Consider the following 57,548-nt stretch of genomic DNA (forward strand, 5'->3'; position numbering starts at 1 on the left):
AGGTGTTTTCGGTATCGCCATCAGCCAGTGACTGCAGCAGATCACCCGGTTCCAGATCTTTGACAGGAATGAAATCACGTTTGGCGGGTACATAGAAGGGGTGGCTCGGCGTAACCAGCAGGGTTTCGCCTTCCGCTGCGCCAGCGCCACGAACACTTTTGAGCTTGAGGCGGTAGATCGGCTGATCCGAACGCTGATGCGTTGCCAGAATGGCAGCAGCGAACGGCTTGCCCCCTTTCTCAGGCTTGCTCCAGACAACATCTCCCACCTTGAGCGACTCAATAACGCGGTCGCCTTGCGGTGTAGAAACTTTCGTACCCGCAGCAAAGCAGCAAGGCCCCTTCGTTACAGGGGTTCCCGTTGTGCCTTTTGCACCACCATTCAATCCCCCATCCAACACCAGCCCTAGTCCGACACCCGTAGCCGTTGCCACAGCTGCGTTCGCCCTGACAACGTCAATTCCGTTGCCTTGCATGGTGTGCAAGACATCCAGATACCCCTTGAGCCGAACTTCCTCCGGCCAATTCATGACCGAGTCAAAAGCTGCCTCCAGATCGGTAGCAGCGCAACTAGGGCAATTGACGGCCCCCATCACCCACAACGCTGATTTCGAACTGGAACTGACAAGTCCCTCCATGACGGCCGCGAAGCCTTCAGCGCTACCTACTCCCTTGGCATTGAGGATTTCGGCTTGATACCTTGGATCATGCCGATACTTGTATGGATCGACCAAAGCAATGTGGTCGAGCAGAGCTTTGACTGAATCTCTGTCTTTAAGCAGCTCCTTCAAGCCCAGCCTTTCGTCGTTGTAGTCAGCTAGAGTGACCCGGAATAACCCCGTATTCTGCGACTGCGAAACTTCTGTTCGAAGGAAATTCGCCGCTGCATTGGTCTTACCGTCGCTTTCACTGAAGGCTGCGCTCCAGCCCTTGTCCACCATTGCTGCGGCCGTGCGTAGCAACTCAGTCCGAGCTTGATCTTCACTAATCCCTCTTTCAGAGGCATACCGATTTACGCGTTCATCATCGGAAGCAAATTTGATCTCATCCGGGTGCAACTGGCGGTTGAAGGAAGTAGCGTTCTTGGCGATGTCGATACCTGTTTGCAGGTCCCCACCTACCAAACCCGCCGCCGTCAAACCCACCAACTGCGATGCTGTGAGCTGAAACTTCGGATTGTTTTTGACAATTGCGGCCAAACTGTTGCTCAACGCCTCGTTGGCGCCTGCCGCCGCCGCACCCGTGGCGAACCCCTTGCCTGCCGCCTCACTCAGAAGTCCGCCGACGAGGGCATGCAGAATTGTTTTCTGGAGACTGCCATCAGGCCATTTTTGTTTCTTCGCATAATCGCCAACTGCGTTGAAGGCCACGGCCTGCAAAACGGCTTGCGCCTGAGCAGTCATTGACGAACCAAGATTGTCTCCGAAACTCCCGCCATTTACTGCCGTACTGACACCCGCCTGGAATAATCCTTGTGCACCGGAATAAGCACTGAATTTACCGATACCTTCAAGGCTGCTCAGATCAAAACCGTGAGTAGCCTTGTTGACGTTTTCGCCGGTCACGCCAAACGCATCATCCAGATAACCGCTGGTAAACCCGGCAGTAGCAGCCCCGACGGCATAGTTTTTCAAGTTGTCTTTGGATGTGATGTCTTTAAGTACGGCACCAACATTCCCACGGTTGTTGATCGTACTCACAGCGGCAGAACCGGCCATCGAAGTGAGAACGCTGGAAACCATCACGTTGCCCCAACCAGCTGCTGCGGTCCCCACCGCGGTGCCTGCCTGGACCATAGCGGTGCTACCAGCCGCTGCCATTGCCGATCCACTTCCGACGCCAGCTCCCGCAACGCTACCCACAGCAGCGCTCGCCGCGCCTGCCGTGAGCACCGTTACCACAATGATGATTGCTAGCATCGCACCTTGGCCCAGGCTCGAGCTGCTGTACTTGAAAGACTCGTGAGTCTCCTTAATCAAGTTCCAGTCGACGTCGCCACGCTTCTCGGCCTCTTTAAGCCAAGCCAGCTGAGGATCGGCCTTGACCATCGCATCGATACTTTCGCTGACTGTTTTTTTGTTGATGTCTTTGACGTCGATATGCAAACCATCAACAGCTTTGATCACCAGATTCCCTTGTGCGACCAGTTCGCTCTGGCGCAGGGTTTCGTCGGTGTGCCCCTTACCGTTCATGGAGTTCCAGGCCATGCTGGTGCTGCTTTTTTGATGGCTTTCCTGATCGAGGTCCTTAACCCCCTCAAAGGTGATTGAACCGCCGCTTTGAAGAACCAGATCTTTACCGCTGTTCAGCTTTGCAACCTGATAGCGCTGATCACCACCACTTGCCAATACCAGATCGCCGCCGGTGTTGATCTCACTGCCGACATGAGTAACTTTGGTGACTTCGTCACGTCGGGTCTCTTTCTTGCCGAAGCTCCCCTTATTCTTTTTGTCGTATAACGAATAGTCGCTGTCTTGTGCCGCGAGCACGTCGAGATTATTTCCAGCAACTAAATAGGCCTCATCGCCAGCAGTGATACGGCTCGAAATCAATGCGAGGTCGTTAGCTGCACGGATCGCTACGTTGCCGCCGGCAGTTATGGTGCTGGCAACTTGTTTAACGTGATCTTCTTGCGTGGTGAGCTTTTTGGTCTTCGAGTAAGAATGACTTTCGTCGGCACCTGAGGCCACTGTCACATCGCCTTCAGCCAGAATGACAGCGTTGCGCTTGGCATCAATCGCACTGGCTATCGCAGTGAAGTCACGGCCAGCGCTCACTGCTACATCGCGTCCGCCACTTACGCTTGAGCCGACTTGAGTAATCGAACTTCGCTCTCGCCCGCCGGTTTCGATGCTTATCTGTTGTGCCGATACGATATTGACGTCACGACCTGCCTCGATTCTGGTGTCCCGACCACTGGCCATGACACTGCCGCTGCTGATTACATCTCGCGCCGCACTGATGGTCAGATCATTGGCAGCTTCAATGCGGGCGGCACTGTCCAGATAACCACGATACTGGGCATAACCATTCTGACTGAACTCTGCACCCGTTACTGAACGCTCGTTGATGACGTCCCCGGTGAGCGCCACCATACTGACGTCGCGCCCGGCGATTATGCCGCCCGATTTGTTGACGATATTATTACCGGCCATTAATTCGAGACGGTTGCCGGCCTCAATCAGACCGCTGTTGGTCATATCGAGAGCAGCTGTAGCAGACAAGTTGTTCGAAGCCCGAAGCGTACCGGCGTTGTCCAGATCGCCACCGGCAATCAACGTCACGTCGTTACCCTGAATCAACGCCCCGTTCGGCGCCAATCGGTTATTCGCCTGAGCCAGATACAGCACTGGCACCAACACTTTCTCACCATTCACTTCGTGCTCTTCGAGCCAGACGATGTCGTGGGTCAGTGCCGCCACTTGTTGCGCGGTCAGGGTGACGCCCACCGACAGGTTGAGCTGATCCTTGCTGGCGATGGCGTTGTTCATCAGGTACTTGAACATCGCTTCGTCGGAGGTCTGGCCGTCGATGAAACGCTGTCCCGTACGCTCGACGACCGCTTGCTGGATCATCCGCTGTTCGAAGAAACCGTCACCCAAACGCTTGGCGCTGATGTCCGGGTCATAGCCGAGCTTTTGCAACAGATAATCCGAGCTCTCGAATTTCTTCAGGTCGGTGAGTACCGGGTTGGTTTCGATCAGGTATTTGTGCGGGTTGGAGCGCACGCTGGTGTCGGGCAAGCCTTGTACGCGTGGTACATCAAAGGCAGGGTTGCCCCGAGCAGGCAACAGCACACCGACTGGCCCGTCAGCGGCGGTTGCACCTACGTTGAACTGAGCGGTTCGGTCATTGAGATTCAGCGAGGCTGCATCGCTCAGCGCGAGGTCGCGTTTTTTCACCGAGACCGGGTCGTTATTGTCGAACTGGAACTGGGTCGACGGCCGAGCAGGCATGCCGACCGTATGACGTGTGGACTCGCCGGACAGCGTATCGATGGTCCAGGACGGCGCAGGTACCAAGGATTGTTCGCTACCCCCTTTGCCGCTCAGGCGGAACATGCCGTTGTCGCCAACTGGCAGACTGAAGCCGGGCAATGTCAGCGGGTTGACCTGTTGCTGAGCCAGGTCCGGTGGTAGCTGACTGTTGAGGCTGATGACGGTGGGTTTGCCAGTACCGGTCGCGCCTGTGTTGGCGTTACGAGAGGTCCCGGCAGCGCCCGCGCTGTAGGCTTTTTCAACTCCATTGCTGATTTTGTTGCTGGCGTTGATGGTGACATTGCCGGCGGCCTGAATGATCGCCGAGGCGAACCCTGAAGGGTCGGAGGTGACGATTTTTTCACTGAACACGGCATTCTTTATGAAGTCTGGAGCTTCCGTTCTGACGCCCGAGGAATAGAGCGAATCTCCGAACCTGACGGCCTGACTCTGTTTATTCAAAGAAATGATGGTCGAGCCAAACGTCTGGAACCAGTTGTCCGCCTCGCCTTTGACCCCATATCTGACGACCTTGGAAACTACCCGTGAATCGTCTTCGTTGGCGTTCCAGAAATGCAGATCCTTGTTGTAGTCCGCATCGTTGTACATGTTGTACGCAACGACTTCGTTCCATTGAGCAACGGAAAGCCCTCCATTGACGTATTTGCGGGAGACATAATCGCCAGTGGCAGTACCCGAGTTCTCGAAGTTGGCCACATTGATATTGATGTTTCCTGACGCGGCGATGGACGAATTCGAGTTCAGGAACGATCCACCAGCAACATCAAAGTTTTTTCCGGAAGTAATCGACGCGGCTTTGGAACTCTCTCCTTCCGAAATACTGACCTTAAACTTTTGCTCCCAGACCAGGTGGGACGGTAGTTTGCCTCCCTGGAGATCTGTCCAATTGAGTGGAAGTTGATCACATGAATAGCAACGCACACCGATATCCGACGAGTACATTTCGGCAACGGTCTTGAACTGGTCTCTGCGGTTAACAATCGAATCCGCTTTGATCGAGAAGTCGCCGGTGCTTTCCATCGTCCCGGAAAGGTTCTCCACCATCGCTGCGCGATTACCGGCATCGTCCCGTGCGATGTCGATTGCGCCAAGGCTGTAAACATCGGATTTCTTGTTGCTGAAGCTGCCCACGCGAAGCTTCATGTCGCCACCGCTGAACAGGAACCCGCCCTGATCGTTGAGCAGTGATGAGGCCGTCAGCTTCATACCCGACGCGCCTGCCAACGTGCCGTAGTTGTTAATGGTGCCGGCATTCAGGCTCAGATTGTTGGCGGCGCTGAGGCGGCCATAGTTGTTGACGCTCGCCAAGCCACCGCGCGCACCTACGATCGTATTGCCCCCGGCCGCGATACTCGTAGCGCTGGTCAGGTTGAGGGTGGAGGCGTCCAGTTGCAGATCACCCAGACTGCTCGTTCGACCATTGCCGCCGTAATTGCCAGTCAGTTGGATATCAAGGCTGCCATCACTGGCAATCAAGCCTTCATTCGTCCAGTTGCCACCGCGTCCCACCAATTGATTGGAAGCGAGCAACTGCCCGCTCGCGGTCTGCACAAAGTTGCCGACATTCACCGTCAACCGCCCCGCCTGAATCACGCTGCTGTTGGTCCAGCTGTCCGCGTTTAGCGTCAGGCCGCCACGGGTTACCAGTGAGCCGCCAGCGTTCATCACGTTGGCGGTGGAGATGCCGAACTCACCCAGTCCGACATGTGTTACCGAACCGCCGGCGTTGAGAAAACTCGGTGCGGCGAGGGTGAAGTCAGTGTTGGCGGTTTCCACCAGACCATTACGGTTATCGAACTGGCTGCCAATCTGGAAATCGGTCTTGCCGCTGGTGCCGAGCGCGCGCAGTTTGCCGCCCTGGTTGTCGAGGTTGGCCGCACGAATCGCCAAGGTGCTGGCGCTTTCGATCAGGCCGCTGCTGTTGCTCATATTGCCGTCGACACCCAGATCGATGCTGCTGCCGCTGATCTGGCCGCTGTTGTTATTCATCGAACCGGCGGTGGTTTTCACCACACCCCGGGCATAGATCCCGCCGCCGCTGTTGTCGAGCATGCCGCCACCGGCGTTGAGCAAGATGTTTCCGGTGTTGGCGGCAATTCGACCGCCGTCACTGTAAATGCCGCCCAGTGCTTGCAAGTCCAGGCGACTGCCTTCGATCTTGCCGCCCTGACCGTTGCGTAACACGCCGCTCAGGCGGGTTTGCAGCAGACCTTTGAGACTTGAGAGCACCCCGCCACGGCTGTCGAGGCTGGCGGCGGTGAGGGTCAGGTCGCCGTTCTGGGCGATGATCTTGCCGCCCTGGTTGTCGATGGCGCCAGCGCCCGTATTTACGCTCAGCGCAGTCATGCTTTGCACCGCGCCTTTGCCGTTGTTCAGCGCGGCGGCGGTGATGGACACGCCGGCATCGCGGCTGGACAGCAGGCCGTCGGCGTCGTTGCGCAACGTGCCGCCGACGGTGAGATCCAGTTGGCCGTTGGCCGAGAGGGTGCCGCGTTGACTGTTATTCAAATCGCCACTGGTGAGCAGGCTCAACAGGGTCTGGCTGATCAATTGACCACCCTGATTGTCGACGCTGGCAGAGCGTTTGATCAGCAGCGCACCGCCGCTGCCGAGTGCGCCGTTGACGTTGGTCAGGGCGCCGAGCAGATCGAGGGTGACGCTGTCGTCGCCGACCAGACTGCCGTTGGTGTTGTTCAGCGGGCCGCCGATGAGGGTCAGGGCTTTTTTCGCCATGACGTTGCCGGAAGTGTTGTTCAGGCTGGCCGCATGGATGTCGAGGGTGTCGCCACTTTTGATCAGGCCCCCGGCAGCGTTATTGATCGCGCCGCCGTTCATGCTCAGGGTTTGTTTGCCGTCACTGCTGACCGTTCCGCCGCTGTTATCCAGACTGGCGGCGGTGATGCTCACCTCGCCGAGGCCGCCGATGCCGCCCTTGCTGTGGTTGAGCAGTGCGCCGCTGAGGTCGATGTTGACGTTGCCGAGCTGGCTGGAGATCGCGCCTTCCTGACTGTTGTCGAGGCTGCCGCCGCCAAGGCTCACGCCCTTCCAGCCGGAGACCAGACCGCCCTGGTTGTTCAGATCGGCCGCCGTAACAGTCAGCTGATCGTTGCTGATCAGGTTGCCGCCACGGTTATCGAGGTTGTTGCCGCTGAGGCTGAAGCTGTTGACGCTGGAGATTTCGCCCTGCTGGTTATTCAGGTCACGCAGGGTGGCGATGCTCAGCACGCCTTTGCTGTTGATCACGCCATTCTGGTTATTGAGGTCGCGCAGATGGGCAATGCTCAGCAGCCCTTTGCTGCTGATCAGGCCGTCCTGATTGTTCAGGTCCTGCGCGGTGGCGCCCAGATCGATCGCGGCACCGGAAACACCCACCAGCGTACCGCCCTGATTGTTCAGGCCGGTGCTGTTGAGGGTCAGTTGTTGCGCGGCGCGGATGCTGCCTTTGTTGGTGTTTTTCAACAGGCCATCGACGCTGACCTCGATATCGCTGTCACTGAGCAATACACCGCCGTCGCTGTTGTCCAGACTCGCGGCGCGAACCTGCAACGCCGCAGCAGCAATGGTGCCTTTGATCGAGGTCAGCGCGTTGTCGAGGGTCAGGGTGAGCTTGTGGTTGCTCAGCAGTTGCCCGCCGCTGTTGTCCAGCGACTTGGCGATCAGTTCAAACGCCTTGTCGCTGGAAATCTCGCCGCCACGGTTGTTCACGTCGGCGAGGTTTTTCAGCAGTAACTGGCCCGGCGCGCTGAGGGTGCCGCCCTGGTTGTTCAGTGCGCCGCCATTCAGATCCACAGTGACCGTGCCGTTGCTGCTGAACAGCTTGCCGCCCTGTTGATCGAGGCCCTGGATATTGGCGATCAGCGAGTTGCCGGCGCCGAGGCTGCCCGTCGCGTTGGTCACTTGGCCGGCGCGGATCTCCAGTTGATCGGCGGCGTAAATGCTCGCCCCATCGTTGTTATTCAGTGCGCCGGTGCTGATGCCCAGTTTGGCCTTGCTGCTGATCACACCTTTTTGCTGGTTATCCAGCGCACTGCTGTTGAGGGTGAGATTGCCGTCGGTCAGCAGGCTGCCGCCCTGGTTGCTGACCGCACCGCGCGTGTCGATGGTGAGCGCCTTGGCGCTGGAGACGGTGCCGGCGTTGTTGTTGAGGCTTTGCGCATTGATCGCCAAGGCGCCTTCGCTGACGACGCTGCCTTGCGCGTTGTTCAGATCCGCAGAGAGGTTGATCGCGAGGTCTTTCTGGCTGGTCAGACGTCCGCTGTTTTCCAGCGTCTTGCCGGTCAGCGTCAGCCCGGTGTCACCGGACAGCAGGCCCTTGTTGCGGTTGATGACGTCGTTGACGGTCAGCGCCAGATTGCCACCGGCGAGCATGTAACCGCTGTCGCTGTTGTCGAGCCAGGCACCGATCAGGCTGACATCGCTCTTGCTCGACAGCTCACCGTTGCGGTTGTCGACACGGTCGACGCTGAGGTTCAGCGCTTTGGTTGAACCGATCAGGCCTTCCTGACGGTTATCCAGAGTGGCGGCGATGATCGTCAGGCCGTTGTCGGCGATGACCACACCGTCCTGGTTATCGAACATTGCGGTGACGCTGAAGTCGACATCGCCACGACCACGTATTTCACCGTGGCTGTTGTCCAGACTGGCACTGCGCGATTCAAGGCCAGCCGAGGCGATCAGACCTTTGACGTTGCTCAGGGCACGGTCGATAACCAGGCTGAGTTTTTCATTGCTCAGCAGTTTGCCGCCGTCGTTGTTCAGACTTTGCGCGTCGACGGCCCAGGCCTTGGCGGCAGAGATTTCGCCGGCGCTGTTGTCGACGTCCTTGAGGTTTTTCAGCAGCAACTGACCCGGCGTATGAATGATTGCCGCGCTGGTTATTGAGCAGACCGTTGTTCATGTCCAGGGTCAGGTCGCCGTTGCTGAACAGCTCGCCGCCGTCCTGTTCCAGCGAAGTGACCGAAGCTTCAAGCTTCTTCTGGCTGCCGATAGTGCCGCCGGAGTTGTCCAGGTGCGCGGTCGTGAGCAACAGCGTGCCGTCGGTGGCGAGGCTGCCGCCCTGCCGGTTCTTGAAGTCGCCGGTGGCCAGGGTCGAATCGGCCTTGGCGCTGATGATGCCGTTGTCGCTGTTATCCAGACTGCCACTCTTGAACGTCAGACCTTTCTGCGAGGCGATCAGGCCGCCCTGGCTCAGCACGGAACCGGAGGCGGTCAGAGCCATCGCTTCAAGGCTCGACAGTTTGCCCAAGCGGTTATCGAGGCTGCCAGCGGTGAGGGTCATCTGCCCTTCGCTGCTGATCAGGCCTTGCTGGTTGTCCAGGGCCTCGTCGAAGGTCAGCTCCAGATTCTTCTGGCTGACGATGCGCCCGCCGACGTTGCTCACGCCGATGCCGCTGAGGGTGCTCGCGCCTTTGCTGAAAATCAGGCCGTTGCTGGCGTTGATGATTTGCGCGACTTTCAAGCCCAACGGTGGTGTCGGAGAGCACCTTGCCGCCCTCGCTGTTATCGAGGCGTGCGCCGTTGATGTGCAGGTCCAGTTGGCTGGAGAGTGTGCTGGCGCGGTTGTCGATCTGATCGACGTTGACGGTCAGGGTCTTGAGCGAACCGACCAGACTGTCCTGATGGCTGTTGAGGGATTTGCCGGTGAGTTTCAGATTGCCTTCGGCGACCAGTTCACCGTGTTGTTGATTGAGGCTGTCGATGTTCGCGTCGATATCGCCCTTGGCGGAGATCCGGCCGCCATCGTTGGTCACGGCTTTGGCCTTGAGGCTCAACACACCGGTCGAAGTCAGCAGGCCGCCATTGCTGTTGTCCAGCGTGTTGCCGTCGAAGGTCAGCGCGGTCTTGCTTTCGAGGCGGCCCTTGTCGCGGTTGTCCAGCGTGTCGATCAGCAGTTTCGCCGACTGATCGGCGCGAATCGTCCCGCCACGGTTGTCGGTGTTGGTGCTGCTGACCGTCAGGGTATCGAGGCTGGAAATCTTGCCGGCGCGGTTGTCCAGACGCGTGGCCTGCACGTCCATGGCGCCGTTGGCCTGAATCAGGCCCTTGTTCTGGTTGTTCAGTTGCTCGCTGATCCGCGTGGTCAGCGTGCCTTCGCTGGTCAACTGGCCCTGCTGGCTGTTGTCGAGCTGCCGGGCTGTTACCGTGAGGTTTTGTTTGGCGCCGATCTTGCCGGTGCGATTGTTGATCGCGCCGAGTGCGTTGATGTCGAGCAAACGGCCAGCGGTCATCAGGCCGGAGACGTTATCCAGCGAGGTGACGGTCAGTATCACGTCGGTCTGGCTGCTGAGTTCACCGTTGCTGTTGATCAGTTGAGCGATGTTGGCGGTAAGGCCGGCGTTGCTGTTGATCACACCTTTATTGTTCAGCACCTGAGCGGCGTTGAGGTTCAGCGTACCGTTGCTCTGCAGTTTGCCGGCGTTGCGGTTGTCCAGTGTGCCGGCAGTAATGGCCGCGGTTTGGCCGCTGAGCGTGCCGCCCTGGTTAGTCAGGGTTTGTGCGGTGTTGACGGTCAGATGGCGGCTGGCGGTGAGGCTCTTGCCGCTGTTGTCGAGGTTCTGAGCGGTCAGGCTCAGGTCGCCGTTGGCGTTGCGGCTGCCGTCGGCATTGACGCCGGCTTCGATGGCGCCGGCGTTGGTCAGTTGGCCGCCGGCACTGAGGTTAATGCTGTCGCGAGCCGCGAGGGTCTGGCGGTTGCTCAGGTTGCCCTGGGTCTGCACGTTCAGTGCGGTGCCGGCGTAGACCGGCCCGCGTGCATCGAGACTCGCGGCTTTGACGTTGACCGCACCAGTGGCCGAGGTGTCGGCCAGGCTCAGTTGACCATTGGCATCGAGCTGAATATCACCGCCGCTGGCAATCAATTTGCCGTCGAGTTTCACCCCGACCCCGGCTTCGGTGCCGACCAGTTTGATCGCGCCGGCGTACATGCCGCCCAGCGCCGAGGAGTCGATGGCCAGTTGCGGCTTGGCGCTGCCGTCATCGGCGCGGGCGGTGGCGTTCAAAGTCTGCGCGTTGACGTCGTTGCGCCCGGCGACGATCGTCAGGTTCTGCGCCTGAAGCTGTGCGTTGATCTTCGCGCTGCGGGTGATGATTTCGAAGCGATCAACGTTGCTGGCGTTGAGTCCCGCGCCTTCGATGGCCACAGAACCCTGATCGACCTGAAAGCGATCCAGTCGACCGTTGTCGAGCACCGGTTTGCCGGTGCTCAACGTCACCCTTGGCGCGTTGATGAAACCGCAACCATTGCAGGTAATGCCATAGGGGTTGGCGACGATCACGCGTGCCGACTGCCCCGCCACCTCGGTGTAACCACGCAGCTGACTCGGGTTGCCGCTGATGACTTCGTTGAGAATCGTCTGCGCCGAACCGCTGTTTTTCAGGTTCGGGTTGTCGATGATGTGCCCGCCCAGCTGCGTGAGATTATTCTGCGTCGAGCCGTTGTTGAGGATCAGCCCCTGCGCACCGACGTTGTAATCATGGAACTGGTTGTGCGACAGCCCGCTGGAATTCGGCGTGGCGATGTTGATGATCGGCACGCCGTTGCCGGCGCGATCCAGCGAGGTGTTCGGGTTGGCCACCACGATGCCGTCGGCCTGCGCCCACATCGGTTGCCAGAACATGACGTTCGCCAAGAGAAACGCCAGGCCGCGCTTGGGCATGCCCAGAAAGTGTTCACGGTTTTTTCGGCAGCAGCAGGCTGACCGGCCAGAAAGGCCAGTTGACGGATGTCCATGTCAGAATCTCGTGGCGAGCAGTTTTAGAGGAAGAATTCCAGGCGGAAATAGATCGGTGCTTCGCGCTCGGTCAGCGCATCAGGTCGTTCCAGAGAGTGCGCGAAGGTCACGCCAGCGGAGACATGCTGGCCACGGGCGAACAGGTCCAGCGAGTTGCTCGACATGCGGCCGTGCTGATCGCCGTTGTAGCGACCGTTCTGGATCACGCCCTGGTCGTAGCCGAGGCTGGTGCCGTATTCGGAGAACACCGGTTGCAGCCACTCGACAGTCACCGGACGCGTCCAGCGCAAGTCGTTGCGCCAGTAACCGCCGCTGTCGCCCGCCAGTGATTGGTCTTTGTAGCCACGAATCGACGACGAGCCGCCGAGGCTGGTGCGCTGCGAACTGAACAGCACGTCCTCACTGCGCTGACCGGTCATCAGGCTGCTGAAGCTGAACGATTCGCCCCACAGTTTGAACGGCTGCAAGTAGCTCAGGGTCGCGGTGTATTTGCGGTAGCGTGCGTCGGGTTCGCCCGGTCCCGGATCGTGGCTGCCTTGCGCGTCAAAGGCTCCGATGCCTTCCTGCATCCCGGCATCGAAGTTGACGAAGGCACTGCCGACGCGGCGACCGTGGTTGAAACCGAACTGCGCTTCGCTGATGCGGTTGCTGCTCAGTTTGAGTTTGCTGTCTTCGATGAAGTTGTTGGTGCGCAGGTACGACAGACCGGCGCTGAGAGACGTCTTGCTGACCGAGTCGCGATGGATCACCCGTTCGGCGCGAAACTGATGGTTTTCGCTGTCGCCGGTCTGCTTGAAGTTGTAGAGGTTGGCGGCGATTTGCGAGCGGTACTCGCTCTGGCTGTAGGTGTAATTGAAGTTCCACCAGCCCCACGGCACGTTGTAGCTGAGCATGGCGTTGTTGGAGGTGTGCTGGTGATCGGTCATCGCATCGTGACCGCCGCGCAGGCTCAACTGATCGGCCAGACCCAACGGGCTGTCCCAGTCGAACGTCGTGCCCCACTGCTGTTCGCCAGTGCTGCGCTGGCCGTCGTTGTTGCGCGACAGGCCAACACGCCACGGTTTCTGTGGCGTGTTGGTGACCAGCACTTCGCTGCCACCGACGTTCTGCCCCGGTGCCAGCTCCATTTTTGCCTGATTGGATGGCAGGCGATTGAGCTGATCGACCATTTGCTCGATCTCGCGCAGGTTGACGAGTTCACCAGTCTTGCCGGGAAACGCCATGGCCAATTCGCGATCCGAGAGTTTGCTGTTCTCGGCGCCCTTGAGGCCTTCGAGCTTGCCCTCGACCACCAGCACTTTCAGGTGCCCGCCGGACAAATCCTGTTGCGGCAGATAGGCGCGGCTGGTGACCAGGCCTTTTTCGATGTAGTAGTCGGTGATGACTTTAAGCAACTCGTTGAGCTGCGGCACGCCGAGGCATTCACCGATGTAGGGTTTGAGCAGACGAGTCCTGGCGCTCTCCGAAAGGCTGTCGGCGCCCTTGAGCTCAATGTCTTTGATCGGGAAGCAACGGGTATCGGTCGGCGCTGCCGGTTGCGCAGGTTTGACCTCCTTGCCCGGCAAATCCTTGAGTTCTTCGAGGCGTCGCTGCTGCTCTTCGAGCAAGCGATTCTGACGTTCGCGAATCAGGTCGGTTTCACCAGGGGTGGGTGCCGCGAAAGCACTCTGGAGTGGAGACAGGCACAGCAAGGCTACGCACAACCTCGTCACGAGGACGGGTGGGTACATGTTCGATCCCTCGAGACGGAAAGTGACATCAAAATAGTGGCGCGATATTAGATGGCCACCATTTTGACGTCAAACAATCGTTTCAACCTTTTGTCGGGTTTGTATCGAGGATTGAACAATCGCAGCCATTGCGGCTGCGCCAAGCAATGAAATCAGTGCTCAACAGCCAACTTGGTAGCGACGTCTTCCGGTGCAAGCACACGACCATCGGCTGCCACCAATTCCAGCTTGCGAATCGGCTGGCGATTCTGCGCATCAACCATCACCGAACCCGTCTCACCCGCCTCGTACATGAACTCCCCGCCCCACTGCGACAGCGCAACGATCACCGTTTGCAGGGCTTTCCCCCGTTCTGTGAGCACGTATTCCTTGTAGGCGCCGCCATCCGCCGCCGGGACGGTTTGCATGATCCCCTGCTCCACCAGCGCCTTGAGTCGGGCGCTGAGCATGTTCTTGGCGATATCCAGGTTCTTCTGAAAATCACTGAATCGCCGAATGCCGTCCAGTGCATCACGGATGATCAGTAGCGACCACCAGTCGCCGATCAGGTCGAGTGTCCGGGCGACCGGGCAGGCATTACCCTCAAGACTTTTGCGCTTCATTTCAGGTGTCTCCGGCATACGGCAGTTTCGTGCGGTTGCATCTTACAACTCCTGATGAAAATTGGCTGCGCTGCGGGCGGGCAAACTTAGCACCTGCGTACAAGTTGTCAGCGGATTTTGCGCAGATAGTGGCGGCTGTTATGCCCACGAATGACCCCAAACGCAAGGAGTTTGCATGAGCACGTTCTTCACTCAAGACGGCATCGAAATCTATTACAAGGATTGGGGCAGCGGTAAGCCCGTACTGTTCAGCCACGGCTGGCCGCTGGATGCCGACATGTGGGAATACCAGATGGAATACCTGAGCAGTCGCGGTTACCGCACCATCGCCTTCGACCGTCGTGGTTTCGGTCGTTCCGAGCAACCGTGGAACGGCTATGACTACGACACCTTCGCCGACGACATCGCGCAACTGATCAATCATCTGGACCTGCGTGAAGTGACACTGGTGGGCTTCTCCATGGGCGGCGGCGACGTCAGCCGCTACATCGCCCGGCATGGCAGCGAGCGCGTGGCCGGGCTGGTCTTGCTGGGCGCGGTGACACCGTTGTTCGGCAAGAAGGTCGACTTCCCGCAAGGCGTCGACAAGTCGGTGTTCGACGGGATCAAGGCCGGTCTGCTGAAGGATCGCGCGCAGTTCATCGCCGATTTCGCCGCGCCGTTTTACGGCACCAACCAGGGCCAGACCGTTTCTGCCGGCGTGCTCACCCAAACCCTCAACGTCGCGCTGCTGGCGTCGCTTAAAGGCACCGTGGATTGCGTGACGGCGTTCTCGGAAACCGACTTCCGTCCGGACCTGGCCAAGATCGACGTGCCGACCCTGGTGATCCATGGCGACGGCGACCAGATCGTGCCGTTTGAAACCACCGGCAAGCAGGCGGCGGCGCAGATCAAGGGTGCCGAGCTGAAGGTTTATGCAGGCGCACCGCATGGGTTTGCGGTGACGCATGCACAAGAACTGAATGAAGACCTGTTGGCGTTCCTCAACCGATAAACCCTTCCAAGGTTCCCGCTACCCTTGTGGCGAGGGGATTTATCCCCGTTGGACTGCGCAGCAGTCCCAGAAAGAATGGGCCTGCTTCGCAGTCCAACGGGGATAAATCCCCTCGCCACGATAATCACTCAGACATTGCTTTTTTGTACGCAACCTTCGTTGTTGATCTTCGAGGAAAGCCCCGTATTTAAGGGCTTTCAGCCCTCTGCATCAGAATTTTATCTTCACATCCCAGCTTAATAATATTTTACCGATACCCCCCTCCTCCCTAGTCTGAACGCAAGCAAAACGGACAAGCCAACAGCGCCCGAATCCAACTGCCTTGCTAGGAAGGATGTAGAGATGACCACTGAAATAATAAAAACAGACACGCTGATTGTGGGTGCCGGCCAAGCAGGTGTGGCCATGAGTGAACACCTGAGCAAACTCGGTGTGCCGCACCTGGTGCTGGAGCGCAATCGCATTGCCGAGCGCTGGCGCACCGGGCGTTGGGACTCGCTGGTGGCCAACGGTCCGGCGTGGCATGACCGCTTCCCGGGCCTGGAATTCGATGATGTCGATCCCGACGGTTTCGCCCCGAAGGAACGCGTGGCCGATTACTTCGAAGCCTATGCGAAGAAATTCAATGCGCCGATTCGTACCGGCGTCGACGTCAAAAGCGTGGTGCGCAATGTGGGTCGCCCAGGCTTCACCGTCGAGACCTCCGAGGGCGTGATCGAAGCCAGCCGCGTGGTTGCTGCTACCGGCCCGTTTCAGAAACCGGTGATCCCGGCGATTGCCCCGCAAGACCAACGTCTGCTGCAAATCCACTCCGCCGACTATCGCAACCCGCAGCAACTGCCGGAAGGCGCGGTGCTGGTGGTCGGCGCGGGTTCGTCGGGCGTGCAGATTGCTGATGAACTGCAGCGCTCCGGCAAGCAGGTTTACCTCTCGGTCGGCGCCCACGACCGCCCGCCTCGCGCTTACCGCAACCGCGATTTCTGCTGGTGGCTGGGTGTGCTCGGCGAGTGGGATCAGGCAGCGATGAAGCCCGGCCGCGAGCACGTGACCATTGCGGTCAGCGGTGCCCATGGCGGGCGCACCATCGATTTCCGTGGGCTGGCCCATCGTGGCATGACCCTGGTCGGCGTCACCGAGTCGTTCAACAACGGCGTGGTGACCTTCAAACAGGATCTGGTCGGCAACCTCAATCGCGGCGACGAAAACTATCTGGCGCTGTTGGACGCTGCCGACGCTTACATCGAGCGCAATGGTCTGGATCTGCCGGAAGAACCTGAAGCGCGCGAAACCTATCCAGAACCTGAATGCGTGAAAAATCCGCTGGCCGATCTGGATCTGGCCAAGGCAGGTATCACCTCGATCATCTGGGCGACAGGTTTCGCCGTGGATTACTCCTGGCTGCAAGTGAACGCCTTCGATGACAAGGGCAAACCGGTGCATCAGCGCGGTGTGTCGAGTGAGCCGGGGGTGTATTTCCTCGGTCTGCCGTGGCAGTCGCGTCGCGGTTCGTCGTTCATCTGGGGCGTATGGCACGACGCCAAACACGTCGCCGACCACATCGCCACCCAGCGCAAGTATCTGGACTATCGCGATGCCGAGCAGCGTGAAGCCGCCCTGCACACCCCTGCACACAGCAAAGCCGCCGACACCGTCGACGCTTGATTCCCCTCTTTGGCCCAGGCGCCGATTGCGCCGGGCAAATCATCTTCAGGAGCTGCACATGAGCACGCCAACCCACACCCGTATTCGCATGTTCAACACCAAAGACACCTACCCGAACCAGACCCTGGACAACGACCTCTGCCAGGCCGTCCGTGCCGGCAACACCGTGTATGTGCGGGGCCAGGTCGGTACTGATTTCGACGGCAATCTGGTGGGCCTCGGCGATCCTCGCGCGCAGGCCGAACAGGCCATGCGCAACGTCAAGCAACTGCTGGAAGAAGCCGGCAGCGACATGAGTCACATCGTCAAGACCACCACGTACTTGATCGACCCGCGCTATCGCGAGGCGGTGTATGGGGAAGTCGGCAAGTGGCTCAAAGGGGTGTTTCCGATTTCGACCGGGTTGGTGGTGTCAGCGTTGGGGCAACCGCAGTGGTTGATGGAGATTGATGTGATTGCAGTGATTCCCGAGTAAGGCATCACACCGCGTTGTGGCTTTCGCGGGCAAGCCTTGCTCCCACAGGTATCGGGTTGATCACACAATTTTCCAACAACCCCAAACCCTGTGGGAGCTGGCTTGCCAGCGATGAGGCCCCCAAGGACAACATCTTCCTAGAAAGGAGTAAGCAGATGACCTTTTCAATCGCTGCCCGCTGCGCCGAAACCGGCCAGTTCGGTGTCGCCATCAGTTCTTCCAGCATCGCCGTCGGCGCCCGTTGCCCATGGCTGCTGCCGGGCGTCGGCGCGGTATCGAGCCAGAACATCACCCTGCCGTCGCTCGGCCCGGAAGTCCTTGCGCTGATGGAGCAAGGCCTGGCGCCTGACGACGCGCTGGACAAAGTGCTCACGCGCAACGGCTACAGCCAATACCGCCAGATCACCGCAATCAATCACCTCGGCCAGACCGCTCATTTCAGTGGCGCACAAACCCTCGGCGTCAACAATGCGGTTTCCGGCGAACAATGCGTGGCGGCCGGCAACATGCTCGCCGGACGCTCGGTAATCGAGGCGATGGTCAGTGCCTTTGAAGGCGGCGAAGGGCAACTCGCCGACCGTCTGCTCAAGGCCCTGCACGCCGCTCAAGCCCTTGGTGGCGAAGCCGGTCCGGTGCATTCGGCAGCCGTCGTGGTCGTCGGCGAACAGACCTGGCCCATCGTTAACCTGCGCGTGGATTGGGCCGATGAAGACCCGATCGGCCAGTTGCAAAAACTCTGGGATGCCTATCAGCCGCAATTGCAGGACTACATCGATCGCGCCCTCGATCCCGCCAAGGCACCGGGCTACGGCGTCGCCGGTGATGATCGATGAACAGCGTCGAGTTGCTCAGGGCGCTGGTGGCGTTCGATACCACCAGCCGCGAATCCAACTTGCACCTGATCGAGTTCGTCCGTGATTACCTCGCCGGTTTCGACGTGCCGTGCGCGCTGATCTACAACGACGAGCGCAGCAAGGCCAACCTGTTCGCCACGATTGGTCCGGCCGATCAGCCGGGCATCGTGCTGTCCGGGCACACCGATGTGGTCCCGGTCGATGGCCAGCCGTGGACGCTGCCGCCGTTCGAGCTCAGCGAGCGCGACGGCAAACTGTTCGGCCGTGGCACGGCGGACATGAAGGGATACATCGCTTGCGTGCTCGCCCTGGTGCCTTCGCTGGTGCAGGCCTCGTTGCGCATGCCAGTGCACATCGCCCTGTCTTATGACGAAGAGGTCGGCTGCCTCGGCGTGCGCTCGTTGCTCAAGGTTCTGCAACAGCGTCCAGTCAAACCGCTGCTGTGCATCATCGGCGAACCGACCGAGCTGCAACCGGTGCTCGGCCACAAGGGCAAACTGGCAATGCGCTGCGATGTGCACGGTCATCCATGCCATTCGGCCTATGCGCCGCTGGGGGTTAACGCCATCGAATACGCCGCCGAACTGATCGGCGAACTGGGTCGCCTCGGCCAGCAACTGAGAGCGCCGGAGCTTCACGATGCGCGCTTTGATCCGCCTTACAGCACCGTGCAAACCGGCGTGATCAGCGGCGGCAAGGCCTTGAACATCGTGCCCGCCGACTGCCGCTTCGACTTCGAGATACGCGCCCTGCCCTCACAGGATCCGGCGCGGGTCGCCGAGGCGCTGCAAGCCTACGCCGAACGTGAGGTGCTGCCGCGGATGCGCGCGGTCAGTGAGCACAGCGCTATCCGTTTCAGCGAGTTGTCGGCGTATCCGGGGCTCGTCACCGATGCGCAGAGTCAGGCTGCCGAGTTGATTGCGGCGTTCTGCGATTCGACGGATTTCGGCACAGTGGCGTTCGGCACTGAAGGTGGTCTGTTTGATGCGGTGGGCATTGCCACGGTGGTCTGCGGGCCCGGCAGCATGGATCAGGGCCACAAACCCGATGAGTTTGTCAGCCTCGATCAGTTGCACGCTTGCGATGAGATGCTTCAGCGCATGCTGGCATTTATCCGCGGTTGAAACCCGGCTCGACTGCGCTCACGCGTACAGTCGGGCCAACTCCTCACGGCAATGATCGACAAACAACTGCACCGGTTTGGTCAGTTGTACGCGCCGCAACCAAGCCGCCGACAATCCCGAACCGGTCACGGTTTCCGCCAGCGGCACACAGACGACTTTCTGGCCATCGTAGGTGTAGTCGCTGAACGGTTTGGTCACCAGAATCGAAAAGCCGAAACCATTCGCCACCATGCCGCGCACCATCTCGATCGACGGCGAGCTGAAGACGATGTTAGGCGTCAGTCCGCGTTCTTCAAAGATGCTCACGAAATAGGTTCGGCTCGGCACGACGTCGAGCAGGATCATCGGCTCCAGCACCAGATCATGCAGCGACACTTTTGCCTGTTGCGCGAAGCGGTGGTCGGCCGGCAGCAAGGCGTACGGCTGTTGCGGCGGCATCAACGGGGTGGTTTCGATGGTGCTGTCGAGGTCGTGTTCGAACATCATCGCCACATCGATGCTGCCGGCGGTCAGCGCCTGCACCAGTTCCTGTTGTTCGCCATCGCGAATGCGGATTTCCACCCCCGGCCAACGCTGCTTGAAACCGGCGATCAGACGCGGCAGGTAGAGCGGCGCGACGGTTTCGAAACAGCCGATATCGATCTGCCCGGCGACCACGTCATTGTCCGCCAGGGCGTTCTGTTCGAACTCATGAGCCACGCGCAACAGCTCCAGCGCCTTGCGATAGAAACGCGAGCCGCTGGGCGTCAGCGAAACACCCTGGGCATGGTGGCGGATGAACAGCTGCACGCCGAAGCTCTCTTCAAGATGCTTGATCGCGGTGGACACCGATGGCTGTGCGATATAGAGCTTGCGCGAGGCCTCGGCGACGCTGCCGCAGTCGGCGGTGGTGACGAAATATTTGAGCTGGCGCAGGTTGTAGGCGGCCATGGAACCTCCGGTGGATCAGCCTGACATCACTTTTGTGGCAAAAGGACTTATCTGTGGCAAAAGGACTTATCTGTGGCGAGGGGATTTATCCCCGATGGGTCGCGCAGCGGCCACACTTTTGACTCTAAAACCAAGGGCCGCTGCGCAGCCCATCGGGGATAAATCCCCTCGCCACAGGGCTGTGCAAATTCAGATAAGAGTGAAGACTTGAACATACCGGACAGCCCCGCCACGCGCGGCATACTTTTTTAAGGTCTGTAGCAACAAACTTACTAATTTATCTATCCCGAGCCTTTGCACATGATCACTTCAACAAGAAATGCGCCGTCCGTGCCGGCGCTCACCGAAGTACGTCCACGTACTCATCCTTGCCTTGGAGTTCGTCATGGCTACCCCTGCAGCAGCATCCTCCGCTCCGCTGATTGAAAAACACACGATAGGATACGTGCCCCCCGAAGATCGCCACGGAAAGGTCAGGGATCTGTTCACGCTCTGGTTCGGCGGCAACATCGCGCCGTTGCCCATCGTTACCGGTGCGCTGGGCGTGCAGTTGTTTCACTTGAATCTGGTCTGGGGCATCGTCGCGATTCTTGTCGGCCACCTGGTGGGCGGCGTGTTGATGGCGCTGCACTCCGCGCAAGGCCCGCAGATGGGCATTCCGCAAATGATCCAGAGCCGCGCGCAGTTCGGCTCCCTCGGCGCCCTGCTGGTGGTGCTGATTGCCGGCGTCATGTACATCGGCTTCTTCGCCTCCAACATCGTTCTCGCCGGCAAGTCGTTGCACGGCGTGGTCGACAGCGTTCCGGTGCCGGTCGGTATCGTCATCGGTGCCATCGGTTCGGGGATCATCGGCATCATCGGCTACCGCTTCATCCACGTGCTCAACCGCATCGGCACCTGGGTGTTGGGGATCGGCATCGTTGTCGGTTTCGGCTACATCTTCACCCACATTCAAACCGATGACTTCTTCACGCGCGGCAGCTTCAACCTCTCTGGCTGGCTCGCCACCGTATCGCTCGCCGCGCTGTGGCAAATCGCGTTTGCACCGTACGTGTCCGACTATTCGCGTTACTTGCCGGCTGACGTAAAAGTCTCGTCGACGTTCTGGACGACGTATCTGGGTTCGGCGCTGGGCTCGAGCCTGGCGTTCGTGTTCGGCGCCGTTGCGGTGCTGGCGACGCCCGTGGGCATGGACACCATGGACGCGGTCAAACTCGCCACCGGTTCCATTGGCCCGCTGATGCTGGTGCTGTTCCTGCTCAGCGTGATCAGCCACAACGCCCTCAACCTCTACGGCGCGGTGCTGTCGCTGATCACCCTGGTGCAGACCTTCGCTTACCGCTGGATCCCCACCGCCAAGAGCCGCGCGGTGATCTCGGTCATCGTGTTGCTGGCCTGCTGCTTTGCTGCGGTAGGCGCGTCGAAGGACTTCATCGGCCACTTCGTCGACATGGTGCTGGTGTTGTTGGTGGTGTTGGTACCGTGGACGGCGATCAACCTGATCGACTTCTACGCGATCCACAAGGGCCAATACGACATCCAGTCGATCTTCCAGGTCGACGGCGGCATCTACGGGCGCTACAACCCGCAGGCGTTGCTGGCTTACGCAATCGGCATCGCCGTGCAGATCCCGTTCATGAACACGCCGCTGTACGTCGGCCCGGTGTCGGCGCACATCAACGGCGCGGATCTGTCGTGGCTGGTGGGCTTGCTGGTGACGTCACCGTTGTACTTCTGGCTGGCCAATCGTGACACCTCCTACCGTCGGCGGATGATGGGCGGGAAGCTGGCGAGCGGCCTGTGATTTGATTCGATGAAAAAAGAAGGCCCGCCACGCGCGGGTCTTCTTCGTTTCGGTGTGGTATTTCTTCACGTCCGACGACTAGAGGGAAGGCGAATCCAATGCTGCGAATACTCGGTAAGGCTTCATCGATCAACGTGCGCAAAGTGCTGTGGACCTGCGCTGAACTGCAGATTCCCTTTGAGCGTGAAGACTGGGGCTCGGGGTTCCGGTCGACGCAGACTGCGGAGTTTCTCGCGCTGAATCCATGCGCCATGGTGCCGGTGATCCAGGACGGGGATTTCACGCTGTGGGAGTCCAACACGATCATCCGTTATCTGGCGGCGCGCTATGACGGCGCGCAACTGTATCCGGTTGAGCCAATGGCCCGGGCGCGGGTAGACCAATGGATTGACTGGCAGGCGTCGGAGCTGAATCGCTCGTGGTCATATCCGCTGATGTCGCTGGTGCGCCAGTCGCCGGATTATCAGGACAGCGCTGCGTTGGCCAACGGTATCGAGCAATGGTCGCAGAACATGGCGATCCTCGATCGGCAGCTGGCCTCGACCGGTGCTTACGTCAGTGGCAACGAGTTCTCACTGGCGGACATCCCGATCGGGTTGTCGGTAAACCGCTGGTTCGAAACGCCGCTTGAACATCCGCACTTGCCGGCCGTCACTGCCTACTACGATCGCTTGAACCAACGCGAAGGCTATCGACTGTACGGCCGAAACGGCACGCCATGAAGCAAAAAACCTCTGATCCCGAAACCGGGATCAGAGGTTCTCGTCAGCCTGAAGGAATAATCAGGCCGGAACGCCCAGAATGATGTGCGAAGCCTTGATCACAGCGGTCGCGCTGACGCCTTTGGCGAGGCCCAGTTCAGCAACGGCATCGCGAGTTACGATCGAGTAAACCTTGGAACCGCCGGCCAGTTCGATCACCACTTCAGCGTTAACCGCGCCATCAGTCACGCTCAGCACTTTGCCTTCCAGGCAGTTGCGCGCCGAGAGACGAATGTCGCTGGATTCGGTCATCAACATTACCCATGGCGCCTTGACCAGTGCGACAGCCTCTTTGCCGACGGCAATGCCGAGGTTCTTGATGCTTTCCATGGTCACGACGGCAACCAATTGCTCACCGCCCGAAAGGGTCAATACCACTTCGGCGTTGACGGCGCCGGCCTGAACATTGCTGACTTTGCCTTTGAATACGTTGCGTGCACTGACTTTCATGACGGGCGCCCTTTTTTTGACTTTAGAGTTAGGAAACGGCGTGCATCATCGAAGTTGACGCTATATAAAAACAACTACAGCGCTGCGCTCTGTTGTCACGCCTGCACGTAAACCCATGCATCGACCCCAGACTTTAGCAGCACGCTGACGCGTTTGTAGTCCGCCACTTCGTATTCATCCGCAGCAGCCAGTTCCTCTGCAGTAATCCGGAAAACCGTGCCGACAATCTCATCGGCCGCATTGCCGCTTTCCTGCACGATCGGGTGATGGGTTTTGCCGCTGGTGGCGAGCACGGCAGGATCGGTAATCTCGACCATTTGCTGTTTATAGCCCGGCAGACTGTCCGCGCGACCCTCCAACTCTCGGCCAAAGTTGGACAGTTGCACGGCGCGATCCTGCAAAGTGCCGTAGGAAAACAGCAGCACGGTTTGGGGTGTCGGGTGGGTCATGAGGTTTCCTTAAATGAGCAAGTCTTCGTAAAACGCGCCGAACGGCCGTTGCGGGTGAGCAATCTGGATTTCCAGTATCCATACACCGGCATTCGGGGCCTGATCGAAGTCGCCCCAGATCGCCGCCACGATGAATCGCATGAGGAAAGTCACTGACCCGGTGGCCCTTGATGTTGAGGTTCAGCACCCAACCCATCGCCTCGGCCTGGTCGCTGGCATAGCGGTACAGTTCGACACCGGAAACACCTTCGCGCCAGAAAGCTTCGACACGGTCGAACAGTTCCTTGGCAGCTGCCGCACAGGCAATCATCTCCGGGTCGGAGCCTGTGGTGTAGGTCGCGCCCGCATCGCCTTCGTGCCCATGCCAGACCACGCCCATGTCGATAAAGAAAATGTCCTCTTCACCCAACACCGGATCACCCTCAGAGCGCTGTTTGAAGGTCTTCAGCGTGTTGGCGCCGAAACGAATCAACAGCGGATGCCAGATCCGGTCCATGCCCAGTTCAGCGAGGATTTCCTTGCCGCGGGCGATCGCTTCGGACTCAAGCATGCCGGGTTTGATCACTTTGGCAATGGCGTCGACGGCTTGCCAGGTCAGTTGCTGGGCACGGCTCATCGTTTCCAGTACAAAACGATCGCCGACCGCTTCCTTGCCGCTCAAGGCGGTTTTTTCGCTCAGGGCTGTGGTCATTTACGGGTTCCTCATGGCTGCGCTGTATAGTTTTTTATATTGCGAAACGCCGATAAAGATACAGCCATGACACAAAGTGTCAATTACTCTTCTGCACGCACCACGCCGCGCTCCTCCAGCAAGCGCACAAACATGCTCAAACTGCGCGACACCGTGCCCCGTCGCCACACCAGCCAAGTGGTCAGATAACGAAAGTCCGCCGCCAACGGCCAAACGCTGACCGTCGCACTGCCCGGCATGCTCTGGAGCATTTTGCGCGGCATCAACGCCAGCCCGGCACCCGCGCTCACGCAAGCGAGCATGCCGTGGTAAGACTCCATCTCGAAGATCTTGCCCGGCACGGCGGCGTCGGTGCTGAACCATTTTTCGAAGTGATGACGATAGGAACAGTTGGAGCGGAAGGCATAAATGTTCTCGCCGTTCACGTCCGCTGCGCGCTGAACGGGCGCGTGATGCAGCGGCGCGATGATGACCATTTCTTCTTCGAAAGCCGGCACGCCTTCCAGCGTCGGGTGCAGCACCGGGCCATCGACGAACGCCGCCGCAAGACGCCCGGACAGCACGCCGTCGATCATCGTCCCCGAAGGCCCGGTGGACAGGTCGAGATCGACTTTCGGGTGCAACTGGTTATACGCGGCGAGCAACTCGGGAATACGCACCGCCGCGGTACTTTCCAACGAACCCAGCGGGAACGCGCCTTGCGGCTCCTCGCCCGCCACGGTCGCCCGCGCCTCTTGGACCAGGTCGAGAATGCGCCGCGCATACTCAAGAAAACTCCAGCCTGCCGGTGACAGGCGCAAACGGCTTTTTTCGCGAATAAACAGATCAACGCCCAGATCCTGCTCAAGCTGTTTGATCCGCGTGGTCAGGTTCGACGGCACACGATGAATCTGCGCGGCGGCGGCGCTGATGCTGCCGTGCTCGGCAACGGCTTTGAAGATTTCCAGTTGCACCAGATCCACAGTCATTCTCCAAACGTGAAAGAAACGATCTTTATTATTCAGTTTCCAGAAAACAAACGCCACCCTACTCTAGGCCCATCCACTGAACACGCAGGACGACGCCATGAGCCAGATTTCCAGCCAGACCCACGCCATTTCGATCAACCCCGCCACCGGCGAGCAGATCGGCCACTACGCCTTTGAATCCGCGACCGCCCTCGACGCTGCGCTGACCCGCGCCGCTTACGGATTCGGCAAGTGGAAGCGCAAGCCGCTGCAGGATCGTTCGCGCTTGCTGAGCGCCCTCGCCGCCGCATTGCGCGAAACGGCTGAAGCGATGGCAACCATGATCACCCTGGAGATGGGCAAGCCGATTGCTCAGGCACGCGGTGAAATCGAGAAGTGCGCCAAGCTCTGCGAGTGGTACGCCGAACACGGCCCGGCCATGCTTGATGCTGAACCGACCCAGGTCGAAGGTGGCAAGGCGCGTATCGAGTACCGCCCGCTCGGCCCGATCCTCGCGGTGATGCCATGGAACTTCCCGATCTGGCAAGTGCTGCGCGGCGCAGTGCCGGCGCTGATCGCGGGCAACACTTATGTGCTCAAGCACGCGCCGAACGTGATGGGCAGCGCCTATTTGTTGCGCGATGCCTTCACCCGCGCCGGTTTTGCCGACGGTGTGTTTGAAGTGATCAACGTCACCCCGGAAGGCGTTTCCAGCGCCATCGCCGATCCGCGCATTGCCGCTGTAACCCTGACCGGCAGCGTCCGCGCTGGCATGGCCATCGGTGCTCAGGCCGGTGCCGCGCTGAAAAAATGCGTGCTGGAATTGGGCGGTTCCGATCCGTTTATCGTGCTTAACGATGCGGATCTCGACGAAGCCGTGCAGGCCGCCGTCATCGGTCGCTACCAGAACTCCGGGCAGGTCTGCGCCGCCGCCAAGCGCTTGATCATCGAAGAAGGCGTGGTCGAGGAGTTCACCCGCAAATTCGTCGAAGCCACACGCAAATTGAAGGTTGGCGACCCGCTGGCCGCCGACACCTACATCGGCCCGATGGCGCGTTTCGATCTGCGCGATGAATTGGATCAGCAGGTGCGCGACACCCTTGAGGAAGGTGCGACCCTGCTGCTCGGCGGCGGCAAATCCGCAGGTGCCGGCAACTATTACGAGCCGACCGTGCTGGCCAACGTCACCGATCGCATGACCTCGTTCAAACAGGAACTGTTCGGCCCGGTCGCCTCGATCATCACCGCCCGCGATTGCGCCCATGCCGTGGCCCTGGCCAACGACAGCGATTTCGGTCTGACCGCGACGATTTACACCGCCAATGTGCAACTGGCCCAACAACTGACCAGCGAACTGGAAACCGGCGGTGTGTTCATCAATGGCTACTCCGCCAGCGACCCACGCGTGACCTTCGGTGGCGTGAAGAAAAGCGGTTTCGGCCGCGAACTGTCGCACTTCGGCGTACGCGAGTTCTGCAATGCGCAAACCGTGTGGCTGGATCGCAAGTAATCCGAACACATAAACCCGTAGGAGCTGCGGTACGCTGCGGTCTTTTGATGTTGTTTTTAAAGATCAAAAGATCGCAGCGTGCCGCAGCTCCTACAGGATGTTCCCTTCCCATTGGCCGAGGGAGGGTTTTATGCCGTGGCTTGCTGCGGGTCTGCAACCGGCCGATCCCTGCTCAACAGCCCCAGCACCACCGCCGCCGAAGCGAGGGTGATCACTGTCAGGATGTGCAGCAGGTACTGAAACGCCGAGGCATAACCTTCCACCAGACGTTCGTTGGCCAGCCCCGGAATCGCGTTGATCGCATGGGCCATGTCGCCCGTGGTGACTCGGTGTGCAGTCTCGGCAATCAGCGCCGTATCGACACTGCCTGCCACTGCGCTCGACAGGTCGGTATGCAGCAGCGAAGCCAGAATCGCCGCGACACTTGCCAGTGCAATCCCCTCTCCCGCCACGCGCACTGTGTTGAAAATTCCTGCCGCCATCCCCGCACGCTCTTTCGGCACCACACTGACCGACAAGCCATCCATCAAGCCCCACGGCAGACCGGCGCCAACCCCGATCAACACCATCGGAATGACCAGAGCGAATTTCGGTTCGCCAACGTTGTACAGGCTCAGCCAGTGCAGCCCCAGCGCGGCAATCAGAAAACCGATCCCCGACAGGATGCCTGCCGAGACAAACCGGGTCATCGATGCCGCCAGCATCGGCACCACCAGCATCGGTGCGGACAGCGCGAGCAACAGCAGACCGGCGTCGATTTCACTCAAGCCCTCAACCCCGATAAAGCGCAGCGGCAGCATCACCACCAGCACGATGTAGCAGTAGCAGGTGCCGATCGGCAGCATTTGCACGCCGATGAAGCGCGGAAAACGGAACAGGGTAAGGTCGAGCATCGGCCGTTTGACGCGCATTTCGATCATCACGAACAGCGCCAGCAACAATGCCGATGCACCGAGCAGACCGACCACCAGCGGGCTGCGCCATCCACTTTCCGGGGCCTGGATCACGCCGAACGTGAACAGCGCCAGCATCGCGCTGAAGGTGATGGTGCCCGGCCAATCCAGCCCCGTGGCGTCCGGGTCACGGGTTTCGCGCATGCGTGGCAGACCGAAGACCATGGCGATCACACCGATCAACGCGGTGAAAACGAAAATCGCTCGCCAGTTGAATGCTTCGATCAATGCCCCGGCGACCAACGGGCCGAACGCCAGGCCGATACCGAACGTGGTGCCCAGCATGCTGTACGCACGGGTTCTGGCATGGCCTTCGAACTCCTGGGCCAACGCCGCCGAACCGCTGGCCAGCGCCGCAGCCCCCGCCACACCCTGAACGGCGCGCAGCACGTCGAGCCAGAACACCGACGGCGCCAGGCTTTGCGCAAGCGAGGCTGCGGTGAACAGCAGCATGCCGAAAGTGAACAGGCGCTTGCGACCATAGACGTCAGCCAATGCCCCTGCTGCCATCAGCAGGCTGCCGAACGACAACATGAACGCGTTGGTGATCCACGTCAGGGCGACAGGACTGCCGCCCAGGTCACGGCCGATGGCGGGCGTTGCCACCGCGCCGCCGGTAAAACTTAACGGAAGAACCAGTGCCGACAGGCAGATGGCCGCGAGGATCAGCAGCTTGTCGCGCTCGCCCCGCTGTTGAGCGACAGATGTCATGAGTAAATCCTGTGTCAGAAGAAAAAATCGCTGCTTGAATGCAACGTGTAAAACCGGCGGATCCGTGCACGGATCCGCCGTTGAAAGGCCATTGTTGATGACGCCGACCTATTGATAAACTCCGCCAATCGAGACGCTTAGTCGCTCAAGGGGAGACAATCATGGAACGTGCCGATACTTCATTTCCCGACATCGCCGCGTTTGTCGGTGTCGCCCAGACCGGCAGCTTCACCCGCGCAGCGGAGAACCTGGCGACCAGCAAATCCAACGTCGGCAAAGCCGTTCAGCGCCTGGAATCACGCTTGGGTACCAAGCTGTTTCAACGCACCACCCGCGCGGTGCGCCTGACAGAAGACGGCGAGACTTATCTGGTGGCCGCGCAGGCCGCACTCGATGGCTTGCGCGACGCCGCCCAGGCGCTGGCAGCGCGCAAGGAGGAACCGATCGGCCGCGTGCGGCTGGACATCCCTTCAGGCTTTCGCCAGTTGTTTCTGCCGACCATTTCCGAGCTGCGTCACCGCTACCCCCAGGTCACGCTTGAGCTGTCGATGACCGATCGCATGTCCGATGCCGTCGGCGAAGGCTGGGACATCGTCGTGCGTGCCGGCGCCCTGCCCCAGGACAGCGAAATGACCGTGCGCAAGCTGTGCAACACCACGTTGAGCCTGTACGCGTCGCCGGAGTATCTGGCCCGGCATGCACCTATCGAGACGGCAGCGGATCTGGTGCACCACGATGCGGTGATCTTCCGTGGCTTCAGCGGCAAACTGCGACCGTGGTCGCTGACCGAAAACGAACACTTTCGCGAACTGGCACCGCCGCCGGTGCTGGTGCTTTCCGACGGTCAGGCAATGATCGACGCGACGGTGGTCGGCCTCGGCATTTCGCAGCTGTTCAACAAAGTCGCCCAGCCCTATGTCGATTGCGGGCGCCTGGTGCCGGTGTTGCCGGCGGTGGATTCTCCCGGCCCTCCGGTGCACGCGCTGATCCCCCTCGGCAATCGCATGCCGGCGAAAACCCGCGCCGTGCTCAATTACCTCGCCGATCGCTTGCGCTAGCCTCACAACTATTCACTGTGCGGCCCTGCTCGCGAAGAGGCCGGGTCAGTTGACACCATCGTCGCCTGACACAGCGCATTCGCGAGCAAGCCCGCTCCCACGGGTGATCAGGCATTCGATGGTGTGCATCGCCGGTAACAGCGTCGCCGCGACTTCAATGGCCCGGGCCGTCGGGCGTACGCCCCGGCCCGTGCGTACAAACAACGGATCGGCAAACCGCGCCCGCAGCCGCGCCAGCGAGCCACTCACGGCGGGCTGCCCGACCTTGAGCAACGCAGCCGTGCGCGACACATTGCGCTCACGAAACAGCACCGCAAACGTCACCAGCAGATTCAGATCGACGCCACGAAAACTCTCCTCGTTGATCGCCATCGCCCCTCACACATGACTCGCGGTGAAACTGCTCGCCGCAACGCGATTGACCGCGCGACAATCGAGCAGCCGTTCCAGATCATTCAATGCCGGATGCGCGAAATGTGCCTGCATCGCCGCCGCCGATTCCCAGTAGCCAGTGATGATCCACAAGTCGGCATCCGCCGGGCTGCGCACCGCCTGATAGGACAAACACCCCGGCACCTCACCCAAAGTCTGCAGCAGCCGGTCAATCGGCTCGCGCAAGTCTTGCGACTGGCCGCTGACTGCCAGCACTTCGATCACATTGACGGCACCGGTTTTCATATCGATTTCTCCCCGACATTGCCCCAGCCACCACCCAGGGCGCGGATCAGATTGACCGTCGCCACCGCCTGCGCGCCCTGTAGTTGCACGGCAGCCCGACGCGATTGCAGCGCCGTACGTTCGGCGTCGATCACCGACAGATAAATCACATCACCTTCGGTGTACTGAGCCCGTGCCAGTTTTGCCGCACGCGTCGATGCGTCCACGGCTTGCGCCTGGGTCTGTGTCTGCCCCTCCAGCACCCGCAGGTCGGAGAGGTTGTCTTCCACTTCGCGGAACGCCACCAGCACCTGCTGCCGATAATTGGCCACGTCCTCTTCATACTCGGCGCTGGCCTTGGCCAGATTGCCCTTGCGCAGACCACCATCGAAGATCGGCAGGTTCAGCGCGGTGCCGGCCAGCGGTCCGAGCAGGAAGGTGCGGCTGCTCCAGCGGAACAGATTGCTCAGCGAACCCGACTCGAACCCGGCCGAGCCGGTCAATGTCAGCGACGGAAAGAATGCCGCTTTCGCCACGCCGATCCGCGCGTTGGCTGCCGCCATTTCGCGCTCGGCCGCAGCGATGTCCGGCCGCCGCTCCAGCAGCGACGACGGCAGCCCGGCAGGAATGCGCAGCGTCACTGGAGTGAGCGGATTCGCCGCCAGGGAAAACTCCGCCGGACTCTTGCCCAACAACACTGCCAGGCTGTGCTCGGACACAGCGCGCAGACGCTGCACAGTCATCGCATCGGAACGCGACGTCGCCAGTTCGGCCTCGGCCCGGGCCACGTCCAGCTCGCTGATGTCGCCCATCGAATACCGCTGCTGCACCAGTTTCAGCGCTTGCTCACGCAACTGCACGGTCGAGGTGTAAACCTCGTTTTCGGCATCGAGTTGACGCAAGGTGAAGTAGTTCTGCGCCAGGTCTGCCTGTAACGCCAACAACACCGAACGATACAGCGCCTCGCTGCGTTGGGTTTCCGCGTCGGCGGCCTCCACCGTCGACGCCACCCGGCCGAACATGTCGACCTCGTAAGACACTCCCGCCTGCGCGCGCCACAAGGTCTGGCTGGCACCTTTGCCGCTGTCGGATTCATATTGCGAGGCCGGCGAGACCCGTTGCCGGGTCGGACCGAAACCGGCGTCCACCGTCGGGAACAGTTGTGAGCGTTCCGCCTGATTCAATGCCCGCGCCTCTTTCAGACGCGCCGCTGCCGCCAGCAGGTTCTGGTTGGCATCGCGGGCCTGTTGCTGCAGGTCGTTCAACTGCTGATCGCCGAACACCGTCCACCATTCACCGCGAGCGATCTCCTCCGATGGCTGCGCAGTTTTCCACGAGCCCGCTTCGGCGGCGGACAACGCAGTGCGCGGCTCCTGGGTCTTCTCTTCCTTGTAGGCCGGTGGCATCGACACATTGGGTTTGAGGTAGGTCGGCGCCAGCGAGCAACCGGCGGTGGCCATTACAGCGGCGAGCCAGACACTGCCCACCAGCAAACGATTCAAGGCAAATACTTTCATGTCGTTCTCCTTACTTCTCGTACGCCGCTTGCGGCGTGCGCTGCGAAGACTGGGTGGTGGAAACGTCGTGAGTGAAAACGCTGTGATCGTGGGCCGTTGCGTCGGCGCCCAGGTGCGGATGCTTACCGTGCTTGTCGACCAGATGCTCGATACCGGAAAGCTTGCGCAGCAGCACGTAGAACACCGGCGTCAGCATCAGACCGAATAGCGTCACGCCAAGCATGCCGAAGAACACCGCGATGCCCATGGCCTGGCGCATTTCGGCACCGGCGCCGGTGGAGAACACCAGCGGCACCACGCCCATGATGAAAGCGATGGAGGTCATCAGAATCGGCCGCAGACGCAGACGACTGGCCTCGATCGCGGCTTGCACCACGGTGCGGCCCTGCATCTCCAGTTCACGGGCGAATTCGACGATCAGGATCGCGTTCTTCGCCGACAGCCCCACCAGCACCATCAAGCCGATCTGGGTGAAGATGTTGTTGTCGCCATGGGTCAGCCACACCCCGGCCAGCGCCGAGAGAATGCTCATCGGCACGATCAGGATGATCGCCAGCGGCAAGGTCAGGCTTTCGTACAGCGCCGCCAGCACCAGGAACACCAGCAGCACGCTGATCGGGAACACCCACATCGCCGAATCACCGGTCAGCACTTGCTGATAGGTCAGGTCGGTCCACTCGTACTTGATGCCGCGCGGGAACACCTCTTTGGCAATCCGGTCGACCGCTGCCTGCGCCTGACCGGACGAGTAACCTGGCGCCGGCCCACCGTTGATGTCGGCAGCGGTGAAGCCGTTGTAACGCACGACCATTTCCGGGCCGTAAGTGGTGGTAACTCTGATCAGCGACGACAGCGGCACCATCTCGCCTTTGTCGTTGCGGGTCTTCAGCACGCCGATGTTTTCGGCGGTGGCACGAAACGGAGCATCGGCCTGAGCCCGTACCTGATACACGCGGCCGAAGGCGTTGAAGTCGTTGACGTACATCGAGCCCAGATAGATCTGCAGGGTGTCGAACACATCCGTCACCGACACACCCAGTTGCTTGGCCTTGACCCGGTCCAGCTCGACATTGAGTTGCGGCATGTTGATCTGGAAGGTCGAGAACGCCGGGCCGAGTTCCGGGGCCTTGGTGGCTGCGGCGAGGAAGTCCTGGGTCGCCTTGTTCAGCGCCTCGTAACCCAGCGCGCCACGGTCCTCGATCATCAGTTTGAAGCCGCCGACGGTGCCCAGACCCGCCACTGGCGGTGGCGGGAACACGGCAATCGCGGCGTCCTTGATACCGGCGTATTTAGCATTCAACTGGGCAACGATTGCCGAGGCAGATTGCTCCTTGCTGCGGTATTTCGAGGGTTCCAGCACCGGGAACACCAGGGCGCTGCTCGGCGAGTTGGCCAGGCTGACCGACAAGCCCGGGAACTGCGGCAGGTTCTTCACTCCCGGAATTGCCAGGGCGATATCGCCCATGTCGCGCACGACTTTCTCGGTACGGTCCAGGGTCGCGCCGCTCGGCAGTTGCGCGATTGCTACCACGTAATCCTTGTCCTGACCCGGCACAAAACCGCCGGGCACAATCTTGCCCATCCACACCGCTGCGCCGAGCAGCACGCCGTAGATCACCAGCATCACCAGTTTGCGGTTGACCACATGGCGCACGCCTTTGCCGTAATTGTCCGAACCACGGTTGAACACGCGATTGAAGACCTTGAAGAAACCGCCGAGCAGCGTGTCCATGATCCGCGTCAGACGATCTTTCGGCTCGTCATGCCCCTTGAGCAGGATGGCCGCGAGTGCCGGCGACAGGGTCAGCGAGTTGAACGCGGAAATCACCGTCGAGATCGCAATCGTCATCGCGAACTGCTGGTAGAACTGCCCGGTGAGGCCGGACATGAAGGCCAGTGGCACAAACACCGCCACCAGCGTCAGCGCGATTGCGATGATCGGCCCGCTGACTTCCTGCATGGCTTTGTAGGTCGCATCGCGGGGCGACAGACCGGCAGCGATATTACGCTCGACGTTCTCCACCACCACGATCGCGTCGTCGACCACGATGCCAATGGCCAGCACCATGCCGAACAGCGACAAGGCATTGATGGTGTAGCCGAACCCCAGCAGCAGCGCGAACGTACCAATGATCGACACCGGCACCGCCAGCAGCGGGATCAGCGACGCACGCCAGGTTTGCAGGAACACAATGACCACCAGCACCACCAGCGCGATGGCCTCGAGCAGGGTCTGGATCACCGCATGAATGCTGTCGCGGACAAACTGGGTCGGGTCGTACTTGATGCCGTAATCGACACCGTCGGGCATATCCTGTTTGATCTCCTCCATGACCTTGCGCACGTCGTCGGAGATCTGCAGCGAGTTGGCGCCCGGCTGCTGGAAGATGATCATCTGCACCGCAGGTTTGTTGTCGAGCATGGCGCGCAGCGTGTATTCGGAGGCGGCCATTTCCACCCGTGCCACGTCCGACAGATGCGTCACCGCGCCGGCGCTGGTCTTGAGGATGATGTCGCGAAATTCCTGTTCGGTTTTCAGCCGGCCCTGGGCGTTGACGCTCAGTTGCATCGGCACGTCGGTGAGCATCGGCGCACCGCCGACGATACCGGCAGCGACCTGTACGTTCTGCTCGCGAATGGCTTTCACCACATCCAGCGCAGTCATGTTCAGGTGTGCGACTTTCTGCGGATCGAGCCAGATGCGCATCGAATAATCGCCGGCGCCCCACATCACCACTTCGCCGACGCCCGGGATCCGCGCCAGGCGATCCTTGACATTGATCAGCGCGTAGTTGCGCAAGTAGGTCAAGTCATAACGCTGATTCGGCGAAAGAATGCTCACGCCCATGGTCAGGGTCGGCGACGACTTGATGGTGGTCACACCGAGGCGCTGCACGTCTTCCGGCAAGCGCGGCAGCGCCTGGGCCACGCGGTTCTGCACGAACTGCTGGGCCTTGTCCGGATCGGTGCCGAGCTTGAACGTCACAGTGGTGGTCATCTTGCCGTCGCTGTTGGCCAGCGACTGCATGTAAAGCATGTCCTCGACGCCATTGATCTGTTCTTCAATCGGCGAAGCCACGGTTTCGGCTATGACTTTCGGGTTGGCGCCGGGGTATTCGGCACGCACCACCACCGAGGGTGGTACCACTTCAGGGTATTCGGCTGTCGGCAGCTTGGTCAGGGCGATCAAACCGGCCAGCACGATCACCACCGACAGCACGCCGGCGAAGATCGGCCGGTCAATAAAGAATTTTGAGATGTTCATGACGATTCCCGAATTAAGCCGCAGGCTTGGTAGCGCGATTGACGCTGGCCATGTCGACGGTATTGACGTGGACGGCATCGTTGGGGCGTACACGCTGTACGCCGCTGACGATCACCCGGTCTCCTGCCTTGAGGCCGGACGTGACGATGCGCAGACCTTCATGCAGGTTGCCCAGCGTCACTTCGCGGTACTCGACGCGATCCTGGGCGCCGACCACCAGCACGAACTTGCGCGCCTGATCGGTGCCGATGGCCGAGTCGTCGACCAGCACGGTCTCGAACGGCTTGCCGCCACCGACCTTGATCCGCGCATACAGGCCCGGCAGCAGCGCGCCGTTGGCATTGTCGAAACGCGCGCGGACGCGGATGGTGCCGGACTGTGTGTCGAGCTGGTTGTCGATCGAATCCACTGCGCCCTGACGCGAATAGCCGTCCTCATCGGCCAGCCCCAGGGACACGGGGGCGCGGCTGCCGGACGCCTGATTGAGGTAACGCAGGTAGGTTTGCTCATCGACATCGAACGAGGCGTAGATCGGCGAGACAGACACCAGACGGGTCAGCAGCGGCGCCGTTGCGCCGGTCGATACAACGTTGCCGACCGTCAGCTCTGCGCGGGAAACCCGACCGGCCACCGGTGCCTTGATCTCGGTGTACGACAGGTTCACCCGAGCGGCATCCAGCGCCGCCTTCGCCACCTTCACCTGGGCCACGGCTTCGCGCGCAGCGTTCTGTTTCTCATCGAAATCACGCTTGGCGATCGCGTTCTGTTCCACCAGCCGTGCCGCGCGACTGGCATCAGTGGCGGTGTAGCCGGCGCGGGATTCGGCGGCAGCCAATTGTCCGGCGGCGCGATCGACTTCCGCCAGATATGGACGCTGATCGAGGGTAAACAGCAGATCGCCCTTCTTCACCAGCGCGCCATCCTTGAAGTACACGCCGACTATGGTGCCCGGCACCAATGGCCGGATATCCACCTTGTCGACCGCCTCCAGGCGTCCGGAATAGCTTTGCCATTCACTGATCGTTTTGAACACTACGGTGGCAACATCCACCTCAGCCATGGCAGCTGGAGCGGTGTCGGCATGGGCTTTGGCTATCGGCTCGAAATGATCGCCGTAGTTGACGACCATGCCGGCCGCGCCGGCCACTAAGAGCGCACTTAGCGCGACGAAAAGCCGTTTACGATTGGCGACCATTTCACTTCTCCTGACACTATTTATGATGTTCAAAACTTGTTAACCCACTGCAACTTCAAGACGCACGCATCCCTGCAATAAAACGTTCATTGCATAACTTCTTACTACCGAGTCACTTCAATCCATGAGTTCTGCCGATAACGCGCCAATGTATTCATCGACAATCCCGCTCTCACTGAGCGCGCAACACAGTCGATGCACATAATCTGCATTAGTCCCCATCGGCCCTTCGGCAAGTGCCACACTGCCGGCGATGGTTTCGATCCGCGCATCCGCCTCGAACAACGGGTGATCCGGCTCGGCAACAAACACCAGCGCCAGCACGTCGCGACCATCGGCCAGTTGCACGCCGGTCCAGATCGGCCGGTAGGCACCGGTGGGCATTTCGCGGATCCACAGTGAAATAAGTTCGTCGCGGGCCACCGCCTGGGTGATCTTGAACGCCACGCCGTGGGTCTCACCGCCGCGCTGCAAGGCCAGCATCCGCCCCGGCGTTTGCGCTGTCGCGCGCCCGGCGATCATCCGCAGGCAGAAACTGCGATGCCAACCGTGCAGGATGGCCAATTGGCGCTCGGCAAATTCGAGCATCGGGTTCCAGATCAGCGAGCCGTAACCGAAGACCCAGATGTCGCCCTCGCCGGGGCGCGCATTCAGGGTGTCTTCCATCGATTGGCCTATCCGCTCCAGCGTCCACAACAGTTCCGGGGGAACGTCGCTGAATTTCTCCAGATAAGCGCCTGAGCTGATCAACTGTTTCGTCAACATCGCCGTGGTCTCTGCGGTGGGCATTTGCCGTTGAGCGAATGTTGGCCGAGACGTCCCCGTCGGATAAACAACACGGGGCGCTACTCTTAGTAGCTCCAGAGGAGACAATCACGCCTGAATGCGTGATACAGCGGGGTCGTTGGACCGATTGACATCGCTGATTAATTGTCTCCATAAAAGCTACAGAGCATAAACTTTTGCGCTATTTATCGCCTCAGCCACCATGGGCAGACTGGATTTGCCGGTCCACTTCAGGACCCCCGACTTTCTCCCAAAGGTGATTGCCATGAAGCTCTACATTGCCAACCAGACTTGCTCCCAAGCCGTCCAGATCATCGCCAACGAACTGGGCCTGACCCCGGAACTGGTGCACTTCGACGTATTCGGCCGGACTACCTCCAGCGGCGATGACTTCGCGGCGGTGAACCCGCTGCTATACGTGCCCGCCCTGCTGCTCGACAACACCTTCAACGATGTCCTGTCGGAAACCATCGTCATTACCGCCTACCTCGCCGACCAGCATCCAGAGTCGAGCCTGATCCCGGCGCGCGGCACGCTGGAACGGGTCAAAGTCGATCAGTTGCTGACCTTCGTCGCTACCGAAATCGCCCAGAAACACATCCCGCTGATGCGCAAACTGCTGACCGAAGACGGCACCCAGTGGACCCGCAACAAGATCGTCAGCGCCTATGCCCAACTTGACGCAAGCCTGGCCGACGGGCGCACCTGGCTGACCGGTGAACAGTTCACCGTGGCCGATGCCTACGTCTTCGCCACCTGGTGGCACGAACGCTCCGGCGCTCAGATCGAACATCTGCAAAACCTGATGGCGTGGAAGGCCCGCGTCGACGCCCGCCCTTCGGTGCGCAAGGCACTGGCCGAAGAAGCGGCGCTGTATGCCGAACATATGGAGCAACTTAAAACGGCTTGATTGAATTGTTGGACTAAACAGGTCGCTCAGGCGGCCTGTTTGCGTTTTGCGATATGACTCAAGTTGATAACAACGTTAAAAACGGGGCGAAAAAAAGGCCGCCTGATAACAGGCGGCCAAAACCAAAGGAGTAAACAGAATAGGGATTCCATGTTTACGGCCGAGAGTCTACTCATATCCGTGACGACGTTCTTATTGTCTTCATCAATACTTACCATCAACAAAATCCGCTTTACTGTAAGAGTTATCCAAGGCGGTAATTTATTGACTTTGTTGTGCGGAAAAACAAGATCAAAAGATCGCGGCCTTCGGCAACGCCTACAGCGTTGACTTGGCAGTCTGTCACTTTCACTACAAATGCGACGTTCCAACACGCTCCAAAGCCTTCACCGACTCCTTCCGCGCACCCAAAACCCATGCAGGAGCAGCCGAAGGTTGCGATCTTTTGATCTTGTTTCAAAAGATCGCAACCTTCATCAGCTCCTTCAGAGAGCGAGGTCTATAGTGATCAGGTCTTGTGCCCTGGCGTCGAGCGTTGCCCATGACTTCAAACGAGCACCTGATCATCTGTGAGCATTGCGACTGTGTGTATGAAAAAGTCGTACTGGCCAAACACCAGAAAACCCTCTGCGCCCGCTGCGGCGGTGTGCTCCAGCGCTATAACGGTTTGACGGTGGAGCAACGCCTGGCCCTGACTTTCACCGCGGCCATGTTGTGGCTGTTCGCCAATTTCTATCCGGTGATGAGCATCAGCCTCAAAGGCCTGAAAAACAGCGCCACACTGTGGGATTCGGTGCTGGCGTTGAGTCAGGGGCCGATTACGTTCATGGCAATGGTCGCGGCGATTTCGATCATCATTGCCCCGGCGTTTCAACTGGTGTTGCTGGTCTGGGTACTGAGTTTCGCCCTCCGCTCGCAACGCGCACCGGGCTTCAAACTGTGCATGCGCTGGCTGGAAACCCTGCGGCCGTGGAGCATGCTCGAAGTGTGTCTGCTGGGGGCGATGGTGGCGGTGTTCAAACTTGCCGGCCTGCTCGACGTGTTGCCCGGCATCGGCCTGTTCGCACTGGCCGTGCTGAGCTTGATGATGATCCGCATTGCCGGTCGCGACATCCGTGACCTCTGGGACATTCTATGAAGCGACCACCGACTGCCAGCGAACTCAATCTATGCCTGTGCCACAGTTGCGGACTGGCCTGCGACATGTCCGACGAGCCGCACCAATGCCCGCGCTGTGATGCGCCGCTGCATCGGCGCAAGACCAACTCGCTGACGCGCACCTGGGCCTACATGCTCGCCGCACTGGCGTTTTACATACCCGCCAATCTGCTGCCGGTGATGAACACCAGCATGCTCGGCAGCGGTGCCGACAGCACGATCATGAGTGGCGTGCTGGAGTTCTGGGAAGGCGGCGCCTGGGACATTGCGCTGATCATTTTCATCGCCAGCATCGCCGTGCCGGGGATCAAGTTCGTCGCCCTGACACTGCTGCTGACGACCGTACAGCGCGACAGCGCCTGGGCGCGCAAGGAACGCTCGAAGCTGTACCGTTTCGTCGAGTTGATCGGCTATTGGTCGATGCTCGACGTCCTCGTCGTGGCACTGGTCGCAGCGTTGGTGAAGTTTCAGGCGCTGGGCGATATCGAACCGCGACCGGGCATTCTGTTCTTTGGCCTGGTCGTGGTGTTCACCATGCTCGCGGCGATGAGCTTCGATCCACGCCTGATCTGGGACAAGGACGTCGACACCTCGCTCAGCGACGAAGAACCTCAAGCAACACCTGCAACGGATGGCGCAGTGCCTGATCCGACTGGCGCTTGACCTGGCTGCGGCAGGAATAACCGGTGGCCAGTGCTTCGCCCTTCTCCGCCGGCGCCTCGACCTGACGCGCCCACGACTGCTCGTAGATCACCGCCGACGTTTCGCGGTTGCGCGCCTCATGCCCGTAAGTGCCGGACATGCCACAGCAGCCGGTGGCCTGGGTCGCCAGTTGCAAACCGACACGGTCGAACACCTGCTCCCATTGGCGAGTGGCGGCCGGGGCGTTGGTTTTCTCGGTGCAGTGCGCGAGCAGTCGGAACGACGCGGTTTTGGCCTGAAGTGTCTGCTCCGGCATGACGTTGAGTAACCACTCCTGCACCAGCGCGACTTCCGGGCATTGCTGTATGCCCGGCACTTTCAGGTATTCCTGGCGATACACCAGGGTCATCGCCGGATCGAGCCCGAGCAAAGGCACGCCAATGTCCGCCAATTCACGTAACTGCCGGGCATTGCGCAGGGCCGCGCGGTTGAATGCCGAGAGAAAGCCCTGCACATGCAACGGCTTGCCGTTGGCGCTGAACGGCGCCAGATAGACCTGATAACCGAGACGCGCAATCAGCTCGACCAGATCCGCCAGCAACGGAGCTTCGAAGTAGCGGGTAAACGCGTCCTGCACCAGCACTACGCTGCGTTCGCGTTGCGCCGGGGTCAGCGTCGACAAGGTCGCCACCGTCGCCGGCCGCACCTGCCAACGACGCATCGCCGCATGGAAATCGAAACGGCTGAGCAAGGGCACATCGACCATGCCACCAACGCGCTCCAGAACGCCGCGAATCAGCGCCGCGCCCATCAAACCGTTATACAGCGCCGGAATACGCGCCATGTACGGAATGCTGTATTCCAGCGAGGCAATCAGATAATCCCGCGCCGGGCGCAGATAACGACCGTGATACAGCTCGAGAAAGCGCGAACGAAACTCCGGCACGTTGACCTTCACCGGGCACTGGCCCGCGCAGGATTTGCACGCCAGACACCCGGCCATGGCGTCATACACTTCATGGGAGAAGTCTTCGGTTTGCGTGCGGGTGTTGCGCCAGCGCTGCCACAACGTACTGAAAAACGCAGGCTTGCGAATCGCCTCCGACAGCACGTCGACACCCGCCTCGCCCTGCAACCGCAGCCACTCACGGATCAACGAGGCGCGGCCCTTGGGCGACTGTGCGCGTTCACGCGTGGCTTTCCACGACGGGCACATCGCGTCATCGGGATCAAAGTTGTAGCAGGCGCCATTGCCGTTGCAATGCATGGCGGCGCCGTAGTCCTGCCAGACTTTTTCGTCGATCTGCCGATCCAGCTCACCACGCAGGGTCACTTCATCGATTTTCAGCAGCTTCGCATCGGTGTTGGCCGGGGTAGCGATCTTGCCCGGATTGAACTGATTGAACGGGTCAAACGCGGCCTTCAGCGCTTGCAGCGCCGGGTAAAGATCACCGAAAAATGCCGGCGCGTACTCCGAACGCAGACCTTTACCGTGCTCGCCCCAGAGCAGGCCGCCATAGCGCTGGGTCAACGCGGCAACGCCGTCGGACACCGGGCGCACCAGCGCCGCCTGCTGCGGGTCTTTCATGTCGAGAATCGGCCGCACGTGCAGTACGCCGGCATCGACGTGGCCGAACATGCCGTACTGCAAGCCGTGGCTGTCGAGCAAATCGCGCAGCTCGGCGATGTATTCCGCGAGGTGTTGCGGCGGTACAGCGGTGTCTTCGACAAACGGTTGCGGCCGCGCTTCACCGGCGACGTTGCCGAGCAGGCCGACCGCGCGTTTACGCATACCGTAAACCTTGCTCACCGCCGCTTGCCCGACTGCCAGCGTGTGGCCCAATCGCTCGACGGTTCGATCGCTGCTCAAGTGCTTGATGAACGACTCGACCCGACGCTGCAGGTCTTCTGGATCATCGCCGCAAAATTCGACGAGGTTGATGCCCAGGGTCGGCCGCTCGGCACTTTGCGGAAAATACTCCGCGACGCCGTGCCAGACGATGTCCTGCATCGCCAGCAACAACACTTTCGAGTCGACGGTTTCGATCGACAGCGGCTTGAGCGCCATCAGCGCCCGCGCATCGCGCAATGCGTCCATGAACCCGGCGTAGCGGATGTTCACCAGCATCGTGTGTTTGGGGATCGGCAGCACATTGAGCCGCGCCTCGACGACAAAACCCAGCGAACCTTCCGCACCGCAGAGCACGCTGTTGAGGTTGAAGCGCCGGTCGGCCTCGCGCAGATGCGCGAGGTCGTAACCGGTCAGGCAGCGGTTCAGATCAGGAAAGCGTTGCTTGATCAGTTCGCCCTGCTCATCAATGATCTGTCGCGCGCAACGGTAGACTTCGCCGACCCGATCTTCACGGGCACACAGTGCGCTCAGTTCGCTTTCCTCAAGCGGCAGACCGTGCAGACGCTCGCCGCCACGCAGGATCATGTCGAGTTCAAGCACATGGTCGCGGGTCTTGCCATAGGTGCAACTGCCCTGGCCGCTGGCGTCGGTATTGATCATGCCGCCGACGGTTGCGCGGTTTGAGGTCGACAGTTCCGGAGCGAAAAACAGCCCGGCGGACTTCAGCGCCGCATTGAGCTGATCCTTGACCACCCCGGCCTGCACGCGCACCCAGCGCTGCTCGACGTTGATCTCCAGAATGCGGTTCATGTGCCGCGACAGGTCGACAACGATGCCGTCGGTCAACGATTGGCCATTGGTGCCCGTGCCGCCGCCGCGCGGGGTGATCACCACCTGTTGGTACGCAGGCTCAGCGATCAGCCGTGCCACCCGCGCGACGTCGTCGGCATCCATGGGAAACACCGCCGCTTGCGGCAGGCGTTGATAGATCGAGTTATCGGTTGCGAGCACCACGCGACTGGCGTAATCGGCGCTGATTTCACCGCGAAAGCCGCTGGCCTTCAGGGCTTTGAGGAACTGCTGATAATCGGTGGTCAGTGCGGTGGCGGGCGACAGCTGGGCAATCATCGGTCGGGGAATCTCAGGTCAAAATCAGGCGATGTGGCGGTGAACAGTTGTACGCAACGAATGATTGCGTCAGGCTCCGCCATCTAATGCTGCCCATGTTCATTGCTGGCGAACATTGGGACAACCGTAAATTCGACCCGCTATTGATGACTTTTCCGAATGAATCCGCGCACGCTCACCCCTTCCATGTCGTTATTACTGGCCTTCGAGGCGGCCGCGCGCCACGAAAGCTATACCCGCGCCGCCCACGAACTGTCGCTGACACAAAGCGCCGTCAGCCGTCAGGTACAGATTCTCGAGAAGATGCTTGGCATGCGCCTGTTCAATCGCGAGGGGCGCAAAGTCGTGCTGACCGATGTCGGGCGCATGTATCAGCGCGAACTGGCTGAGGCACTCGGGCAAATCCGCAGTGCCACCCTGCAAGCGATGGCGTTCGGTTCCGGCATTCACAGTTTGCGCTTGGCGACGCTGCCGACTTTTGGTTCGAAGTGGCTGCTGCCGCGCCTCAAGGATTTCTACACCGCGCACCCGGGCATGACCGTACACCTGCATTCGCGCATCGAAGCCATCGACTTCGACACCAGCGAAATCGACGCGGCAATTTGCGTCGGCGGCGGTGAATGGCCGGGGCTGACGTCACTGCCCCTGCACACCGAGGAACTGGTGGTGATCGCCAGTGCGCAATTGTCGGCCGCCGAGCGCAAAGACGCCGAGCAGCAGATTGCCGGGCAACTGCTGCTCAATGTCAGCAGCAATGCGCAGGCGTGGGCCGAATGGTTCAGCCATCACGGCTTGCCGCATCGCAGCATGCGCATCGGCCCGAGCTTTGAAATGACCTCGCACTTGATTCAGGCCGTGCGCGCCAACATTGGCGTGGGCCTGGTGCCGCGCATTCTGGTCGAGGACGAATTACTCAATGGTGAGTTGCTGCAACTGGGCGAGCCGATCACCAGCCGACGCAGCTATTACCTGGTGTATCCGCCGCGCAATGAAGCGCTGCCTTCGCTGAAGGCGTTTCGCGATTGGCTGGTGGAGACGGTTTGACCGCGGGCGTGCGACAACGGACCACTAATCCTGGATAACTGCCGCGCCAATGAAGCGCCGCTTATAAAGCGGCGCGCCCGGCGTGTTAGCGCTTTGGTGCTGGAGGTGGTGCGCTGGGGCCTTTCAGGCTTGGTGAAGGCTTACCGTCCGGGCCGACAAAAAGCCGCGCCACGTTGGGAGGCATTGGTTGCGTTGCTCTGGCAGTCATGTCGAACCCTCTGATAGCGGGCTAAATTCAACCCATTGGACCCTCGCGGAATCTATCACCAAATACTCAGCGCCAAAAGACGCCACCGTTCCATCACTTTTCAACCACCTCGGGTTTTGCATCACAAACTGACCTTGGGCAGACTCCGGAGGCCACTCTGCGGGCCAGCCGAAAAGGCGCCTATCATCGGTCAAATGCAGCGTGACCAGACGATGATGCTGCGCGAAAGTGCTGAACCACTCACTGGGATAGGAAGATTGTTTCGTCAGATTTCTGCCACGCAACCACCCGTGCAACTTGCCGCTGGTGGCAAGGCGACAGAAAAACAGACCGAGCGAGATTGAAACAACCAGAGCCCACAGTGTTTCCGCCTTGGCACTCCACGGACCAACTGAGATGCCTTTGGTCCCTACCCACAAACATATTCCTCCGATCCCCGACACTGTTCCTTGAATAACAAACGTAAAAATCAACGCCTGCACAATCTGACCAAATGTATCCGGTCGCCTGAACGCTGTGAGCGAGTAAAAAATCCAGGTCGATAGAAACCCTGGAATCAAGTACTGCAATAGCGGAATCACCTCTTTAACCAGATCATCCATGATCCGCATCTCCTTCAGATATCGAAACAATCCATCCCGCCCATCTCTTTCCAATGCTGGCGTGCTGAAGCCTAGCCGACTCAAAAAGCCGCCCACGCACAACTGTCACTTCTCATTGCAGCCGCTGATCTGCACAAGGCCGGGTCAGCGCCGCGCCCTTCTAGCGCAGCGACAAACTTGAAAAACATGCGTCAAGAAGCTTGGTAACAGTCTGTTGCGCAGACAAAAAAATCCCGCTGAATGAGCGGGATTGTTCTGCACAGCCTGAATTACGCCACAGGAATCATCGGATCCGCCGCCGCGAGCGCACTCACGCGATCAGCCGCTGGCGGATAAATCCACTGGGTGTTGATCTGAGTCTTCAGGGTTTTGCCTTCCTGCCTGACCAGTTTCACCTGACGATCCCAACCCTCGGTGTACACCGCACCCCAGGCACCGAGATCCAGACAGGTCACGTATTTCGGCTGGCTGTACGGCGTCGGATCGACGCCGAGCAGCTGCGCCGCGACGTTATTGCCCGCATAACGACCCAGCGAGATCGCGTGCTGGCAGGTCATCAGTGCGTAGTTGCCGAGGCTGTCGGTGGCAGCGTACGCCACGTCGCCCGTGGCGAAGATGTCGTCCTGGCCGATGACTTTGAGGTGCGCATCGACGTGCAGGCGACCTTGTTTATCGCGCTCGCCCGGAATCTGCTCAGTGAGCGAGCTGGCGCGCACGCCAGTGGTCCAGATCACGGTGTTCGCTTCGATACGCTGACCGTCCGACAGTGTCACGCCACCGGCATCGACCGACTGCACAGAAACGCCCAGGCGCCATTCAACACCCAGCTCTTCGCTGGCCTCGACGATGGACTTGCTGATCTCTTCGCCCATCGAAGCGCCGATCTTCAGTCCGCGATCAATGACGATCACCTTGAAATCAGCGCCCTCAGCGAAAATCTCGCGCAGACGTCCGGGCAGTTCGGTCGCCGTTTCGATCCCGGTAAATCCGCCACCGGCTACAACCACGGTATTGCGCGCCTGGCTGTGCGGCAGGTCTTTCAGGGATTTCAAATGAGCCTCCAGACGGATGGCCGCTTCTATGCGATCAACATCGAAGGCGTGCTGAGCAACGCCTGGAGTGCCCGACTGGGCCAGACCGCTGCCGCTGGCCAGAACGAGTTTGTCGTAGTGGAACGTCTGTTTCTGACCCGACGCATCGGTGTAACCGACGGTTTTCGCCGCCACGTCAATGGTCTCGGCGGCGCCTTTGATGAAGTGAACGCCGACCACTTCGAACAGTTCGTGGAGCGGCGCTGCCAGTTGATGAGCATTCGGCTCATAGAAGCGCGGACGCACGCGCAACTCTGCCTGCGGCGCCAGAACGCTGATCTCAACGTCTGCACGGCCCTGAAGATCAACCAGCCGTGCCGCACTCAACGCCGACCACATACCGCCAAAACCTGCACCGATAACCAGAATTTGCTGCTTCATTGTGACGCTCCAGAAAACGCCTAGCGACTGAAAGAGAGAAAATCGAATTCGTTTTGAGTCAGTCACTGCCAACTCAATAGCGCCGACTGTATTGATCGGAGATAATTCTCACAAGTCAGATTATCCGATAGGTTTGATCGGATTTATCGATGACATCCAGAGCGAAAAACTTGGATAAATTGCACGCACAAAGGGCGTAAAGCCGCATACAGGTAGATTTCCCACTGTTTCCGCAGATTGCCGACTCAGGTCACGGCTGGTAGTATTTACGACAAATTCAGTCGGAATTAGATATGTCTCTTTACAGTGCTGGGGTCGAATACGGCATTCATTGCCTGGCCTTTCTGGTAGGCAGCGGCGGTGACAGCCGCGAGGCCAGCGTGCGCGATCTTGCGGAGTTGCAAGGTGTTCCCGTGGAATATCTGGCGAAGATTTTCACCAAACTGGCCAAGGGCAAACTGGTGGTGGCCAGTGAGGGCGTACGCGGCGGCTTTAGCCTGGCGCGGCCAGCCGATGAAATCACCCTGCTCGACATCGTCAACGCCATCGACGGGCGCAAGAACATTTTCGAATGCCGCGACATCCGCGGGCGTTGCGCCCTGTTTGAGGGCAATCCGCCGGAGTGGGCAATAGAAGGCACCTGCTCGATTCACGGCGCGATGATGACGGCGCAAAAGCGCATGGAAGAAGCCCTTGCCCAACAGACCATCCTCGACATTGCGAGAAAGGTCGGGCGCAAGGCACCCGCGGAATTCGGCCAGCAAGTGGAAAACTGGATTCAGGATCGGCGAGAGAAAAAAGGCAACGTTGGCAGCATCCCCCTGACCGATATTTCTGACTGAGCGCCGCCCGCGGGCATAAAAAAAGCAGAAACCGTTGCCGCGGTTTCTGCTTTTTTGTACCTGAAAACAGCCTTACAGGCAGTCGCGCACCGATTTACGCAACGAGCCGGACTTGGCCCAGGGCGGCCCCTGATACAACGACACCCGGCTGCCATCCTTGTATTTGACGACATCGAGGATTTCGTCGGCAGTAATGACGCTCGGCGCGGTGATGCGATAACCGTTGGAGATTGACGTTTGCGTAGTCTTGGCAACGTCTTGCTGCCACAACGGTAATACACAGGCGGCATAGTCTTTGGGTGCCTTGCCGCTGGTCTTGCTGACATTCGGCTCACCCGGCACCAGTGACGCTGGCAACGAGCACCCTGCCAACATAACCAACGCCAAACTACCGATCCACATCCGCATGGTGTTTCCCTGCTCTGAAAAAAAGCGAATGTAACGTGTAACAGGGTGCACATCCATCGTGGCGCTGCGCCTTTGTGCATGTTTGGACAATTTTTCACAACCGCTCGGCCCAATCACCGACAAGCCTTGCCCCGCAGGCACAAAATACGACTACTCTTTTCTACCGAGAACGTTCTGGAGGTGATCATGCGGCTCAATGAATACGAACACGAACTTCAGCGCGACCTGCAAAGCGTCGCATCGGATTTACGCTGGTCGGCTGTCGACCTCAAACGTATCGCTGAGCAGTTGCGCAAATCCGGCAACGAAGCGGATGCGCAAACTGTATTGAGATCCTGCGAAGTGTTGCAAAGCGATGAAGAGCGCTTGCAGCTCTATGCAAAGGAAGTGAAAGCACGCGCGATCAGTCGCACCAAAGTCCACTGATCGCGAACTGACCCCGCCCGCAAACAAGAAGCCCCGGCAATCCCCGGGGCTCTTTCGTTACCTTCAATCAGCGTGTCGTGTGACTTTGCACGCGTGCCGAGCGTTTTTTGTAGCCGGGAAGTGCTGCGGCATACGCCAGCGCCTCCTCTCTGTTGGCAAACGACGCGAGCCGGTCACCCTGCGTGCAAACACGCCACGGGCCGTTGTTCACACTGAGCACGTCATAGCCGTTCATGTGCATCTTGTTCAGCATCGGAATGCTCATGGGCACCTCCTTTTTGCTAACGGTGGGTTCAGCTTCACGCTTTTACCTTACACCCGGAGCCCCATCAGGTGCCAACGAGGTATTGCCCTGCCCCCCGACGGGCCGAGGCGCAGGCACTTTTCACTCATGCACATGCTCCAAGTCCCGACGGAACCTTTGAATTCGGCCTCGGCTCGAATATTGCAAATTCATTACATTTTTATGACGCGTGGTAACCAGGTAACAGATGAAAGTACGTGCAACCGTCATTTGCGAACAGGATCGCCATGTTCTCCTGGTACGCAAACCCCGCTGCCGCTGGACATTGCCCGGCGGCAAAGTCGAGCCTGGAGAAACCCGCGCCCATGCGGCTGTGCGCGAATTGCAGGAAGAAACCGGGTTGGATGCCGACGATGTGTTGTATTTGATGGAATTGCAAACCGGCAGCACGCGGCATCACGTCTTCGAAGCGTCAGTGCTGAATATTGACGACCTGCGCCCGCAAAACGAGATCATCGATTGCATCTGGCACCCGCTGGACGCGGTGCAGAATTTGAATACCAGCGAGGCAACGCTGCAGATCGTCCAGGCGTTTCAACGGCGTCTATAAAAGGTCAGCAAGGAATCAGCCGGCGAAAGCCCTGCGCCCCGCACTGATTTCGGTGCGCAACTCACCGATAAAATTGGAAATGTCACGAATCGTGACGAGATGCTCCGGGGAAACGCCATTCAGCAGCAATTCCACGCGCCCGCTACAGGGCTCGTAGACTTTGATCTGCAGCAGCCCTGGCGACGTCTCAATGCAGTCGCATTTGAACGCTGGAAAGCCGGACTCGACGATGTGGCAAATGTCGGTAATGGCAAGCATGGGCGCACGCCTCGCAGGCGGTGAATCGATCGATCCGTTGAGCATAGATGAGCTATTTGTGTCGTGCTCGACACCAGAATGCCAACTCGCTCACAACTTCCGCGCGCTTACTCAGTGGGCATCGTGATCCCAGACCCAGTTCCAGATACCCGGCAACTCCACTGCCTCCGAACTCTGCTGAACCGTGCGTGCCAGCGCGGCTTTCTCCAGTGCCACGTGATCATCATAAAACGGCTTGTCCGCCAGCCTCACGCCCGTGGTCGCAGCGCTGTCGAGGAGGATTTGCAGGTATTCACGGGTATGTCGCGCGGTGTAACGGTTAAGGTCGTGAAAGGTCACCACCACCGGAATCACGCCATCGACCGTGGGAAATTTCCCCAGCGCAATCTCTTCGCGCACGACCGATAGCTGACGCAACAGGTTCGCCCGACGACGCGGGCTGGCATTGAAACCCCAGATCTTGCCGTCATTGGCACTCAAATCCGTAAGCAACACATGCAAGCCATGCTGTTGATAGGCGGCGAACGTGCGCTTGTCGTAATTCCAGAACGGCGGTCGCAGCAACGTCGGTTGAGCGCCGGTAATGGCGGCGATATCAGCCGTGCCATTGGTCAACGACTCTTCGAGCTCCTGCGGATCAAGCGAGCGATGGTTGGTGTGCCAGTGGGTCGCGGTGTGGAAACCGAGGATATGCCCTTCAGCGTGCTCGCGGCGCATGATGCTGCGCCCAATGTCGCTGTTGCCGGCGCGGGGCGCGCGGGTCTGGACGAAAAATACCGCTTTTATGTTCGCTTGCAGCGGGTTGTCCTTCAGGCTGTCGAGTACCGTCGCCGAAGGGTTCCAGAAACTCGAGGCACTGGGGCCATCATCGAAGGTCAGCAGGAAACGCACCGGCGCCTGCGCCTTGAGGCGGGTTTCGGTTTGCGCGGTCATTTCAATCGGCGCAGCAATGCAGCCGGCCAGCCCGAGAGCAATCACCGCTGCACATACAAGTTTGAATCCGGAGGTCATGTTTTGCCTTGAGCCCGACCACTGTGGTCATGTTGTCGATTGGCAAAACTCCTTCGCCCTTATCCCTCCCTGCGCCCGGATCTGCGAGCCGGGGTTGGATAAGGTACACAGGGTTTGGTTCCGGCGCTCGTTCAGTTAGCCAACGCCTGTTCAAAAGAGCTGTCGATAATCCCCGCCGTGGCCAGCGGTGCCGGCAGCGCTTTGACTTTGAAGAGGAAATCCGCAGTGCTTTGCAGGTCTGCGGCGGCTTGCTGATCGACCGGCCCGACGGTCATGTGCGCCTGGCGCAACCAGTGCCGCGAAACCTGCTGATCGAGATTGGCCTTCTTCGCCCACAGGTCGGCGTACTCGTCGGTATGGCTGTCGACCCAAGCGCGCGCCAACTTCAAACGCCCGAGAAAATCGGCGATGGCTTGACGTTTACTGTCGATTGACGGGGCGGAGGCTGCGATAGCGCTGAGCCCCGGCATCAGATTTTTTGCCGTGAGAATCGGTCGCGCACCGGAGAACACGATCTGCTGGGAAATGTACGGTTCCCACACCGGGAACGCATCGATGCTGCCTTGCGGCAACGCGGCGGCGGCATCGATCGGCATCAGTTTGACGAAGTCGACGTAATTTTCCGGCAGACCGCCCTGCTCCAACGCGCGCAAGGTCAACTGCTGACTCCAGGCGCCTGGCCAATAGGCGACTTTCTTGCCCTTCAGGTCGGCGATGGTTTTTACCGGTGAGTCCTTCGGCACCAGCAACGCGATGGTGTCGGGGTTCTGGCGTGACACGCCGATCAATTTCACCGGCGCCTGTTTTGCCGCCAGAAACAGAAACCCCGAATCGCCTAAAAAACCCAGGTCGAGCGAACCGGTTTGCAACGCCTCGGCCAGCGGTGCTGCTGCCTGGAAGTGTTTCCAGTCGACCGTGTAAGGCGCGTCTTTCAATACGCCGGACGCTTCCACGGAAGCGCGGATGTTGTAGTAGTTCTGATCACCCACATGCAGAACCACCGGCTCTGCGGCGTAAGAAAGAGGGGAAGTAAACACTGCAGCGGTCAGCGCGCCGCGGAGGAACCGGGATAGCTTCATGGCGAGTCCTGCAAAATAGGGATTGCATAGACCATAACGCTCTTGATATTCGGTTTTGAAATTCGATTAATGCATAAGCTCATCACTGTCGATTTCTACTGTTTGCTCAGCAACAGCGGCTGACTGAACTGTTCCCTGCGCAACAGTTAAAAAACCCTGAACAGCGTCAAAACCCACGTAATCCGGCCCTTCGGCACACATGGCACAGAGCCTGCAATATTCCATTCATGCAGGACGCATTCGTTAAAAATATCTTTTTGGACATAAAAAACCTGTGCATTCGCCGGAGCGCCCCATGACATCGTTCTTTCCTCTTTTTAAAACTCTGCTGGTCGCCAGCGCCCTGGCGCTGGCCTTGAACCCGGTCGCCCACGCGGCCGAAACTGCGCCGACGGAAGTACACCTGGATTACGCCTACTACTCGCCAGTGAGCCTGGTCCTGAAGAATTTCGGTTTCCTCGAAAAAGCCCTGCCCAATACCAAAGTCAGCTGGGTACTGAGCCAGGGCAGCAACCGTTCGCTGGAATACCTCAACAGTGGCGGCGTTGATTTCGCCTCCAGCGCCAGCCTCGCAGCCGTCTTGAGCCGCGCCAACGGCAGCCCGATCAAATCGGTTTACGTTTATAGCCGCGCCGAATGGACGGCGTTGGTGGTGCGCAAAGACTCGCCGTATCAATCCATCGCCGACCTCAAGGGCAAGAAAATCGCCGCCACCAAAGGCACCGATCCGTACCTGTTCACCTTGCGCAGCCTGCAACAGGCCGGGCTGAAAAAAGACGACGTTGAACTGGTACACCTGCAACATCCGGATGGCCGCACGGCATTGGAGAAAGGTGATGTCGACGCCTGGGCCGGCCTTGATCCGCACATGGCCGCCAGTCAGGTACAGGCGGGTTCGCGCTTGCTCTACCGCAACCCGGCCTTCAACAGTTACGGGGTGATCAGCGTCACCGAGCAGTACGCCAAAGAACATCCGCAAACCATCGATACGGTGATCAAGGCTTACGAACAGGCCCGCGACTGGGCGCTGAAAAACCCTGACGCGTTCGCCGCCCTGCTCGCCAAGGAATCCGGACTGCCGCTGGACGTGGCCAAGTTGCAGTTGTCGCGCACCGACCTCAGCAGCCCGCAGCTCACGGCCAACGACATAAGCGCCTCGAAGGCTGCTGCGCCGATTCTGGTCTCCGAAGAGCTGGTGCGTCGCGGGGTGAATGTCGATCAGGTGATCGACCAATTGCTCGACAGCGGTGTGCAGCAAGCCGTCGCCCGCCAGTAATCGAACAGGCTCACCGCCAATCCGCGCGCGTCGCGGATTTGTCGTGAGCGGAGCCACATTCATGACGAGTCACAGCAAAGACCTGCCCGTACCACTCGCCGCGCCACGCCGGCAGTCAGCTCTTCTCAACCCGGCATGGCGGCGCCGCGGCAAAGGCCTGGCCTTACCGGCGCTGATCGTAGTGCTGCTGGAAATAATCGTACGCATCGGCTGGCTGCCGTCTTACCAGATGCCTGCGCCGAGCGAGATAGCCCTGACCCTCGCCGACCTCGCTGAAGGCGCTTTGTGGAAACACATCGGCGCCAGCCTGGTTCGCGTCCTGCTGGGGTTTGCCATTGGTGCCAGTCTGGCGCTGGTGTTTGCCGCGTGGGTCGGTTTGAGCCGCGAAGCCGAGGCGTATCTGGAGCCAACCTTCGCCGCGCTACGCGCGATTCCGAGCCTGGCCTGGGTGCCGCTGTTGTTACTGTGGCTGGGCATCGACGAGACCTCGAAAATCGTCTTGATCGCCATCGGCGCGTTTTTCCCGGTGTACGTCAATGTCGTCGCGGCCATTCGCAACATTGATCGCAAACTGGTGGAGGTCGGTCATATCTATGGCTTCAGCCACTTGCAACTGGTGCGGCGAATCTTGCTGCCCGCCGCCCTGCCCGGCCTGTTCACCGGGTTGCGCAGCGGCATGAGCCTGGCGTGGATGTTTCTCGTTGCGGCCGAGTTGATCGCTGCCACCAAAGGCCTGGGATATCTGCTCAGTGACGGCCGCGAAACCTCACGCCCGGACATCGTGCTGGCGGCGATTATCGTGCTGGCCTTGCTCGGCAAGCTCAGCGACGGCTTGCTCGCGGTGCTTGAACGACGCTGGCTGACCTGGCGCGATGCGTTCACCGGTCAGGGCGCGCAGGACTAGTACAAGGAAGCGACTACGCTGAAATTTCCTACCGGAGATTCAGCCATGTGCGGAAGACTCTCGCAGTACCGAGGCATCCACGACTTCGTCGCCGTCCTGAGCATTCCCGATGCGTTGATCAATCATGTCGGCGATGCGCCGCTGAGTCGCTACAACGCCGCGCCGACCACATCGCTGGCCGTGCTCCACCAGCATGAGCAGGCGTTATACGCCGACAACTTGCGCTGGGGCTGGCGCCCGCACTGGGCCAAGGACCGCGCCGCGCCGATCAATGCGCGGGTGGAGAAAGTCGCCCATGGCCCGTTCTTTCGCGCGATCTGGCGCCATCGGCTGATCGTACCCGTCGACAACTGGTTTGAATGGGTCGATGACGACGACAAAACCCGACAACCCTGGCTGATTCGTCGGGCAGATCAAGGGCCGGTTTTCTGCGCAGCCATCGGTCAGTGTCCTACGCCCCAGGTGCAGGCTCGGGACGACGATGGCTTCGTGATCATCACCGCCGACAGCGTCGGCGGAATGCTCGATATCCATGACCGACGGCCCGTGGTGTTCCGCGCAGACTTGGTGCACGAATGGCTCGACCCGGCGACGCCTGCCGAACGCGCCGAACAAATGCTCCTGTTCGAAGGCGAAAGCCCGGAGGCCTTCGAATGGCACAAAGTCGGCAAAGCAGTGGGGAACTCACGCAATCAGGGCGCCAACTTAATTATTGAGCAAGCCTAAATATCGCCGAATGCCCCCCGTTCTCTCATGTAGGAGCTGCCGCAGGCTGCGATCTTCTGACTTTGATTCTTCGCAAAAAATATCAAGATCAAAAGATCGCAGCCTGCGGCAGCTCCTACCGGTGAGCCGGTGGTGTTACAGGGGGTGTTTCATTCTTGAGACAGCTTTAATAAAACAGTCGTTTGAGCGAACTAACCGCCTGTCTGACATTTCAATCGTCATACATACATTTAGAGGCGCTACGGATAGCATGCGCGCCGCCTTTCCGATTGACATACCAGTTGACCAAAGAGTCAACAGTCAGGAATCCCCTACAACTTTTACAAGCCTTGCAGAGAACTAAGTTGCGCGACGATTTTGCAATCAAACAGGTCGGTGGCCTGGAGTGTATTTATCTGTCGATGACAGAACGCTTTGAACTCGACTGTTTTATCGGCCACTACATCAAGACCCGAAACCTGCGTAGCGTTCCCGATATCGAACGCGTCCTGCGCAGCACCCTCGAAGGCTATCCAGGTCACCCGCCGGTGATGGTCAACGAGCTCAATGCCTGGATCGACAGAACGCTGGGATATCGGGCTTCACACCCCGATTTCACACAGCTGGACGATATTTGAAACGACGAAAAAGCCCCGCACCAGCGGGGCTTTTTGTTTCCGTCGTTCAGGGCTTCAAAGGACGTTCCTGATCCCGATCCGACAGCTCTCTGCTGTCGTCGTGTTTCCAGGTTTGCTCTTCTCTTTTCTTTTGCTTTTCGATCTCCGCTTCTGTTGGCTCATCCTTTTCATCCGGACGCGTTTTCTCGGTTGCCATGCTCACCTCGCTTGCAGAAGGAGTTCACATCGATAAAGCGTAGATCAGTTTTCATCAGACAACTTACAACCACCAACGCAGTAAAAAGAAGAAGACCATGCTCAATAACATGCTGAGCAATGTATTACGGGTGTAAATGACCAGTGCTATGGCAACCAGCGAACTAAGCAGGTACGGATTATCCCACTGCAAATTCAACTGTTTGTCCGGCATAAACACAATGGGCCCGCAGATCGCCGTGAGCATTCCAGGCACTGCAAAACCAAGAAATTGCCGCGCATTACTGCTCAAGCGAACCGGCAAACGCGGCTCGAGAAACACATAGCGATTGAGGAACACCAGAATCCCCATGCCGAAAATCACTGCCCAAACCATCATGTGCGCCCCCAATACAGCTTGTTGCAGATAAACCCGGCAGTCATGCCCGCCAACCCCGACAGCACCAGCGCCGAGCCCCACTGCCAATAGCTGAACAGCACCGAGCAGAACAACGAAACCGCCACGCAAACCACCGTTGGCACGTTACGCACCACCGGCGTGATCAGGGCAATGAAGGTCGCGGCAATCGAGAAGTCCAGCCCCAGGTGTTCCAGGCCGGGAATGCTGCTGCCAAGGACAATGCCGACCAGAGTGAAGAGGTTCCAGGCGATGTAAAACGTCAGCCCGACACCCAGCGCATACCAACGATTGAACTGCTGGCGATCATGCTGGCTGGTCAGCGCAAACAATTCATCGGTGAGCAAAAAGCCCAGGCCAATCCGCCAACGCCCCGGCAGCGGTGAAATCACCGAGCGCATGCTCATGCCGTAAAGCAAATGTTGCGATGTGAGCAGCAGCGTGGTCAGCAGAATCGAGAAAATCCCCGCGCCGCCCTTGAGCATGCCGATCGCCACCAGTTGCGCAGCGCCGGCAAAGACAATGCTCGACAAGCCCTGGCCTTGCAGTGGCGTGAGGTTGGCTTCGATCGCCATGGAACCGGCGAGCAGGCCCCACGGCGCAGTGGCCAATGACAGCGGCATGATCGCCGCAGCACCGCGAAGGAACGCACTGCGCGGCATAAGTGAGTCAGACATAACGCTCTTCAACCGAGGAAACAGCCCACGACTGTGCCAGCAAAAACACCGCCCGGTCTTGAACAATCTTGCGCAATTGCCCAGGCCCTGCGCGTAACATAGCGCCATTCACAATTGCGTCAGGAAGACACCATGCTGTACCGAATCGCAGCCGACGGGCTGGTGCTGTTTCATTTGTGCTTTATCTTGTTCGTGCTGTTTGGCGGGCTGCTGGTACTCAAGTGGCCGCGCCTGATGTGGCTGCATTTGCCGGCCGCAGCCTGGGGCGTTGCCGTCGAAGTGCTGCACTTGACTTGCCCGCTGACGTACTGGGAAAACCTCATGCGCCACGCCGCCGGGCAGACTGAATATGCGGGCGGTTTCATCGAGCATTACATCTGGCCAATCATCTACCCGGCTGGGCTTACCCCGCAGATCCAGTTAGCACTCGGCAGCGTAGTCTTGGCGATCAACCTGTTGGTTTACGGGCGCCTGATTCGTTCGTGGAAACAGCGCCGCGCCAGCCGCATCGCGCTTTAACGCGACGCGGGTTTCAAGGCTTCCAGCCAGGCCGGATCCAGGCGCGCCTGATCGGTATCGAGACCGAGCGCCTGCATCCGCTCTTTATGCGCTTCGACTTCGCGCCACAGTTGCCCATGATCGCTGGAGTTACCGTCCAGTTCATGCATCTGCATCAACGCCAAATGATAGAAGCGCAGCACCTTCATGGCCGTCGGATCATTCTTCTCAACCGCGGCCGTCACCTGATGCATCACATTGGTGATGCTCATCAGGTTGCGCTTGAGCCGCCAGCTATAGACGGCCGGCGCCATCCACGTCTGATGCCAGAAACGCCCACGCAACAACCCCGCCGTCAGCAGAAACGCCAGAAACACTCCGCCCACGTTAAAGCGCAGGTTGTCACCGCCAGGCTCGCCGAACAGTGCCACTGCGACGCTGGAAAACAGCATCGCCAGCACCAAAAACAGCACGGCAATAATGATCGTGCTGCGCCGGGTCTGCTGGCGAAAAGTGGCGGCATCCATCGGCTGAATTTCGAACATCACAAATGACTTCCTTGAGCGACAAAAGGGGCAATCAAAAAAACTCGCCGACGCATTATCGCCTCAACGAGGGATTTAGCTATGCTGGGGCTCCTTTTCATCTTTTCAGCGTCCAACGGGGACATGGCGGTACAGCGCAGATCGTGCCATCTTCATTCATGGATACACACTATTCGGATGCCATCCGCCTGGTTTTGGGATGACATCGTTTTAAGGATCATTGCATGACCCAACGACACGTAATCAATGCCTCGGTCAGCCCGAAAGGCAGCCTGGAAACCCTTTCTCAACGTGAAGTTCAGCAACTGAGCGAAGCCGGATCCGGCAGCACCTACACGCTCTTCCGCCAGTGCGCCCTGGCCATCCTCAACACCGGCGCCCATGTCGATAACGCCAAGACCATTCTCGAAGCCTACAAGGACTTCGAAATCCGCATTCACCAACAGGATCGCGGTGTACGCCTGGAGCTGCTGAACGCTCCGGCCGACGCCTTCGTCGACGGCGAAATGATCGCCAGCACCCGCGAAATGCTCTTCAGCGCCCTGCGCGACATCGTCTACACCGAAAACGAACTCGACAGCCAACGCATCGACCTGAGCACCTCACAGGGCATCAGTGATTACGTTTTCCACCTGCTGCGCAACGCGCGCACCCTGCGTCCGGGTGTCGAGCCGAAAATCGTCGTGTGCTGGGGTGGTCACTCGATCAACACCGAAGAGTACAAATACACCAAAAAAGTCGGCCACGAACTCGGCCTGCGCAGCCTCGACATCTGCACGGGCTGCGGCCCCGGCGTGATGAAAGGCCCGATGAAAGGCGCGACCATCGCCCACGCCAAACAGCGCATTCACGGCGGTCGCTACCTCGGTCTGACCGAGCCGGGCATCATCGCCGCCGAAGCGCCAAACCCGATCGTCAACGAGCTGGTGATCCTGCCGGACATCGAAAAACGCCTGGAAGCCTTTGT

Annotated in this window: 48 protein-coding genes and 3 pseudogenes (2 of these 51 only partly in view); 22 read left to right on the forward strand and 29 right to left on the reverse strand. The window is 59.6% G+C overall.

Annotated features, from left to right (window positions below):
* From JFT91_RS20860 to JFT91_RS20875, 5 genes and pseudogenes are all read right to left on the reverse strand, one after another.
* Nucleotides 1-8,563, reverse strand: a pseudogene (locus JFT91_RS20860) (DUF637 domain-containing protein); its annotated part reaches 593 nt to the left of the window's first position; the annotation flags it as partial.
* 157 nt (nucleotides 8,564-8,720) lie between these two features.
* Nucleotides 8,721-9,461, reverse strand: a complete 741-nt coding sequence (locus JFT91_RS29745; RefSeq protein ID WP_347340646.1) for a hypothetical protein — start codon at nucleotides 9,459-9,461, stop codon at nucleotides 8,721-8,723.
* Nucleotides 9,462-9,537: 76 nt separating this feature from the next.
* Nucleotides 9,538-11,726: pseudogene (locus JFT91_RS20865) on the reverse strand (two-partner secretion domain-containing protein); the annotation flags it as partial.
* A gap of 24 nt (nucleotides 11,727-11,750) precedes the next feature.
* Nucleotides 11,751-13,457 (reverse strand): ShlB/FhaC/HecB family hemolysin secretion/activation protein, encoded by a 1,707-nt coding sequence (locus JFT91_RS20870; RefSeq protein ID WP_201233698.1) that lies wholly within the window; start codon nucleotides 13,455-13,457, stop codon nucleotides 11,751-11,753.
* A 152-nt stretch (nucleotides 13,458-13,609) separates the two neighbouring features.
* Complete coding sequence (locus tag JFT91_RS20875; RefSeq protein WP_201233699.1) at nucleotides 13,610-14,059, reverse strand: winged helix-turn-helix transcriptional regulator; 450 nt, start codon at nucleotides 14,057-14,059, stop codon at nucleotides 13,610-13,612.
* Between the two features lie 175 nt (nucleotides 14,060-14,234).
* Here JFT91_RS20875 and JFT91_RS20880 point away from each other — a divergent pair, with 175 nt between their 5' ends.
* The 5 genes from JFT91_RS20880 (at nucleotide 14,235) to argE (ending at nucleotide 19,168) form a co-directional block, all read left to right on the forward strand.
* On the forward strand, nucleotides 14,235-15,053 hold the full coding sequence (locus JFT91_RS20880; protein ID WP_201202983.1) for an alpha/beta fold hydrolase: 819 nt from the start codon (nucleotides 14,235-14,237) through the stop codon (nucleotides 15,051-15,053).
* Between the two features lie 342 nt (nucleotides 15,054-15,395).
* Entirely contained in the window at nucleotides 15,396-16,715 is a 1,320-nt protein-coding gene (locus tag JFT91_RS20885) for a flavin-containing monooxygenase (RefSeq protein ID WP_201226756.1), read from the forward strand.
* A 58-nt stretch (nucleotides 16,716-16,773) separates the two neighbouring features.
* A complete protein-coding gene (locus JFT91_RS20890; protein WP_201226757.1) occupies nucleotides 16,774-17,190 on the forward strand; it encodes a RidA family protein in 417 nt (138 codons plus the stop codon).
* A 155-nt stretch (nucleotides 17,191-17,345) separates the two neighbouring features.
* Nucleotides 17,346-18,023 (forward strand): DUF1028 domain-containing protein, encoded by a 678-nt coding sequence (locus tag JFT91_RS20895; protein WP_201233700.1) that lies wholly within the window; start codon nucleotides 17,346-17,348, stop codon nucleotides 18,021-18,023.
* Entirely contained in the window at nucleotides 18,020-19,168 is a 1,149-nt protein-coding gene (argE, locus tag JFT91_RS20900; protein ID WP_201226759.1) for an acetylornithine deacetylase, read from the forward strand. The genes JFT91_RS20895 and argE overlap by 4 nt, the downstream gene beginning before the upstream one ends.
* An 18-nt stretch (nucleotides 19,169-19,186) precedes the next feature.
* On the opposite strand, the gene JFT91_RS20905 is transcribed toward argE, so the two are convergent.
* Nucleotides 19,187-20,098, reverse strand: coding sequence for a LysR family transcriptional regulator (locus JFT91_RS20905; protein WP_201226760.1), 912 nt, complete (start codon nucleotides 20,096-20,098; stop codon nucleotides 19,187-19,189).
* A gap of 385 nt (nucleotides 20,099-20,483) precedes the next feature.
* Between JFT91_RS20905 and JFT91_RS20910 the strand changes: the two genes are divergently transcribed.
* Nucleotides 20,484-21,902 (forward strand): purine-cytosine permease family protein, encoded by a 1,419-nt coding sequence (locus tag JFT91_RS20910; protein ID WP_201226761.1) that lies wholly within the window; start codon nucleotides 20,484-20,486, stop codon nucleotides 21,900-21,902.
* A gap of 98 nt (nucleotides 21,903-22,000) precedes the next feature.
* Nucleotides 22,001-22,624, forward strand: coding sequence for a glutathione S-transferase family protein (locus tag JFT91_RS20915; protein ID WP_201202974.1), 624 nt, complete (start codon nucleotides 22,001-22,003; stop codon nucleotides 22,622-22,624).
* Between the two features lie 60 nt (nucleotides 22,625-22,684).
* On the opposite strand, the gene JFT91_RS20920 is transcribed toward JFT91_RS20915, so the two are convergent.
* The 4 genes and pseudogenes from JFT91_RS20920 to ptrR form a co-directional block, all read right to left on the reverse strand.
* Nucleotides 22,685-23,113: a TOBE domain-containing protein gene (locus JFT91_RS20920; protein WP_201202973.1), complete on the reverse strand. Its 429-nt coding sequence runs from the start codon at nucleotides 23,111-23,113 to the stop codon at nucleotides 22,685-22,687.
* Between the two features lie 95 nt (nucleotides 23,114-23,208).
* The gene (locus JFT91_RS20925) at nucleotides 23,209-23,562 is read right to left on the reverse strand and encodes a gamma-glutamylcyclotransferase family protein (RefSeq protein ID WP_201202972.1); all 354 of its coding nucleotides are present in this window, start codon (nucleotides 23,560-23,562) and stop codon (nucleotides 23,209-23,211) included.
* A gap of 9 nt (nucleotides 23,563-23,571) precedes the next feature.
* A pseudogene (locus JFT91_RS20930) lies at nucleotides 23,572-24,253 on the reverse strand (M24 family metallopeptidase).
* A gap of 83 nt (nucleotides 24,254-24,336) precedes the next feature.
* Nucleotides 24,337-25,215, reverse strand: a complete 879-nt coding sequence (gene ptrR / locus JFT91_RS20935) for a putrescine utilization regulator PtrR (protein ID WP_201227111.1) — start codon at nucleotides 25,213-25,215, stop codon at nucleotides 24,337-24,339.
* 103 nt (nucleotides 25,216-25,318) lie between these two features.
* Between ptrR and JFT91_RS20940 the strand changes: the two genes are divergently transcribed.
* On the forward strand, nucleotides 25,319-26,710 hold the full coding sequence (locus JFT91_RS20940; protein ID WP_201233701.1) for an aldehyde dehydrogenase family protein: 1,392 nt from the start codon (nucleotides 25,319-25,321) through the stop codon (nucleotides 26,708-26,710).
* Nucleotides 26,711-26,838: 128 nt separating this feature from the next.
* Here the strand turns inward: JFT91_RS20940 and JFT91_RS20945 are convergent, their stop codons facing one another.
* Nucleotides 26,839-28,374, reverse strand: a complete 1,536-nt coding sequence (locus JFT91_RS20945; protein WP_201233702.1) for an MFS transporter — start codon at nucleotides 28,372-28,374, stop codon at nucleotides 26,839-26,841.
* A 161-nt stretch (nucleotides 28,375-28,535) separates the two neighbouring features.
* Between JFT91_RS20945 and JFT91_RS20950 the strand changes: the two genes are divergently transcribed.
* Nucleotides 28,536-29,432, forward strand: a complete 897-nt coding sequence (locus JFT91_RS20950; RefSeq protein WP_201233703.1) for a LysR family transcriptional regulator — start codon at nucleotides 28,536-28,538, stop codon at nucleotides 29,430-29,432.
* Nucleotides 29,433-29,477: 45 nt separating this feature from the next.
* On the opposite strand, the gene JFT91_RS20955 is transcribed toward JFT91_RS20950, so the two are convergent.
* The 6 genes from JFT91_RS20955 to JFT91_RS20980 all read right to left on the reverse strand — a co-directional run bounded on the left by JFT91_RS20955 (nucleotide 29,478) and on the right by JFT91_RS20980 (nucleotide 36,831).
* Nucleotides 29,478-29,804, reverse strand: coding sequence for a LysR family transcriptional regulator (locus JFT91_RS20955; RefSeq protein WP_201233704.1), 327 nt, complete (start codon nucleotides 29,802-29,804; stop codon nucleotides 29,478-29,480).
* A gap of 6 nt (nucleotides 29,805-29,810) precedes the next feature.
* A complete protein-coding gene (locus JFT91_RS20960) occupies nucleotides 29,811-30,110 on the reverse strand; it encodes an antibiotic biosynthesis monooxygenase family protein (protein WP_201233705.1) in 300 nt (99 codons plus the stop codon).
* Nucleotides 30,107-31,606 carry an efflux transporter outer membrane subunit gene (locus tag JFT91_RS20965; RefSeq protein ID WP_201233706.1) on the reverse strand — a complete coding sequence of 500 codons (1,500 nt, stop codon included), beginning with the start codon at nucleotides 31,604-31,606 and terminating at the stop codon, nucleotides 30,107-30,109. The genes JFT91_RS20960 and JFT91_RS20965 overlap by 4 nt, the downstream gene beginning before the upstream one ends.
* Before the next feature lie 10 nt (nucleotides 31,607-31,616).
* Nucleotides 31,617-34,871 (reverse strand): efflux RND transporter permease subunit, encoded by a 3,255-nt coding sequence (locus JFT91_RS20970; RefSeq protein ID WP_201233707.1) that lies wholly within the window; start codon nucleotides 34,869-34,871, stop codon nucleotides 31,617-31,619.
* A gap of 13 nt (nucleotides 34,872-34,884) precedes the next feature.
* On the reverse strand, nucleotides 34,885-36,066 hold the full coding sequence (locus JFT91_RS20975) for an efflux RND transporter periplasmic adaptor subunit (protein WP_201233708.1): 1,182 nt from the start codon (nucleotides 36,064-36,066) through the stop codon (nucleotides 34,885-34,887).
* A gap of 117 nt (nucleotides 36,067-36,183) precedes the next feature.
* Nucleotides 36,184-36,831 (reverse strand): gamma-glutamylcyclotransferase, encoded by a 648-nt coding sequence (locus tag JFT91_RS20980; RefSeq protein WP_201233709.1) that lies wholly within the window; start codon nucleotides 36,829-36,831, stop codon nucleotides 36,184-36,186.
* Nucleotides 36,832-37,117: 286 nt separating this feature from the next.
* Between JFT91_RS20980 and JFT91_RS20985 the strand changes: the two genes are divergently transcribed.
* The 3 genes from JFT91_RS20985 (at nucleotide 37,118) to JFT91_RS20995 (ending at nucleotide 39,583) form a co-directional block, all read left to right on the forward strand.
* Nucleotides 37,118-37,762 carry a glutathione binding-like protein gene (locus JFT91_RS20985; RefSeq protein WP_201233710.1) on the forward strand — a complete coding sequence of 215 codons (645 nt, stop codon included), beginning with the start codon at nucleotides 37,118-37,120 and terminating at the stop codon, nucleotides 37,760-37,762.
* Nucleotides 37,763-38,303: 541 nt separating this feature from the next.
* On the forward strand, nucleotides 38,304-38,900 hold the full coding sequence (locus JFT91_RS20990; RefSeq protein ID WP_201233711.1) for a paraquat-inducible protein A: 597 nt from the start codon (nucleotides 38,304-38,306) through the stop codon (nucleotides 38,898-38,900).
* Nucleotides 38,897-39,583: a paraquat-inducible protein A gene (locus JFT91_RS20995; RefSeq protein ID WP_201233712.1), complete on the forward strand. Its 687-nt coding sequence runs from the start codon at nucleotides 38,897-38,899 to the stop codon at nucleotides 39,581-39,583. The genes JFT91_RS20990 and JFT91_RS20995 overlap by 4 nt, the downstream gene beginning before the upstream one ends.
* Here the strand turns inward: JFT91_RS20995 and ydiJ are convergent.
* The gene (ydiJ, locus tag JFT91_RS21000; RefSeq protein WP_201202964.1) at nucleotides 39,516-42,542 is read right to left on the reverse strand and encodes a D-2-hydroxyglutarate dehydrogenase YdiJ; all 3,027 of its coding nucleotides are present in this window, start codon (nucleotides 42,540-42,542) and stop codon (nucleotides 39,516-39,518) included. The two genes, JFT91_RS20995 and ydiJ, sit on opposite strands and share 68 nt — an antisense overlap.
* A gap of 159 nt (nucleotides 42,543-42,701) precedes the next feature.
* On the opposite strand from ydiJ, the gene JFT91_RS21005 reads away from it, so the two are divergent.
* Nucleotides 42,702-43,586, forward strand: a complete 885-nt coding sequence (locus tag JFT91_RS21005) for a LysR substrate-binding domain-containing protein (RefSeq protein WP_201233713.1) — start codon at nucleotides 42,702-42,704, stop codon at nucleotides 43,584-43,586.
* A gap of 204 nt (nucleotides 43,587-43,790) precedes the next feature.
* Here JFT91_RS21005 and JFT91_RS21010 read toward each other — a convergent pair whose 3' ends face one another.
* Entirely contained in the window at nucleotides 43,791-44,396 is a 606-nt protein-coding gene (locus JFT91_RS21010) for a DUF6338 family protein (RefSeq protein ID WP_201233714.1), read from the reverse strand.
* Nucleotides 44,397-44,665: 269 nt separating this feature from the next.
* The gene (locus JFT91_RS21015; protein WP_201233715.1) at nucleotides 44,666-45,868 is read right to left on the reverse strand and encodes an NAD(P)/FAD-dependent oxidoreductase; all 1,203 of its coding nucleotides are present in this window, start codon (nucleotides 45,866-45,868) and stop codon (nucleotides 44,666-44,668) included.
* A gap of 293 nt (nucleotides 45,869-46,161) precedes the next feature.
* On the opposite strand from JFT91_RS21015, the gene JFT91_RS21020 reads away from it, so the two are divergent.
* A complete protein-coding gene (locus tag JFT91_RS21020) occupies nucleotides 46,162-46,710 on the forward strand; it encodes an RrF2 family transcriptional regulator (RefSeq protein ID WP_201202958.1) in 549 nt (182 codons plus the stop codon).
* A gap of 72 nt (nucleotides 46,711-46,782) precedes the next feature.
* Here the strand turns inward: JFT91_RS21020 and JFT91_RS21025 are convergent, their stop codons facing one another.
* Nucleotides 46,783-47,118 (reverse strand): hypothetical protein, encoded by a 336-nt coding sequence (locus JFT91_RS21025; protein ID WP_201202955.1) that lies wholly within the window; start codon nucleotides 47,116-47,118, stop codon nucleotides 46,783-46,785.
* Between the two features lie 186 nt (nucleotides 47,119-47,304).
* Here JFT91_RS21025 and JFT91_RS21030 point away from each other — a divergent pair, with 186 nt between their 5' ends.
* A complete protein-coding gene (locus JFT91_RS21030) occupies nucleotides 47,305-47,544 on the forward strand; it encodes a hypothetical protein (RefSeq protein WP_008085812.1) in 240 nt (79 codons plus the stop codon).
* A 67-nt stretch (nucleotides 47,545-47,611) separates the two neighbouring features.
* Here the strand turns inward: JFT91_RS21030 and JFT91_RS21035 are convergent, their stop codons facing one another.
* Nucleotides 47,612-47,809: a DUF2188 domain-containing protein gene (locus JFT91_RS21035; RefSeq protein WP_201202953.1), complete on the reverse strand. Its 198-nt coding sequence runs from the start codon at nucleotides 47,807-47,809 to the stop codon at nucleotides 47,612-47,614.
* 226 nt (nucleotides 47,810-48,035) lie between these two features.
* On the opposite strand from JFT91_RS21035, the gene JFT91_RS21040 reads away from it, so the two are divergent.
* Nucleotides 48,036-48,398, forward strand: coding sequence for an NUDIX hydrolase (locus JFT91_RS21040; RefSeq protein WP_201233716.1), 363 nt, complete (start codon nucleotides 48,036-48,038; stop codon nucleotides 48,396-48,398).
* A gap of 15 nt (nucleotides 48,399-48,413) precedes the next feature.
* Here the strand turns inward: JFT91_RS21040 and JFT91_RS21045 are convergent, their stop codons facing one another.
* From JFT91_RS21045 to JFT91_RS21055, 3 genes are all read right to left on the reverse strand, one after another.
* A complete protein-coding gene (locus JFT91_RS21045) occupies nucleotides 48,414-48,656 on the reverse strand; it encodes a DUF1652 domain-containing protein (RefSeq protein ID WP_201202949.1) in 243 nt (80 codons plus the stop codon).
* A gap of 111 nt (nucleotides 48,657-48,767) precedes the next feature.
* The gene (locus JFT91_RS21050) at nucleotides 48,768-49,667 is read right to left on the reverse strand and encodes a polysaccharide deacetylase family protein (RefSeq protein WP_201233717.1); all 900 of its coding nucleotides are present in this window, start codon (nucleotides 49,665-49,667) and stop codon (nucleotides 48,768-48,770) included.
* Between the two features lie 131 nt (nucleotides 49,668-49,798).
* Complete coding sequence (locus JFT91_RS21055) at nucleotides 49,799-50,746, reverse strand: ABC transporter substrate-binding protein (RefSeq protein ID WP_201233718.1); 948 nt, start codon at nucleotides 50,744-50,746, stop codon at nucleotides 49,799-49,801.
* 295 nt (nucleotides 50,747-51,041) lie between these two features.
* Between JFT91_RS21055 and JFT91_RS21060 the strand changes: the two genes are divergently transcribed.
* The 4 genes from JFT91_RS21060 to JFT91_RS21075 all read left to right on the forward strand — a co-directional run bounded on the left by JFT91_RS21060 (nucleotide 51,042) and on the right by JFT91_RS21075 (nucleotide 54,269).
* Nucleotides 51,042-52,022 (forward strand): aliphatic sulfonate ABC transporter substrate-binding protein, encoded by a 981-nt coding sequence (locus JFT91_RS21060; protein WP_201202943.1) that lies wholly within the window; start codon nucleotides 51,042-51,044, stop codon nucleotides 52,020-52,022.
* A gap of 61 nt (nucleotides 52,023-52,083) precedes the next feature.
* The gene (locus JFT91_RS21065) at nucleotides 52,084-52,926 is read left to right on the forward strand and encodes an ABC transporter permease (RefSeq protein ID WP_201233719.1); all 843 of its coding nucleotides are present in this window, start codon (nucleotides 52,084-52,086) and stop codon (nucleotides 52,924-52,926) included.
* Between the two features lie 45 nt (nucleotides 52,927-52,971).
* Entirely contained in the window at nucleotides 52,972-53,652 is a 681-nt protein-coding gene (locus JFT91_RS21070) for an SOS response-associated peptidase (RefSeq protein ID WP_201202939.1), read from the forward strand.
* 344 nt (nucleotides 53,653-53,996) lie between these two features.
* Complete coding sequence (locus tag JFT91_RS21075; protein ID WP_201202937.1) at nucleotides 53,997-54,269, forward strand: hypothetical protein; 273 nt, start codon at nucleotides 53,997-53,999, stop codon at nucleotides 54,267-54,269.
* Nucleotides 54,270-54,315: 46 nt separating this feature from the next.
* Here JFT91_RS21075 and JFT91_RS21080 read toward each other — a convergent pair whose 3' ends face one another.
* From JFT91_RS21080 to JFT91_RS21090, 3 genes are all read right to left on the reverse strand, one after another.
* Nucleotides 54,316-54,465, reverse strand: a complete 150-nt coding sequence (locus JFT91_RS21080) for a hypothetical protein (RefSeq protein ID WP_201233720.1) — start codon at nucleotides 54,463-54,465, stop codon at nucleotides 54,316-54,318.
* 63 nt (nucleotides 54,466-54,528) lie between these two features.
* Nucleotides 54,529-54,840: a branched-chain amino acid transport AzlD family protein gene (locus JFT91_RS21085; protein WP_201227112.1), complete on the reverse strand. Its 312-nt coding sequence runs from the start codon at nucleotides 54,838-54,840 to the stop codon at nucleotides 54,529-54,531.
* Entirely contained in the window at nucleotides 54,840-55,538 is a 699-nt protein-coding gene (locus JFT91_RS21090; RefSeq protein WP_201233721.1) for an AzlC family ABC transporter permease, read from the reverse strand. Before JFT91_RS21090 ends, JFT91_RS21085 begins: the two co-directional genes overlap by 1 nt.
* Before the next feature lie 132 nt (nucleotides 55,539-55,670).
* Between JFT91_RS21090 and JFT91_RS21095 the strand changes: the two genes are divergently transcribed.
* Nucleotides 55,671-56,057, forward strand: a complete 387-nt coding sequence (locus JFT91_RS21095) for a DUF2784 domain-containing protein (protein WP_201233722.1) — start codon at nucleotides 55,671-55,673, stop codon at nucleotides 56,055-56,057.
* Here JFT91_RS21095 and JFT91_RS21100 read toward each other — a convergent pair.
* A complete protein-coding gene (locus JFT91_RS21100; RefSeq protein ID WP_201233723.1) occupies nucleotides 56,054-56,581 on the reverse strand; it encodes a DUF3087 domain-containing protein in 528 nt (175 codons plus the stop codon). The genes JFT91_RS21095 and JFT91_RS21100 overlap by 4 nt on opposite strands.
* 224 nt (nucleotides 56,582-56,805) lie before the next feature.
* Between JFT91_RS21100 and ppnN the strand changes: the two genes are divergently transcribed.
* Nucleotides 56,806-57,548, forward strand: the 5' portion of a protein-coding gene (gene ppnN / locus JFT91_RS21105) for a nucleotide 5'-monophosphate nucleosidase PpnN (RefSeq protein ID WP_201233724.1). The gene runs 631 nt beyond the window's last position; 743 of the gene's 1,374 nt are visible here — the first part of the coding sequence; its start codon is at nucleotides 56,806-56,808; its stop codon lies off the right edge, out of view.

It is taken from the genome of Pseudomonas sp. TH08 (assembly GCF_016651275.1).
Taxonomy (GTDB): domain Bacteria; phylum Pseudomonadota; class Gammaproteobacteria; order Pseudomonadales; family Pseudomonadaceae; genus Aquipseudomonas.

Coding starts and splice junctions, on each gene's coding strand:
- JFT91_RS20980 (WP_201233709.1), bottom strand. CDS start 36,831: ATGTTGACGAAACAGTTGATCAGCTCAGGCGCTTATCTGGAGAAATTC.
- JFT91_RS20970 (WP_201233707.1), bottom strand. CDS start 34,871: ATGAACATCTCAAAATTCTTTATTGACCGGCCGATCTTCGCCGGCGTG.
- JFT91_RS21085 (WP_201227112.1), bottom strand. CDS start 54,840: ATGGTTTGGGCAGTGATTTTCGGCATGGGGATTCTGGTGTTCCTCAAT.
- JFT91_RS20985 (WP_201233710.1), top strand. CDS start 37,118: ATGAAGCTCTACATTGCCAACCAGACTTGCTCCCAAGCCGTCCAGATC.
- JFT91_RS20945 (WP_201233702.1), bottom strand. CDS start 28,374: ATGACATCTGTCGCTCAACAGCGGGGCGAGCGCGACAAGCTGCTGATC.
- JFT91_RS21090 (WP_201233721.1), bottom strand. CDS start 55,538: ATGTCTGACTCACTTATGCCGCGCAGTGCGTTCCTTCGCGGTGCTGCG.
- JFT91_RS20975 (WP_201233708.1), bottom strand. CDS start 36,066: ATGGTCGCCAATCGTAAACGGCTTTTCGTCGCGCTAAGTGCGCTCTTA.
- JFT91_RS21005 (WP_201233713.1), top strand. CDS start 42,702: ATGAATCCGCGCACGCTCACCCCTTCCATGTCGTTATTACTGGCCTTC.
- JFT91_RS21050 (WP_201233717.1), bottom strand. CDS start 49,667: ATGACCTCCGGATTCAAACTTGTATGTGCAGCGGTGATTGCTCTCGGG.
- JFT91_RS20960 (WP_201233705.1), bottom strand. CDS start 30,110: ATGAAAACCGGTGCCGTCAATGTGATCGAAGTGCTGGCAGTCAGCGGC.
- JFT91_RS21030 (WP_008085812.1), top strand. CDS start 47,305: ATGCGGCTCAATGAATACGAACACGAACTTCAGCGCGACCTGCAAAGC.
- JFT91_RS20870 (WP_201233698.1), bottom strand. CDS start 13,457: ATGTACCCACCCGTCCTCGTGACGAGGTTGTGCGTAGCCTTGCTGTGC.
- ydiJ (WP_201202964.1), bottom strand. CDS start 42,542: ATGATTGCCCAGCTGTCGCCCGCCACCGCACTGACCACCGATTATCAG.
- JFT91_RS20910 (WP_201226761.1), top strand. CDS start 20,484: ATGGCTACCCCTGCAGCAGCATCCTCCGCTCCGCTGATTGAAAAACAC.
- JFT91_RS20875 (WP_201233699.1), bottom strand. CDS start 14,059: ATGAAGCGCAAAAGTCTTGAGGGTAATGCCTGCCCGGTCGCCCGGACA.
- JFT91_RS20950 (WP_201233703.1), top strand. CDS start 28,536: ATGGAACGTGCCGATACTTCATTTCCCGACATCGCCGCGTTTGTCGGT.
- argE (WP_201226759.1), top strand. CDS start 18,020: ATGAACAGCGTCGAGTTGCTCAGGGCGCTGGTGGCGTTCGATACCACC.
- JFT91_RS20890 (WP_201226757.1), top strand. CDS start 16,774: ATGAGCACGCCAACCCACACCCGTATTCGCATGTTCAACACCAAAGAC.
- JFT91_RS21065 (WP_201233719.1), top strand. CDS start 52,084: ATGACGAGTCACAGCAAAGACCTGCCCGTACCACTCGCCGCGCCACGC.
- JFT91_RS20965 (WP_201233706.1), bottom strand. CDS start 31,606: ATGAAAGTATTTGCCTTGAATCGTTTGCTGGTGGGCAGTGTCTGGCTC.
- JFT91_RS20925 (WP_201202972.1), bottom strand. CDS start 23,562: ATGACCCACCCGACACCCCAAACCGTGCTGCTGTTTTCCTACGGCACT.
- JFT91_RS21095 (WP_201233722.1), top strand. CDS start 55,671: ATGCTGTACCGAATCGCAGCCGACGGGCTGGTGCTGTTTCATTTGTGC.
- JFT91_RS20920 (WP_201202973.1), bottom strand. CDS start 23,113: ATGAAAGTCAGTGCACGCAACGTATTCAAAGGCAAAGTCAGCAATGTT.
- JFT91_RS21035 (WP_201202953.1), bottom strand. CDS start 47,809: ATGAGCATTCCGATGCTGAACAAGATGCACATGAACGGCTATGACGTG.
- JFT91_RS20995 (WP_201233712.1), top strand. CDS start 38,897: ATGAAGCGACCACCGACTGCCAGCGAACTCAATCTATGCCTGTGCCAC.
- JFT91_RS21045 (WP_201202949.1), bottom strand. CDS start 48,656: ATGCTTGCCATTACCGACATTTGCCACATCGTCGAGTCCGGCTTTCCA.
- JFT91_RS20885 (WP_201226756.1), top strand. CDS start 15,396: ATGACCACTGAAATAATAAAAACAGACACGCTGATTGTGGGTGCCGGC.
- JFT91_RS21060 (WP_201202943.1), top strand. CDS start 51,042: ATGACATCGTTCTTTCCTCTTTTTAAAACTCTGCTGGTCGCCAGCGCC.
- JFT91_RS20955 (WP_201233704.1), bottom strand. CDS start 29,804: ATGGCGATCAACGAGGAGAGTTTTCGTGGCGTCGATCTGAATCTGCTG.
- JFT91_RS21025 (WP_201202955.1), bottom strand. CDS start 47,118: ATGCGGATGTGGATCGGTAGTTTGGCGTTGGTTATGTTGGCAGGGTGC.
- JFT91_RS21055 (WP_201233718.1), bottom strand. CDS start 50,746: ATGAAGCTATCCCGGTTCCTCCGCGGCGCGCTGACCGCTGCAGTGTTT.
- JFT91_RS21040 (WP_201233716.1), top strand. CDS start 48,036: ATGAAAGTACGTGCAACCGTCATTTGCGAACAGGATCGCCATGTTCTC.
- JFT91_RS21100 (WP_201233723.1), bottom strand. CDS start 56,581: ATGTTCGAAATTCAGCCGATGGATGCCGCCACTTTTCGCCAGCAGACC.
- JFT91_RS20880 (WP_201202983.1), top strand. CDS start 14,235: ATGAGCACGTTCTTCACTCAAGACGGCATCGAAATCTATTACAAGGAT.
- JFT91_RS20990 (WP_201233711.1), top strand. CDS start 38,304: ATGACTTCAAACGAGCACCTGATCATCTGTGAGCATTGCGACTGTGTG.
- JFT91_RS21015 (WP_201233715.1), bottom strand. CDS start 45,868: ATGAAGCAGCAAATTCTGGTTATCGGTGCAGGTTTTGGCGGTATGTGG.
- JFT91_RS20940 (WP_201233701.1), top strand. CDS start 25,319: ATGAGCCAGATTTCCAGCCAGACCCACGCCATTTCGATCAACCCCGCC.
- JFT91_RS21020 (WP_201202958.1), top strand. CDS start 46,162: ATGTCTCTTTACAGTGCTGGGGTCGAATACGGCATTCATTGCCTGGCC.
- JFT91_RS20915 (WP_201202974.1), top strand. CDS start 22,001: ATGCTGCGAATACTCGGTAAGGCTTCATCGATCAACGTGCGCAAAGTG.
- JFT91_RS20905 (WP_201226760.1), bottom strand. CDS start 20,098: ATGGCCGCCTACAACCTGCGCCAGCTCAAATATTTCGTCACCACCGCC.
- JFT91_RS21010 (WP_201233714.1), bottom strand. CDS start 44,396: ATGGATGATCTGGTTAAAGAGGTGATTCCGCTATTGCAGTACTTGATT.
- JFT91_RS21070 (WP_201202939.1), top strand. CDS start 52,972: ATGTGCGGAAGACTCTCGCAGTACCGAGGCATCCACGACTTCGTCGCC.
- JFT91_RS21080 (WP_201233720.1), bottom strand. CDS start 54,465: ATGGCAACCGAGAAAACGCGTCCGGATGAAAAGGATGAGCCAACAGAA.
- JFT91_RS20895 (WP_201233700.1), top strand. CDS start 17,346: ATGACCTTTTCAATCGCTGCCCGCTGCGCCGAAACCGGCCAGTTCGGT.